Origin of the sequence: Tunturiibacter gelidiferens, assembly GCF_014201335.1 — a bacterium.
Classification (GTDB): domain Bacteria; phylum Acidobacteriota; class Terriglobia; order Terriglobales; family Acidobacteriaceae; genus Edaphobacter; species Edaphobacter lichenicola_E.
Genome location: NZ_JACHEB010000005.1, coordinates 173014 through 230684, shown reverse-complemented (window position 1 = coordinate 230684; position 57671 = coordinate 173014). Strand labels below are relative to the sequence as shown.

54 protein-coding genes (2 of these 54 only partly in view) are annotated in these 57671 nt (G+C 58.4%); 33 read left to right on the top strand and 21 right to left on the bottom strand.

The genetic code is table 11. The annotated features are described in order from the left end of the window. Together cysS and tsaD are read right to left on the bottom strand one after the other, a co-directional pair. Nucleotides 1-1379: the 5' portion of a cysteine--tRNA ligase gene (gene cysS, locus HDF14_RS12240; protein ID WP_183977007.1), read on the bottom strand. Its footprint begins 103 nt before the window's first position; 1379 of the gene's 1482 nt are visible here — the first part of the coding sequence; it begins with the start codon at nucleotides 1377-1379; its stop codon lies beyond the left edge, outside the window. A 110-nt stretch (nucleotides 1380-1489) separates the two neighbouring features. After that, a complete protein-coding gene (gene tsaD, locus HDF14_RS12235; RefSeq protein ID WP_260698214.1) occupies nucleotides 1490-2716 on the bottom strand; it encodes a tRNA (adenosine(37)-N6)-threonylcarbamoyltransferase complex transferase subunit TsaD in 1227 nt (408 codons plus the stop codon). 21 nt (nucleotides 2717-2737) lie between these two features. Between tsaD and HDF14_RS12230 the strand changes: the two genes are divergently transcribed. The 4 genes from HDF14_RS12230 to kdsA all read left to right on the top strand — a co-directional run bounded on the left by HDF14_RS12230 (nucleotide 2738) and on the right by kdsA (nucleotide 8719). After that, entirely contained in the window at nucleotides 2738-4126 is a 1389-nt protein-coding gene (locus HDF14_RS12230) for a CCA tRNA nucleotidyltransferase (protein WP_183977005.1), read from the top strand. Nucleotides 4127-4315: 189 nt separating this feature from the next. After that, entirely contained in the window at nucleotides 4316-7342 is a 3027-nt protein-coding gene (fdhF, locus tag HDF14_RS12225) for a formate dehydrogenase subunit alpha (protein ID WP_183977003.1), read from the top strand. Between the two features lie 29 nt (nucleotides 7343-7371). After that, on the top strand, nucleotides 7372-7830 hold the full coding sequence (locus HDF14_RS12220; protein ID WP_183977001.1) for a DUF1641 domain-containing protein: 459 nt from the start codon (nucleotides 7372-7374) through the stop codon (nucleotides 7828-7830). A 52-nt stretch (nucleotides 7831-7882) separates the two neighbouring features. Continuing rightward, nucleotides 7883-8719, top strand: coding sequence for a 3-deoxy-8-phosphooctulonate synthase (gene kdsA, locus HDF14_RS12215; protein WP_313899554.1), 837 nt, complete (start codon nucleotides 7883-7885; stop codon nucleotides 8717-8719). A 254-nt stretch (nucleotides 8720-8973) separates the two neighbouring features. Here kdsA and HDF14_RS12210 read toward each other — a convergent pair whose 3' ends face one another. Together HDF14_RS12210 and HDF14_RS12205 are read right to left on the bottom strand one after the other, a co-directional pair. Continuing rightward, complete coding sequence (locus tag HDF14_RS12210; RefSeq protein ID WP_183976999.1) at nucleotides 8974-9894, bottom strand: OmpA family protein; 921 nt, start codon at nucleotides 9892-9894, stop codon at nucleotides 8974-8976. 208 nt (nucleotides 9895-10102) lie between these two features. Continuing rightward, nucleotides 10103-10606 carry a DUF2393 domain-containing protein gene (locus tag HDF14_RS12205; RefSeq protein ID WP_260698213.1) on the bottom strand — a complete coding sequence of 168 codons (504 nt, stop codon included), beginning with the start codon at nucleotides 10604-10606 and terminating at the stop codon, nucleotides 10103-10105. 335 nt (nucleotides 10607-10941) lie between these two features. Between HDF14_RS12205 and HDF14_RS12200 the strand changes: the two genes are divergently transcribed. Continuing rightward, nucleotides 10942-11103, top strand: a complete 162-nt coding sequence (locus tag HDF14_RS12200) for a hypothetical protein (RefSeq protein WP_183976995.1) — start codon at nucleotides 10942-10944, stop codon at nucleotides 11101-11103. Between the two features lie 55 nt (nucleotides 11104-11158). On the opposite strand, the gene HDF14_RS12195 is transcribed toward HDF14_RS12200, so the two are convergent. Then, nucleotides 11159-11914 (bottom strand): ATP-binding protein, encoded by a 756-nt coding sequence (locus HDF14_RS12195; RefSeq protein WP_183976993.1) that lies wholly within the window; start codon nucleotides 11912-11914, stop codon nucleotides 11159-11161. Between the two features lie 199 nt (nucleotides 11915-12113). Between HDF14_RS12195 and rpmE the strand changes: the two genes are divergently transcribed. Next, a complete protein-coding gene (gene rpmE / locus HDF14_RS12190; protein ID WP_179586303.1) occupies nucleotides 12114-12350 on the top strand; it encodes a 50S ribosomal protein L31 in 237 nt (78 codons plus the stop codon). A 94-nt stretch (nucleotides 12351-12444) separates the two neighbouring features. Next, nucleotides 12445-13737, top strand: a complete 1293-nt coding sequence (gene dusB, locus HDF14_RS12185) for a tRNA dihydrouridine synthase DusB (protein ID WP_183976991.1) — start codon at nucleotides 12445-12447, stop codon at nucleotides 13735-13737. A 6-nt stretch (nucleotides 13738-13743) separates the two neighbouring features. Here the strand turns inward: dusB and HDF14_RS12180 are convergent, their stop codons facing one another. The 3 genes from HDF14_RS12180 to HDF14_RS12170 form a co-directional block, all read right to left on the bottom strand. Beyond that, the gene (locus HDF14_RS12180) at nucleotides 13744-15336 is read right to left on the bottom strand and encodes a hypothetical protein (RefSeq protein ID WP_313899553.1); all 1593 of its coding nucleotides are present in this window, start codon (nucleotides 15334-15336) and stop codon (nucleotides 13744-13746) included. Nucleotides 15337-15432: 96 nt separating this feature from the next. Next, the gene (locus HDF14_RS12175) at nucleotides 15433-15855 is read right to left on the bottom strand and encodes a GNAT family N-acetyltransferase (protein ID WP_183976987.1); all 423 of its coding nucleotides are present in this window, start codon (nucleotides 15853-15855) and stop codon (nucleotides 15433-15435) included. Nucleotides 15856-15869: 14 nt separating this feature from the next. Continuing rightward, nucleotides 15870-16403 (bottom strand): YfiT family bacillithiol transferase, encoded by a 534-nt coding sequence (locus HDF14_RS12170; RefSeq protein ID WP_183976985.1) that lies wholly within the window; start codon nucleotides 16401-16403, stop codon nucleotides 15870-15872. Between the two features lie 94 nt (nucleotides 16404-16497). Here HDF14_RS12170 and HDF14_RS12165 point away from each other — a divergent pair, with 94 nt between their 5' ends. The 5 genes from HDF14_RS12165 (at nucleotide 16498) to HDF14_RS12145 (ending at nucleotide 21037) form a co-directional block, all read left to right on the top strand. Beyond that, entirely contained in the window at nucleotides 16498-17352 is an 855-nt protein-coding gene (locus tag HDF14_RS12165) for a glycoside hydrolase domain-containing protein (RefSeq protein ID WP_183976983.1), read from the top strand. 119 nt (nucleotides 17353-17471) lie between these two features. After that, nucleotides 17472-18914 (top strand): metalloprotease TldD, encoded by a 1443-nt coding sequence (tldD, locus tag HDF14_RS12160; RefSeq protein ID WP_183976981.1) that lies wholly within the window; start codon nucleotides 17472-17474, stop codon nucleotides 18912-18914. Beyond that, nucleotides 18914-19222, top strand: a complete 309-nt coding sequence (locus HDF14_RS12155) for a hypothetical protein (protein ID WP_183976972.1) — start codon at nucleotides 18914-18916, stop codon at nucleotides 19220-19222. Before tldD ends, HDF14_RS12155 begins: the two co-directional genes overlap by 1 nt. A gap of 95 nt (nucleotides 19223-19317) precedes the next feature. Further along, nucleotides 19318-19626, top strand: a complete 309-nt coding sequence (locus HDF14_RS12150) for a hypothetical protein (RefSeq protein ID WP_183976970.1) — start codon at nucleotides 19318-19320, stop codon at nucleotides 19624-19626. A 25-nt stretch (nucleotides 19627-19651) separates the two neighbouring features. Next, on the top strand, nucleotides 19652-21037 hold the full coding sequence (locus HDF14_RS12145; RefSeq protein ID WP_183976968.1) for a TldD/PmbA family protein: 1386 nt from the start codon (nucleotides 19652-19654) through the stop codon (nucleotides 21035-21037). Between the two features lie 14 nt (nucleotides 21038-21051). On the opposite strand, the gene HDF14_RS12140 is transcribed toward HDF14_RS12145, so the two are convergent. Continuing rightward, nucleotides 21052-21549, bottom strand: a complete 498-nt coding sequence (locus HDF14_RS12140) for a DUF4440 domain-containing protein (protein ID WP_313899552.1) — start codon at nucleotides 21547-21549, stop codon at nucleotides 21052-21054. Nucleotides 21550-21579: 30 nt separating this feature from the next. On the opposite strand from HDF14_RS12140, the gene HDF14_RS12135 reads away from it, so the two are divergent. Then, entirely contained in the window at nucleotides 21580-22962 is a 1383-nt protein-coding gene (locus tag HDF14_RS12135; protein WP_183976966.1) for an excinuclease ABC subunit C, read from the top strand. Between the two features lie 6 nt (nucleotides 22963-22968). On the opposite strand, the gene HDF14_RS12130 is transcribed toward HDF14_RS12135, so the two are convergent. After that, nucleotides 22969-24042 carry a linear amide C-N hydrolase gene (locus HDF14_RS12130; protein WP_183976964.1) on the bottom strand — a complete coding sequence of 358 codons (1074 nt, stop codon included), beginning with the start codon at nucleotides 24040-24042 and terminating at the stop codon, nucleotides 22969-22971. Nucleotides 24043-24137: 95 nt separating this feature from the next. Between HDF14_RS12130 and HDF14_RS12125 the strand changes: the two genes are divergently transcribed. Then, nucleotides 24138-24806, top strand: coding sequence for a hypothetical protein (locus tag HDF14_RS12125; protein WP_183976962.1), 669 nt, complete (start codon nucleotides 24138-24140; stop codon nucleotides 24804-24806). Between the two features lie 108 nt (nucleotides 24807-24914). On the opposite strand, the gene HDF14_RS12120 is transcribed toward HDF14_RS12125, so the two are convergent. Further along, nucleotides 24915-26015 carry a Gfo/Idh/MocA family protein gene (locus HDF14_RS12120; protein ID WP_183976960.1) on the bottom strand — a complete coding sequence of 367 codons (1101 nt, stop codon included), beginning with the start codon at nucleotides 26013-26015 and terminating at the stop codon, nucleotides 24915-24917. A 148-nt stretch (nucleotides 26016-26163) separates the two neighbouring features. Between HDF14_RS12120 and rpe the strand changes: the two genes are divergently transcribed. Then, complete coding sequence (rpe, locus tag HDF14_RS12115) at nucleotides 26164-26841, top strand: ribulose-phosphate 3-epimerase (RefSeq protein ID WP_183976958.1); 678 nt, start codon at nucleotides 26164-26166, stop codon at nucleotides 26839-26841. Nucleotides 26842-26927: 86 nt separating this feature from the next. Then, nucleotides 26928-28652: an outer membrane protein assembly factor BamD gene (locus HDF14_RS12110; protein ID WP_183976956.1), complete on the top strand. Its 1725-nt coding sequence runs from the start codon at nucleotides 26928-26930 to the stop codon at nucleotides 28650-28652. Between the two features lie 82 nt (nucleotides 28653-28734). On the opposite strand, the gene HDF14_RS12105 is transcribed toward HDF14_RS12110, so the two are convergent. Together HDF14_RS12105 and HDF14_RS12100 are read right to left on the bottom strand one after the other, a co-directional pair. After that, nucleotides 28735-29262 (bottom strand): hypothetical protein, encoded by a 528-nt coding sequence (locus tag HDF14_RS12105; protein WP_183976954.1) that lies wholly within the window; start codon nucleotides 29260-29262, stop codon nucleotides 28735-28737. A gap of 103 nt (nucleotides 29263-29365) precedes the next feature. Further along, nucleotides 29366-29860: a hypothetical protein gene (locus tag HDF14_RS12100; RefSeq protein WP_183976952.1), complete on the bottom strand. Its 495-nt coding sequence runs from the start codon at nucleotides 29858-29860 to the stop codon at nucleotides 29366-29368. Nucleotides 29861-29982: 122 nt separating this feature from the next. On the opposite strand from HDF14_RS12100, the gene HDF14_RS12095 reads away from it, so the two are divergent. Further along, nucleotides 29983-32769, top strand: coding sequence for a valine--tRNA ligase (locus HDF14_RS12095; RefSeq protein WP_183976950.1), 2787 nt, complete (start codon nucleotides 29983-29985; stop codon nucleotides 32767-32769). Between the two features lie 87 nt (nucleotides 32770-32856). After that, the gene (locus HDF14_RS12090) at nucleotides 32857-33714 is read left to right on the top strand and encodes an ATP-binding response regulator (RefSeq protein ID WP_183976941.1); all 858 of its coding nucleotides are present in this window, start codon (nucleotides 32857-32859) and stop codon (nucleotides 33712-33714) included. A 20-nt stretch (nucleotides 33715-33734) separates the two neighbouring features. Here the strand turns inward: HDF14_RS12090 and HDF14_RS12085 are convergent, their stop codons facing one another. From HDF14_RS12085 to HDF14_RS12065, 5 genes are all read right to left on the bottom strand, one after another. After that, nucleotides 33735-35084 carry a M56 family metallopeptidase gene (locus tag HDF14_RS12085; RefSeq protein WP_183976939.1) on the bottom strand — a complete coding sequence of 450 codons (1350 nt, stop codon included), beginning with the start codon at nucleotides 35082-35084 and terminating at the stop codon, nucleotides 33735-33737. Further along, the gene (locus HDF14_RS12080; RefSeq protein ID WP_183976937.1) at nucleotides 35071-35463 is read right to left on the bottom strand and encodes a BlaI/MecI/CopY family transcriptional regulator; all 393 of its coding nucleotides are present in this window, start codon (nucleotides 35461-35463) and stop codon (nucleotides 35071-35073) included. Before HDF14_RS12080 ends, HDF14_RS12085 begins: the two co-directional genes overlap by 14 nt. Nucleotides 35464-35616: 153 nt before the next feature. Further along, complete coding sequence (locus HDF14_RS12075; RefSeq protein WP_183976935.1) at nucleotides 35617-36042, bottom strand: LIC_13387 family protein; 426 nt, start codon at nucleotides 36040-36042, stop codon at nucleotides 35617-35619. After that, the gene (locus tag HDF14_RS12070; protein ID WP_221304662.1) at nucleotides 36039-36566 is read right to left on the bottom strand and encodes an SRPBCC family protein; all 528 of its coding nucleotides are present in this window, start codon (nucleotides 36564-36566) and stop codon (nucleotides 36039-36041) included. Before HDF14_RS12070 ends, HDF14_RS12075 begins: the two co-directional genes overlap by 4 nt. Nucleotide 36567: 1 nt before the next feature. Further along, nucleotides 36568-36873 carry an ArsR/SmtB family transcription factor gene (locus tag HDF14_RS12065; RefSeq protein WP_183976933.1) on the bottom strand — a complete coding sequence of 102 codons (306 nt, stop codon included), beginning with the start codon at nucleotides 36871-36873 and terminating at the stop codon, nucleotides 36568-36570. Between the two features lie 174 nt (nucleotides 36874-37047). On the opposite strand from HDF14_RS12065, the gene HDF14_RS12060 reads away from it, so the two are divergent. The 5 genes from HDF14_RS12060 (at nucleotide 37048) to HDF14_RS12040 (ending at nucleotide 41740) form a co-directional block, all read left to right on the top strand. Continuing rightward, nucleotides 37048-37269: a hypothetical protein gene (locus HDF14_RS12060; RefSeq protein WP_183976931.1), complete on the top strand. Its 222-nt coding sequence runs from the start codon at nucleotides 37048-37050 to the stop codon at nucleotides 37267-37269. 62 nt (nucleotides 37270-37331) lie between these two features. Further along, nucleotides 37332-38327 (top strand): arginase family protein, encoded by a 996-nt coding sequence (locus HDF14_RS12055; protein ID WP_183976929.1) that lies wholly within the window; start codon nucleotides 37332-37334, stop codon nucleotides 38325-38327. Continuing rightward, nucleotides 38321-39283: an ABC transporter ATP-binding protein gene (locus HDF14_RS12050; RefSeq protein WP_183976927.1), complete on the top strand. Its 963-nt coding sequence runs from the start codon at nucleotides 38321-38323 to the stop codon at nucleotides 39281-39283. Before HDF14_RS12055 ends, HDF14_RS12050 begins: the two co-directional genes overlap by 7 nt. Continuing rightward, nucleotides 39276-40307 carry an ABC transporter permease gene (locus tag HDF14_RS12045; protein WP_183976926.1) on the top strand — a complete coding sequence of 344 codons (1032 nt, stop codon included), beginning with the start codon at nucleotides 39276-39278 and terminating at the stop codon, nucleotides 40305-40307. Before HDF14_RS12050 ends, HDF14_RS12045 begins: the two co-directional genes overlap by 8 nt. 335 nt (nucleotides 40308-40642) lie before the next feature. Then, nucleotides 40643-41740 (top strand): hypothetical protein, encoded by a 1098-nt coding sequence (locus HDF14_RS12040; protein ID WP_183976924.1) that lies wholly within the window; start codon nucleotides 40643-40645, stop codon nucleotides 41738-41740. A gap of 78 nt (nucleotides 41741-41818) precedes the next feature. Here the strand turns inward: HDF14_RS12040 and HDF14_RS12035 are convergent, their stop codons facing one another. Continuing rightward, nucleotides 41819-42571, bottom strand: a complete 753-nt coding sequence (locus tag HDF14_RS12035; RefSeq protein WP_183976922.1) for an SDR family NAD(P)-dependent oxidoreductase — start codon at nucleotides 42569-42571, stop codon at nucleotides 41819-41821. A gap of 263 nt (nucleotides 42572-42834) precedes the next feature. Here HDF14_RS12035 and HDF14_RS12030 point away from each other — a divergent pair, with 263 nt between their 5' ends. From HDF14_RS12030 to HDF14_RS11985, 10 genes are all read left to right on the top strand, one after another. After that, complete coding sequence (locus HDF14_RS12030; RefSeq protein WP_183976920.1) at nucleotides 42835-44040, top strand: DUF2252 family protein; 1206 nt, start codon at nucleotides 42835-42837, stop codon at nucleotides 44038-44040. Between the two features lie 435 nt (nucleotides 44041-44475). After that, nucleotides 44476-45360 (top strand): carboxylating nicotinate-nucleotide diphosphorylase, encoded by an 885-nt coding sequence (gene nadC, locus HDF14_RS12025; protein ID WP_183976918.1) that lies wholly within the window; start codon nucleotides 44476-44478, stop codon nucleotides 45358-45360. 7 nt (nucleotides 45361-45367) lie between these two features. Next, nucleotides 45368-46186 carry a biotin--[acetyl-CoA-carboxylase] ligase gene (locus tag HDF14_RS12020; protein ID WP_183976916.1) on the top strand — a complete coding sequence of 273 codons (819 nt, stop codon included), beginning with the start codon at nucleotides 45368-45370 and terminating at the stop codon, nucleotides 46184-46186. Nucleotides 46187-46211: 25 nt separating this feature from the next. After that, on the top strand, nucleotides 46212-47018 hold the full coding sequence (locus tag HDF14_RS12015) for a type III pantothenate kinase (protein ID WP_183977455.1): 807 nt from the start codon (nucleotides 46212-46214) through the stop codon (nucleotides 47016-47018). 62 nt (nucleotides 47019-47080) lie between these two features. Then, nucleotides 47081-47794, top strand: coding sequence for a hypothetical protein (locus HDF14_RS12010; RefSeq protein WP_183976914.1), 714 nt, complete (start codon nucleotides 47081-47083; stop codon nucleotides 47792-47794). Further along, a complete protein-coding gene (rlmD, locus tag HDF14_RS12005; protein WP_183976912.1) occupies nucleotides 47791-49083 on the top strand; it encodes a 23S rRNA (uracil(1939)-C(5))-methyltransferase RlmD in 1293 nt (430 codons plus the stop codon). Before HDF14_RS12010 ends, rlmD begins: the two co-directional genes overlap by 4 nt. 53 nt (nucleotides 49084-49136) lie before the next feature. Then, on the top strand, nucleotides 49137-51944 hold the full coding sequence (locus HDF14_RS12000; protein ID WP_183976910.1) for a ComEC/Rec2 family competence protein: 2808 nt from the start codon (nucleotides 49137-49139) through the stop codon (nucleotides 51942-51944). 26 nt (nucleotides 51945-51970) lie between these two features. Then, nucleotides 51971-52246 carry a hypothetical protein gene (locus tag HDF14_RS11995; RefSeq protein ID WP_183976898.1) on the top strand — a complete coding sequence of 92 codons (276 nt, stop codon included), beginning with the start codon at nucleotides 51971-51973 and terminating at the stop codon, nucleotides 52244-52246. A gap of 29 nt (nucleotides 52247-52275) precedes the next feature. Continuing rightward, nucleotides 52276-52785, top strand: coding sequence for a GNAT family N-acetyltransferase (locus HDF14_RS11990; protein WP_183976896.1), 510 nt, complete (start codon nucleotides 52276-52278; stop codon nucleotides 52783-52785). 99 nt (nucleotides 52786-52884) lie between these two features. Then, complete coding sequence (locus tag HDF14_RS11985) at nucleotides 52885-54075, top strand: alpha-galactosidase (RefSeq protein WP_183976893.1); 1191 nt, start codon at nucleotides 52885-52887, stop codon at nucleotides 54073-54075. Nucleotides 54076-54159: 84 nt separating this feature from the next. On the opposite strand, the gene HDF14_RS11980 is transcribed toward HDF14_RS11985, so the two are convergent. Beyond that, a complete protein-coding gene (locus tag HDF14_RS11980) occupies nucleotides 54160-56145 on the bottom strand; it encodes an NHL repeat-containing protein (RefSeq protein WP_183976891.1) in 1986 nt (661 codons plus the stop codon). A gap of 31 nt (nucleotides 56146-56176) precedes the next feature. Beyond that, nucleotides 56177-57671, bottom strand: the 3' portion of a protein-coding gene (gene xrtJ / locus HDF14_RS11975; RefSeq protein WP_183976889.1) for an exosortase J. 164 nt of this gene lie beyond the right edge of the window; the window shows 1495 of its 1659 coding nt (coding positions 165-1659); its start codon lies off the right edge, out of view; the stop codon is at nucleotides 56177-56179.

Here is a 57671-nt window from a genome sequence, read left to right as displayed (position 1 = left end):
TTTTTGGCTTGAGTACGTTCGGCGACGAGGGCGTCGATGTCGGCGTCGGAGAAGGAGAGCGTGGCGACTAGTTCGGGCGCGGCTTCGTCGAGGCGGCCTTCTGCTTCAGCCCAGGCGAGCGCGGCGCGGGTGATGGCAGCGTCACGGTCTTCAAGGACGGCAAAGACACCGTCGAAGAGCTGGAGCACGCCGATGATCTCTGTCACGTTTTCGCTGCGTAGCATTCCAGTATCGGCTGCAGTGTTGGCGGCGCGAACGAGATCGAAGATGGCGGCGCGCGCTTCTGCCGTATTGAGGTCGTTCGCGAGTGCGATGGTGTACGCCATCCTCGCCTCGCCTGTGAGCAGCGAGAGAGCCTGATCGCATCCGTGGGGGAAGCCGCCCTTCAACATGCGCTGGTGGAAAGTGCGCAGGCGGTCGATGGCGTTGGTGGATTCGATGAGGCTGTCGAAGGTGAAGTTCATCTGGTGGCGGTAGGGCACGGAGATGAGCAGGAAGCGAATGGCAGACGCGCGGTAGCCTTTGAGGAGCAGATCGCGAAGGGTGTAGAAGTTGCCCTCGGACTTCGACATCTTCTTGCCTTCGACGAGCAGAAAGCGGACGTGCATCCAGTGGCGGACGAAGGGTTTTCCGGAGGCCGATTCAGACTGGGCGATCTCGTTCTCGTGGTGCGGGAACATGAGGTCTTCGCCGCCGGCGTGGAGGTCGATGTCGTCCCCGAGAAACTTGGTGGCCATGGCCGAGCACTCAATGTGCCAGCCGGGGCGGCCGGTGCCTAACGTGGTGTCCCAGGACTGTTCGCCGGGTTTTACAGCCTTCCAGAGGGCGAAGTCGCGGGCGGCGTCCTTCTCGTACTCATCGATGTCGACGCGGGCGCCGTCTTCGATGCCGTCAAAGTCCTTTTTGGAGAGCTTGCCATACTCGGGGAAGCGAGCGATGCGGAAGTACCACGAGCCGTCTTCGGCCTTGTAGGCGATGTCCTTGGCGGCGAGCTGCTCTATGAGCGAGACCATGTCAGGAATGCACGCGGTGGCGTGGGAGATGTACTCGGGGCGCTCGATGGCGAGGGCGTCGAGGTCTTCAAAAAAGGCGCGCTCAAACTTTTCGGTGTACTGGGCGATGGGGACGCCTGCAGCGCCGGCATTGCGGATGATCTTGTCGTCGACGTCGGTGATGTTCATGACGTGTTGGACGGGGATGCCCTGCTGGCGGATGACGCGGCGGAGGACGTCGACGTGGAGAAAGGTGCGGAAGTTGCCGATATGGCCGTAGTCGTAGACGGTGGGGCCGCAGCAGTACATTCGCAGAGCTTTTTGGTCGACGGGGGAGAGGGTTTCTATCTTTCCGCCGAGGGTGTTGAAGAGTTCTATGGTTGCCACGTGCTCTAGTATCCTGCCGCAGCCGGCGCGTGGCGCGGTGCAGACTGCTCTCGCTTGAGGTTCCCTGATGATTTTAGCTGATATCTCGGGGCAAATTGTGCCAGTTGGGGTTACTGCTGGCCGAGGCGGAGTTGAGGAGTCGCTCCGAGGTCGTCCGAGGCGAAGTTTTGAGCGAGGAGCTTGGGCCATGCTGCGGCGGCGATCATGGCTGCGTTATCGGTTGAGAGAGCGAGCGAGGGGAAGGCGATGGGGAGGTTGCGGCGGTCGGCCTCGGCCTGGAGGCGACGGCGTAGCTCGCGGTTGGCGGCGACCCCGCCAGAGACGACGATGCTGCGAGCGTCGAGGGCTTCGGCGGCGGCGAAGGTTTGGCGCTGGAGATTTCCGACGACGGCGTACTGGAAGGAGGCGATGAGGTCGAGGGTCTGCTGATCGCAGAGTCTAGTTACGGCTTCGGACTTGGGCGTGAGGGTGGGATCGGCGGCGAGGGCGGCGCGTCGGGATTCGATGCTGTCGCGCATATTGTGGGTTTCGACGTAGCGAAGAACAGCGGTTTTGATGCCGCTGAAGGAGAAGTCGAAGTGGGGGCCTTCGGTGTTTGCGAGGGCTTTCTTGTTGGTGATCCCGGGGCGAGGAGCGCGGTGTTTGATCTCGGCGAAAGTGAAGGGGACGGCGCGGGGGTTGCCGTGGGGGGCGAGCGCGTCGATCCACGGTCCGCCCGGGTAGCCTAGGCCGAGGAGCTTGGCGACCTTGTCGTAGGCCTCACCGGCGGCGTCGTCGACCGTGCGGCCAACGTTGCGGTAGGTCCAGGTTTCGCTTCCCTGCTGGTGGTTTGCTAGATAGAGGTGCGTGTGGCCGCCTGAGACGACGAGCGCTAGAAGAGGCGTTGGTAAGGGAGATTCGGAGCTCTCTCGCGTCTCCATGAGGACGGCGTGGATATGGCCTTCGAGGTGGTTGACGGAGATGAGGGGCTTGTCGAGGCCGAGGGTGAGGGCCTTTGCGTAAGTGATTCCCACCAGAAGGGCGCCGGCTAGGCCTGGGCCTTCGGTTACGGCTACGGCGTCGAGGTCGGCGAAGGTTACGTTTGCGTGGGCCATTGCCTCGCGGACGACTGGGACGATGTTGCGGAGGTGTTCGCGGGAGGCGAGTTCGGGAACGACACCGCCGTAGTTGGCGTGGAGTGACATCTGCGAGGCGACGACGTTGGAGAGGGCTTCGGTGCCGGCGCGGACGACGGCGGCTGCGGTTTCGTCGCAGGAGCTTTCGATTCCGAGGATTAGGCCGCTCGCTTGGCCGGTCTTTGAGCCATTCATTGAGCCGCTATGGGGGCTTTCGGGCATCTCTCTATCATAGGGGAAGGCATGAAGGATTCGTGGAAGGACAATTCGAGGTACAAGGCAGCGCGAGAGATCGTGGTGGCGGTGCGTGCCGCGGGATACAAGGCTTACTTCGCGGGCGGATGTGTGCGCGATCTGTTGCTGGGGGTGGAGGCGAAGGACTTCGATGTAGCGACGAGCGCGACGCCGGATGTTGTGATGGGGATGTTCGCGAAGACGTACTCGGTGGGGGCGCACTTTGGGGTGGTGCTGGTTTGTACGCCGGAGAAAGACGGCGGCGAGATCGCTACTGAGGTAGCTACTTTTCGCCATGATGGAGCGTACAGCGACGGGAGACGGCCGGATGCGGTGAGGTTTTCAACCGATCCGCGCGAAGATGTGCAGCGGCGTGACTTCACGATCAATGGAATGCTGTTCGATCCGTTGGCGGACTCACATGAAGCGGCGATTCTCGACTTTGTTGGCGGACGCGAGGATCTGACGCATCATTTGGTTCGGACGATCGGCGTGGCGAAGGATCGTTTTACCGAAGACAAGCTGCGGATGCTGCGGGCGGTGCGGTTCGCGGCTCGGTTGGAGTTCGAGGTCGACGTCCAAACGAGTGCGGCGATTAAGGCGCTTGCGACGGAGATTACGCAGGTTAGCCTTGAACGGATTCGCGATGAACTGACGTTGATGTTGACGGAAGGACACGCGCGGCGAGCGTTCGAGATGCTGTATGAGCTGGGATTGTTGCAGCATATCCTGCCCGAGGCCGTGAAGATGCATGGCGTGGAGCAGCCGCCGCAGTTTCATCCGGAGGGCGATGTATGGGTGCACACGCTGCTGCTGCTGGAGAAGCTGAAGCCTGGCGCGTCGGCTGCGCTGGCCTGGGGAGCGCTGCTGCATGATATCGGCAAACCGGCTACGTTTCGGCCGCCAGATCCGAAGAAGCCGGGAGATCGCATCCGCTTCGATGGGCACGTGGAGGTCGGAGTGCGCATGGCGGAGACTATTCTTGGACGGCTGCGTTTTTCGAATGAGGAGACCGAACAGATCGTTGCGCTGGTGAAGAACCATATGCGCTTCGGCGACATTCTGCAGATGAAGGAGTCGACGCTGAAGCGGTTTCTGCGGCTGCCGAAGTTTGACGAACACCTTGCGCTGCACTGGATGGATTGCATGTCGGCGCATGGGGATTTGAAGCTGTACGAGTTTGCGAAGGAACGATACGAGGCAGCGCCGGTGGAGGAGATGCGGCCGAAGCTGCTGGTGACGGGCCGGGATTTGATTGCTGCGGGATATCGGCCGAGCCCGCAGTTCAAAGAGATGCTGGAGGCGGCCGAGGACGCGCAACTCGAGGGTTTGGTTACTACGACCGAAGGTGGGTTGGCGGTCGTGAAGGCACAATGGGGTGAGCCGCGTGATGCTTAGGATCTCAGTCAATAAGTTGTCTGGCGGCACCTGAGAGGTCGCAGCCGAGCCAGTTTGGATGCGACAGGAGCGTTTGCTGGATGTGTTTGTGTCATGAATTTGTCATCGCGAATTCGGGTGTAGTGTTGAAAGAGACGGAGTGGTCAGACGGAGCATCGCCGCTATTCCGCTTTGCATCTTAGAGGGCCTGTGGCTACTACGAAATCACTGCTGAATACCCCTGCCGAGTTCACCCCGAATACACACTTGACGATTGATGGACTACAGGTGCCTGGTCGCTCCGGGGAGCTGCTGATCGATCTGCTGAATCGGCGCACCGCCGTAGATGCGCAGAAACCTGTGCCGCAGGTTTGCTATGTAAAGCAGATGGGGCCCATTGAGAGCTGCGACACCTGCATGGTGAAGGTGAATGGCGAGTTGGTTCGAGCGTGTTCGGCCAGAGTGTCTGGGGGGATGAAGGTCGAGACCCTTGGTGAAGCGGTTGATATTGCGCAGCGTGAAGCGTTCGATCGCATCCTCGAGAACCATATGCTGTACTGCACGGTGTGCGACAACAACAATCAGAACTGCACGATCCACAATACGACGGCAGTCCTCGATGTGAAGCACCAGCACCGAGAGTTCAAGCACAAGCCGTATGAGAAGGACATGTCGAATCCGTTCTATCGCTACGATCCGGATCAGTGCATTCTTTGTGGCCGGTGCGTGGAGTCGTGTCAGAACGTGCAGGTGAATGAGACGCTGTCGATTGACTGGGAGAGTGACCATCCGCGCGTGCTGTGGGATGGCGGGACGCAGATCGAGGGTTCGAGCTGTGTCTCTTGCGGTCACTGCGTGACGGTGTGTCCGTGCAATGCGCTGATGGAGAAGTCGATGCTGGGTGAGGCAGGTTACATGACGGACCTGCCAGCTGTAACGCTGAACAACATGATTGAAGTTGTGAAGGGTATCGAGCCACCGATTGGGTATGGGCCGATTCTTTCGCTCTCCGAGATGGAGTCGGAGATGCGCAACGAGCGGACGAAGCGCACCAAGACCGTTTGTACTTATTGCGCGGTGGGATGCAGCTTCGAGGTCTGGACCAAGGAGCGTCACATTCTGAAGATCGAACCGACGCATGGGCCTGCGAATGGGATTTCTACGTGCGTGAAGGGCAAATTCGCATGGGGACACATTAATTCGGACGACAGGTTGGTCAAGCCGCTGCTGCGCGATGGCGAGAGTTTCCGCGAAATCGAATGGAGTGAAGCGCTCGACATCATCGAGCACACCTTCAAACGCATTAAGAACGATCATGGGCCGGATGCGCTGGGGTTTATTGCCTCTTCGAAGTGCACCAACGAAGAGAGCTTCGTGATGCAGAAGCTGGCGCGTGCGGTGATCGGGACCAATAATGTCGATAACTGCGCTCGGTACTGCCAGAATCCGGCGACGATGGGGCTGCAGCGCACGGTCGGCTATGGTGGCGACTCAGGATCGATTGCGGATATCGAGAAAGCTGGGCTGGTGTTGATTGTGGGAGCGAATCCTGCGGAGAACCATCCCGTGCTGTGCACCCGGGTCAAGCGTTCGCACAAGCATCGTGGACAGCGGCTGATCGTTGCCGACCTTCGCAAACATGAGATGGCCGAGCGCGCCGATATCTTCTTCCGTCCGAACCCTTCGACCGATGCGGTGTGGATATGCGCGATCTCGAAATACATCATCGACAGCGGTCTCGCGAAGATGGACTTCGTCAATAAGTGGGTGAACCACTTTGACGAGTTCAAGAAATCGCTTGAACCGTTCACGCTGGAGTTTGCCGAAAAGATCACCGGTGTTCCCGCGGCAACGCTGACGACGGTCGCGCATGAGATTGCGGAGGCGGATGGTACCTGCATTCTGTTTGCGATGGGCGTGACGCAGCACTGTGGCGGGTCGGATACCGCTACTGCACTCTCGAATTTATTGCTGGTGACCGGCAATTACATGCGGCCGGGTGCTGGTGCTTACCCTCTACGCGGCCACAACAACGTGCAGGGAGCGAGCGACTACGGATCGATGCCGAACGTGTTCAGCGGCTATCAGAAGGTGGACGATCCGGATGTTGTTGCAAAGTTCGAGGCCGACTGGGGTGTCACGCTGCCGACCACCACGGGCAAAGACAATCACCAGATGATCGAGGCGATTCTGGCTGGGACGCTCAAGGCGCTGTATATCAAGGGCGAGGACACGATTACCTCTGACTCGAATGCCAACTATGTTGCCAGCGCGCTGGAGAAACTTGAGTTTTTTATCGTGCAGGATATCAACTTCTCCGAGACCTGCCGCTATGCCGATCTAGTGTTGCCTGCAGCGGCTTCGCTTGAGAAAGACGGGACCTTCACCAGCACGGAGCGCCGCATTCAACGTATCAATAAGGCGATGGAGCCGTTAGGGGAATCGAAGGCCGACTGGGAGATTATTCAGTTGATCGCAAATCGGATGGGTGGGAACTGGAACTACAAACATCCTTCCGAAATCATGGATGAGGTGGCGCGACTGACTCCACTGTTCGCTGGGGTGAGCTACTCGCGACTGGAAGGCTTCGACAGCCTGCAGTGGCCTGTACATGCTGACGGGACAGACACGCCTTTGCTGTTTACCGAGGGCTTTCCCTTTCCTGATGGTAAGGCTCGATTCTTTCCGATCGAATACATTCCGCCTTCAGAGGAGACCAGCTCTATCTACGATCTGCATCTCAACAACGGCCGTCTGCTGGAGCACTTCGAGCAAGGCAGCATGACCTTGCGCACGCCAGGGATCAAAGAGATCACGCCGAATAGTTGGATTGAGGTGTCGCCAGAGTTGGCAGCGGAGCGCGGTGTCACCACGGGCCGGTATGTGCAGGTGACCTCGCCGCATGGCAAGGTCAGAGTGCAGGTGCTGGTGTCGGAGCGGGTGACGGGCAAGCAACTCTATATGACGCTGAACTCAGTCGAAGAACCGGTGAACAAGCTGACGAGCAGCTTTACAGATCGCCAGACGCACACGCCTGCGTTCAAAGAGACCGCGGTGAGCATGACGGTGTTGCCGGAGCAGGGTGAGAATCCGCTGCCGCGCAGGAACTTCCGCTATGGCACGCGTACGCCGCAGCCTGGTCTCGAGATTGAGCGCAAGTGGGCGCGCAAGGATTATCACCTGCCGGGAACCGCTGCGGCCGACAAACTCGTTCAGATAACTTCCACTACTGTTTAGTTTTGGCACCAGACTTTTGAGGAGCTGTTATGGCGAAGCCCATTGCTTTCAAACCGATTACGGTCGACTTCAAAGCCGACCTTGTGCGCAAGCTTGAGAAGGCTCCGGAAGAGCATGCCGAGGCGCTGCTGCTGGCCTACGATGTGCTTGAAGAGGCGCACCGGAAGGGTCTGCTGAGCCTGCTTCATGGTGCGATCGGTGCGAAGGATACGATCTTCAACACGTTGTCGAAGTACGCCGCGCAGCCAGAAGGAATTGCAGCAATTCGTAATCTGCTGACCGCGGCGAAGATCCTGACTGAACTGGATCCAGAGGTGCTCGATCAACTCTCGAAAGTGATGGCGCATGCAACGAAAGAGCATCAGGCAGAGCAGAAGGCTCCGAGCCTGTGGCAGCTTGCAAAGCGTGCGACCAGCGAAGACAGCCGCCGTGGACTTTCGTTCATGACGTTGGTTCTCTCGGGGCTGGGCAGGTCGCTGAAGAACTAAGCGGTTCGCTCAGGTTGCGCGGGCTGGCGGCGTCTATGGTCAAATAAACGATGTGACTCATTCCTTCGACATCGGCAGTACACCGCATCAGGTCCCGGTTGGCCGGGGCAAGCTTTTTCTTATCGCGGGACCATGCGTGATTGAATCCGAAGGCCACGTGCGCAAGATGGCCGATGCGATTCAGCGCATAACTTCGGATCTCGACGTTCCGTATATCTTCAAGGCCAGCTACGACAAGGCGAATCGCACCTCAATCAAGAGCTTTCGCGGACCCGGGCTGGTAGAGGGTTGCCGAATTCTGCGTGAAGTCGGAAAGAATACTGGATTGCCGGTATTGACCGATGTTCACACTGCCGTCGATTGCGATGCTGTTGCAGAGGCTGTCGATGTGCTGCAGATTCCTGCCTTCCTCTGTCGCCAGACAGACCTGCTGATCGCAGCTGCCGAAGCCACGAAGAAGACTGGTGGTGCGATTAATGTAAAGAAGGGCCAGTTCGTTGCGCCGTGGGATATGCGGCACGCTGTTGAGAAGATTCGCGAGAGCGGCAACGATCGCGTTTCGCTGACCGAGCGAGGGGCCAGCTTCGGATACAACAATTTGGTGGTGGATATGCGCTCGCTGCCCGTGATGCGTGGGTTTGCACCGGTGGTCTTCGATGGCACGCACTCGGTGCAGACGCCATCAGCCGGCAATGGCGTCAGCGGGGGGCAACCAGAGTTCATCCCCGTACTGGCTCGGGCCGCAGTCGCGGCTGGAGTCGATGGTGTTTTTCTTGAGGTGCATGACAATCCTGCGGAGGCGAAGTCCGATGGGGCCAATGCGCTTCATTTGAATCATCTGAAAGCTGTGCTTGAGCAGTTGCTCGCCGTTCACGCCGCCGTTAGTTAGAAGGATGTCCTGCCGGACGGGCCCGCTGCGCGCGGAGCGGCCACTTCGTGGCGTGTGTCCCTTTTAGTGGCGGGGAGAGATGTTGGCCCTCCCGTTGGTCGGGAGATAACAAGTTAAAAAAAGCGGCCCCTCAATGAGGGGCCAATCTGCCTTGGTTCTCTCTGGTTAGGAGAGGTTTTTGCGAGTGCGATCTAAGTCGCTATCTCGGCAAACTTGTGGACGGTGCGGGAGAACTGCACCGTCCTGGGGGAGGGCTACTGATTCACCTCTTGTGGTGAACTTACTCCCGTGTGGGAGGTCTTTGGCGTTGTCGCTGCGGTGGATGCCGAATCGGAACTCATCGTCGCCAAGCTGTTGTGGAGCAGCGTAACTTTGACGCCATTCACAACTGCCTGCTCTCCATCGGCTGGCTTCTCGGTATTTTTGCCGAGGCCACTTTTGTAGATGCGGTAGACAGGAACCTGATGCTCAGTGACGAGGTAGCGGACGACCGAGTCGGCCATTGCCTGCGAGGTCTGAACGCCTGATTTGCTGTAGCCCTGAACTTCGATGATGTAGCCCTTCTCATTGCCCAGGGTGGTGGCGAGACTGTCGAGGTCCGACTTACCGGTCGGCCCAAGAGCTGTGCGGCCGGGAGCGAACTTCACTGCGGTCGAGGAGACAGTCTGGTACTGGTCAAGATTACCGACCGTGTGGCCGAGGGAGTCTGTGCGGGTGCTTGCAGTGCTCGCCAGCGTCTGAGCGGAGTTTGCGCGATTCGCCGCATCCTGCGCGTGCTGGTCTGCAGTGTTCGCAGAGTTCATAGCATTCTTGATGCCTGCCTGCGAACGGCCGTCTACGTCTTTGATATCGTTGGCGTTCTTGGACTGAAGTTGGTCAAGCTCATTGACCTGATCCTTGATGGGAGCAGTCTGTCTGTTTACCCACTTCTTGCGGGCAAACGGATTCATGTGGCCCCAGAAGCCTTCCTTGGAATCCCCGGACAAAGGCTTGCCGGTTGCGTAGGTGCCATCCGCGTTCGTTGTGGCGGAGCTTGAGGTGCCAGAAGTTGAGGTGGCTGCTGTGGAGTCCGTTGTTTGGGCTGCGGGAGTGCTTGTCTGAGCGAAAGCTGAAAGGCCCATTGCACTACCTAGCAGTATAGCCGGGAGGCCGAAAGTTGTTCCAGATTTGATCATTTGGCTTGCTCTCCTATCCTGACTCTGCGCCTGTTTTACAGACGTCAACATGCACTTGCTAGAGCAGGTAGTGTGCCAAACCGCTAAAACGTATCAAATAGCTGAAAATAAGTTGTTTACGGGAATTGTGAATATTGGCTCATGAGGGAGATTACAACCAACTTACGCAAAATCTTCCCGACCGCCGGGTAACTATTACTTGGTGACCCTATTTCGTGTCCACGCTAATGATGTGAATCTCGGGCATTTGGGTGTTCCAATTGCCAGGAATCGATTCGAAGATAAGGCGAAAGTCCCGTTGGTCACCCCGCTTGAGGGGAGCCGCGCTGACCGGCTGAGTGTCGATATAGGGTTCTCGCGTCCGAACCAATGAAAGAGGCAATGTTTCGACCTGCGGAGGCATGGCCTCGTCGTTGCGAAAGATGACCTGCACGGTAACGCCGGAGACGGTCTGAGGGCCGGAGTTCTGAATGTGGCCGTCGATAAAAGTGGACTTCCCGCCAGAGAGACTGGTGGACTCGCTCATGGCGAGTTGCGATAGAGGGAGCTCTGCGGCATAAGCGGCCAAAGGCTGGATCGTATTGGGAGGAGCCTGCGACTTGTGGCGCGTCGCAAAAACCAAGCCAAGGATTACAGCCAAGACCACCAATCCGGCCACGCCCCAGGCCGCGATTGGCAGACGGCCTCCCTCAGGAGGCTTGCTCGAGAACATTGCAGGCTGCGGGCTACTGCCTGGGGGTACCGGGGCCTGACGCGAGGAATCAGGTGAATTAACCGGGTTGTCGAGCGGACGACTCTGTTCGTTCATAAGCCGAGATTTTATACCGCAGCACGCCGTGGACAACGGGAATCGCGCGCCGGTAAATCGTCTGTCGGGCATTCCCAAAATGGAACCAATGGGGGTTCAGCAAAAAACTCGCCAGATTTTCATCTACACCGCAGAACATTTTGGTGCATTCTCGCGTTAAGGATCATCTATACGGTATCGGCTGATCCTGCTATCGCTGGGGCCAACCGAGATCCGACATACAGCGAGGAGAGGCAGACATGGACGAGCAAATGGAAATTTCGCAATTCTCCTCATTGCCGATCGACGTGTCGGATGCCTCGATTGCCGGAGAGGGCGCGTCGGTTCCTGCCGCCGCAGATCGCCTGTACCAATTCGCCGCGCTTACTGCCGGCTTGTTCCTGCTCTTCACGCTGCTCTAAATGTAGCTAGACTCGCCAGCGGAAGCTTCCCAAACAAGCGATCCATCGGCTGGTTTCAAGCGAAACTGGCGCGTTTGACCTTCTGGCGGAAGTCTTCGCCCTGCATCTCCACGACAACACACATCTCCTGCAGCCTTGAACGCATGCGCTCGCCGATCCTGTCGCCGAGGGTCTCCTCGCGCATCACGCCGCGGGGGGCGCTCTCGGTTCCCAGCGGACCGGCATTGGCATAGTTGGTGGTGATGATCGTCGTCCGGCGATCGTTGTAGCGGGTGTTCAAAATGTGAGCGACCGTGTCCCAGACCCAGTCGGTTGGCTTGGACGCGCCGAGTTCGTCGAGCACCAGCACCTCGGCGTCAAAGACAGGGGCAAGTATCTCTAGCTCGGTCGCTGAAACTTTGTTGTTGTAGCTGTTTTGGACTTGTTTCAGAAGGTCGCGATAGTCAAAGAAGAGGCCGGTTGCGCCGCGTTCTGCTACCAGCGCCTGCAGAATGCCTACAGCAAGATGCGTCTTGCCCACACCGATCGACCCAGTCAGCAGCAGCCCGGTCCCGGCGGTCTCGATGGGATAGCCGTCGACGAACTTCCGGGCGCGAAGATGGGCGAGCCCAAGCGACCGGTTGGAAGAAGGAAAATCTGTGTCGTAGCTCTCGAGCGAGCAGTGCTCGTAGCGCCTTGGGATATGGGCGCGGCCCAGCATTCGTTCGGCACGCTTCTGCAGCCGGCAAACGCAGTCTCTAACAAACTGCCTGCCGTCCTCCTGCAGGATCCGCATCCCTGATCCACCGCATATCGTGCAAACTTCACTCATGGCCGTCTTTTCAGTATGGCAGCATCTGAATCCAATTGCCCCCTGTGCGAATCTGAGTTAAACTGAGGAAACTGCTTGAGCGCTTCGAAAAGGCGCAAGCGGCGGCGCGACAGGCCCTTCGATGTGACGTGAACTCTTCCGTTGCAAGCGATCCGCGAGCCGGCAGGCATACCCCAAGATTGAGAAAAGGATAGTTACCATGCCAAAAGAAGGTATTCACCCGAAGTACGACAATATCCACGTGAAGTGCGCCTGCGGAAATACGTTTGAAACCCGCTCTACGCATAAGGGCGACATCGTCGTCGAAATCTGCTCCGCCTGCCACCCGTTCTTTACCGGCAAGCAGAAGCTGATCGATACCGCAGGTCGCGTCGAACGCTTCCGCCGCAAGTTCGCCAAGTCGGACGCCGGCAAGGCCGAGACTGCCGCGAAGTAAGCGGACGCCTAAACCATCCAGGGGCCTCCGCAGACGCGGGGGCCTTTGTTTTGTCTAAACTAAAGAGGAAAGAGAACCGCAAACAGCTGTTGCTATGAAGAAGCGATACACACTCGAACAGAAGCGTTGGGACGATCCGGCCGAGCACGCAATGCCGGAGCACTCCCGCGTGCCTGCTAGCTTCACCATCGGCAACGTGAAGATCGCTCCCGCGACGGTACTCGCTCCCATGGCAGGGGTGACCGACACGGTCTTTCGCCGCTTCATCAAGAACGCCAGCCAGTTCACGACTCCCGCAGATGGTCTTGCGGACTCGTCGGCTGATGTTGATAGCGTCACGTCGAACCAGCAATCAGGCTGCGGCCTCATTATGACGGAATTCACCTCCGCCGACGGCCTCTCTCGCATGCGCGAGACCAAGCGCAAACGCTACCTGACCTACTACGACGACGAACACCCCATCTCCGCACAGCTCTTCGGCTCGAATCCTGCAACACTCGCCGACTCTGCGCGTATCGTGCAGGATGCTGGTTTCGACCTTGTCGATCTAAATCTCGGCTGCCCGGCTAAGCGCGTCGTCGCGTGTAATGGCGGCTCAGGCCTACTGCGCGATCTGCCGCTGATCGAGACGATCTTCAAGACCGTCCGCGCTGCCGTTTCAATTCCCTTCACCGTTAAGTTCCGCATGGGCTGGAACGACAAGCACATCGTCTGCGTCGAGCTTGCGAAGATGGCCGAAGACTGCGGCCTCAACGCCGTAGCATTGCACGCCCGCACCCGTGAAGATGGCTACACTGGCCAAGCGCGATGGGAGTACATCGCTGCGGTGAAGGATGCTGTGAAGATTCCTGTGATCGGCAACGGCGATATCCGCACCCCCGAAGATGCTGCCGCGATGGTCGATGTGACTGGCTGCGACGCCGTGATGATCGGGCGCACCGCACCGTCGAATCCCTGGATCTTCCGTCAGATCGCGCAGTACACCGCGACAAAAGAAGCTACCGGCGTCGGAACCTACGATCAGCCGACCGATCAGGATCGCTACCGGATGATCCGTACCTACTTCCAGATGCTGGTCGATGAGATTGCCATTGAAGAACGGGCCGAAGCGGCGCGCGCGGAGGCCATCACCGCCGCAGGACAGGTTGCACGTGAGCAGCGTCATCGCGACTGCGTCGGCAAGATGAAGCAGTTCGCCAGCTGGTTCACGCACGGCGTACCCGGTGGTGGTGCGCTACGCAAACAGATCTTCGAATCGAAGAATGGCGATGCAGTTCTTGGCGCGATTGAAAGCTTCTTCGCGAACCGCGTAGATGGGCTGATATCTCATCCTGAGTTGCTCACGCAGGACGACCAGCTTCTCACTTCTGCAGCCTACTGCGATTGATCGCGGTTAGACTCTGCCTTGCAAAACGTGGGCCGAAGGCGAGGATGTGTCTGTACTTCGCTTGCGCCAGACAGCCTTCACCTTCGCACGCCATCGTTCATCGAGCGCTATGAGACTCCATTCGACGCGCGGTGAAAGATATCGCAAGACGGTCTCGGTCGCGGGATGAACGCGCAGCGCAGGCGCGACCAGGTACAGCCGAGGAGACTCGGTCGACAACCGTAGCCCGCCGAAATAGCCATGCCGCTGAAACTCACCCAACCCGGTGTTGTTATCCGGATTCTGGAGGTGATGCCACCGCACACGCACCCAGTAATCAAGCCCCTGCAGGGCAAGGTGAAGGTCTTCGTCTGCTTTCAACTCAATGACTGCCAGCCTTCCATCGCCGGTGACGCCGAGAAGGTCGAGCATCCCGCGATCTGCCGCAGCAAATGCAGGCACCTGCGTATAAACGTGCTTCGGGTCGAGTCGCGCATCGAGTGGTTCGACGTCTCGCCGCAGCACACTCTCGAGCCAACGCTCGGGCTGCATGCGGTAGAGAGGATCGCGCTTGTCGCCGCCTGCGATGCGCCGCGCAAACAATCGGGCCACCAGATCTCGCAGATCGTTCTCGCTCTCTTCGGTCAGCGGAGTTTCGTTTGCGCCGGCACCGAAGGTGATCTCCTGTGCACTGTTGAAGGAGTTGCCCGAATAGCCCATCCGAACCCGCGCAAACTCGAGACCATGGAGTAAAAACGCAAGCTCGGTGCCGCTGCGGAGGCGCTGCTCCACTACTTCGCGCATCGTCTCGGGCACGAGCTCCATCACGCGTTCCCTCGACTCGGCAAATCGCTCCTGTGCGGCTTGCTCGTTGGGGGCATGAATCAGGCGCGTGGTCAGGTTGCCGTGATCGGCTGCATCACGCTGCTCCAGCTCCTCCGACTTCTGATCCAACTCCCACAGCTCCCACTGCGCGACGTTTGCATTGAGCCACGCCATCCGCGACAAAGTGAGCACCGCCATGCCACGCGGCACGATCAGCTTCAATCCCTGGTACAGCTTTCGGCCATCGCCGGATTCGCGGCAATGCTGCAACCACAAAATCCCAAGCGTCAGGATTCCGTCAACGGTGGCCTGCGTCTCCTCTTCGTTGACGGCGATTATGGCCCATGCCTTCTGCCCCTGCACCAGCGAACCACGTGCATACGCGGGGCCGAAGCTCTTCTCGAGATCCATCGCCGTGCGTAGTGCATCCACTTTGAACTCGGGAAAGCTGCGCAACAGAACACGCTCGAGGACGCGCAGATACTTCACCCGTGTCGCTTCTCGTGTCGACGGTGTGCGGCGATCGCGATCTGTTACAAGCTCCAGCGTCTGCGGCTTGGTTTGGCCGAATCGATGTGTGCTTAGCCGCAGCACGCCGTTGCGCAGCACCGTGCCACTGACGCGACGCACCAGATTGCGATCCTCTCCCCACAGATGCAGCGTGCAACGGCCGTGTTCGGTCGCCAGCTTGTACTTGGCCTCGCGCATGTCGAAGAGGACCTTGCCGTCTTCGAGCACCACGGCGCGGGGAGATTCAGCTAAAAAGGATTCAAGTGCGACGGATATTTGTTCCACCGTCTGCACGGGCTCCGCGGAGGAGGCTCTTGGCGGCATAGCCGAACGTTAGCACATTTGCAACCATGTCAATTGAAGCGCGACAGGCGGCAGAATCTACAAAGGAAGCTTGAAGTGGAAGTCGGAGATCCGCAGACCGTGGCGAAAGTAAAACGCATGCGCGTCATGCCTGTGCGTTCCCGAGTCGAGCATGAAGGTCGTGCATCCTGCCTCTTTGGCGAGTGCGATTAACCAGGTGAGCATGGACTCGCCGTGTCCCCTCGAACGCGCGCCTTCGTCAGTTATCAGGTCATCCACGTACAGCGTCTTGCCGCTCCACAACAGATTCTGGACGCGGAACCCTGCCACCGACACAATGGTGCCGTCCGATTCTAAGAAGGCGAGTTGATAGCCCTCGGCCTGCTGCGTCTGAATGCGGCCGACGAACTCTTCCGCGATCAACGCAGGCCGAAGCTGCCGCATCACCGGAAAGCAGCGGTCGATCTCGCTTGGTATCGTGGCAATCTGAATGGTGGACATGCGCGGGTGACCCGCTACCACCCTTCCTTTGCGCGTAGATGCGTGATGTGGGCCACGTGATGACGTGAGTGCCAGGCGTAGGTCAGCGCTGCCAGCTCGACGGTGACAGGGCCATCTTCGGGGTGCTTATATCCACGCTGCCACTGGGTTTCGTCGAGAGATTGAAACAACATCACCCAGCGGGCATGAAGACTTTCCACCAACTCCAGCGACCACTCCACCGGCGCTGCCATGTCATGCAGCTTCGCCCAGGCGACTTCGTTATAGCTTTTGACTGCGGGCCAATCTTCGGTCAGCGCAAGCTTCACCCGCACATAGGCGTTCATGTGGCTGTCCGCGACGTGGTGCACCACCTGCCGCAACGTCCATCCGCCTTCGCGATACGGGGTTCCCAGTTGTGCCGAACTCAATCCATCGACCGCATTGCGCAGTTGCTCGGGTAACTCCGCCAGCGTGGCAATCGCTTCGGTTCGCTCGTCCGGGGAGATGGTTGCGGGCGGCACAAAATCGCCTATGGGGTATTTCGGATCGATATCAGTCAACGCCATGGCCCCTCCTCCATACCTCTAAGAAGCAACTTAGCACACAGGATTGTGTAACCTACCATGAAGATTCCCTTGCGCGCCCTCGAACCTTCCTCTTATGAGACTCTCAGCATTACGCCCACTCATCCTTCTTCTTTGCGTAATCCATAGTTCTGCGCAGCAGCCCCTCGGTTCGGTTCTCACCACAGGTCCCTATCTGGGCTTCGACATCAACGACTACCCGGGCGACCAAACTCTGCCCACATTGCGCCGCTATTTCGCCTTCGTCGGATACTGGCTCAACAATCCGCCAGGCGAAACGCATACTAGCTGGGTCGGCAAGCGCGAGGTATTGGTGCGTAATGGCTTCGGCTTTCTCGTACTGTTCAACGGCCGGCTTGAGGCGGAGATCAAAAGGGAGAAGCGCTCCGGAACATCACCTGCCTCGCTGGGAACGAAGGACGCCACGGCGGCCATCGTCGCAGCGCATCGTGAAAACTTCGCCACCGGCACCATTATCTTTTTGGATCAGGAGGAGGGCGGCCGACTTACCGACGATCAATCAGCGTATCTGCTTGCATGGACAGGGACCGTGGCCTCAAAATCCGGCTATCTCCCTGGGGTCTATGCCAGCGGCCAGCCAGTCAGCGACGGTCCGGGCAAGACCATCACTACGGTGCAGCATATTCGTGAGCTGGTCACCGCACAGCATTTGCACGAGATCACAATCTTTGTTTACCAGGACGCATGCCCGCCATCCAACGGGTGCAGCTTGCAGCCACCGGCGCTCAGCGCCAGCGGAACTCCCGATATCGCAGTCTGGCAGTATGCCCAATCCCCACGACGCAAAGCGATCACCGGGGCCTGCAGCAAGACTTATGCCGCCGACGGCAACTGCTATGCTGCCGATTTGCCGCAGTTGCCGCTCGATCTCAGCGTTTCGGGGTCTTCGGACCCTTCGCACGTACGCTGAATTGGCACGAAAATCTCACGAATCTCCATGAAAAATAAGTGCCTTCGGGCATACTCCGGCGGCACCTCCGCAAAAGTGACATTTGCCGGGCCTCTCGGGGAAGCCTAGAATCAATCTAGATGACCATACCCGCACCCGACCACAAACGCTACTTCATCGAAAAACTAGGTCTCTCGGAACGTCTGATGGAACGCTGTCTGGGTGAAGCCCTTTCAGCGGGAGGCGACTACGCTGACCTTTATTTTGAGTCGGTTACGTCCACCTCGCTGGGTATCGATGAGTCTCTGGTCAAGTCGGCGAGCCAGGGGATCAGCGTAGGGTGTGGCATCCGCGTCGTCTCTGGCGAGCGTACCGGCTATGCCTACACCGACGATCTTTCGAGCGACCGGCTCCTCCGCGCAGCCCGCACCGCAGCCCTGATCGCCAGCGGCCCAGCCAAAGAGCTGATGAGCGGCTTTCGCCATACCGACACCCCTTCTCTCTACCCTGTCGCAGGAGCCACCAGTGACGCCGAGATCGCTGCCAAACTGGCCCTGATCGAACGCGCCGACAAAGCCGCGCGCGCCTTTGACTCGCGTATCACGCAAGTTCGCGCGGGCTTCAATGATGAACTCCGCCGCATCCTCGTCGCAGCCTCCGACGGCACCTTTGCCTCGGACACGCAGCCTCTTGCTCGCCTGAACGTCTTCGTCATCGCGAAAGACGGCACTAACACAGCACGTGGCACCAGCGGGGGCGGCGGCCGCGTTACGATGGATTTCTTCGAAGGCGACAAATCGCCCGAACACTACGCTCGCGAGGCTGCCCGAACCGCGATCCTTCAACTCGGCGCCATCGAAGCTCCCGCAGGGGAGATGCCGGTCGTTCTCGGCCCGGGATGGCCAGGCGTTCTACTGCATGAAGCCGTTGGTCACGGCCTCGAAGCCGACTTCAATCGCAAGAAGACCTCGGCCTTCGCCGGACTCATCGGACAACAGGTCGCAAGTCCAAAGGTGACAGTGGTCGACAACGGCCTGATGCCCGGTCGACGCGGCTCCATCAACATGGACGACGAGGGCAACCCGACACAAGAGACCGTGTTGATCGAAAACGGCATCCTGAAAGGTTTTCTGTCCGACAAGCTCAATTCGCGCCTGATGGGCATGCCCAACACCGGTAGCGGACGCCGCGAGAGCTATCACCACATCCCCATGCCGCGCATGACCAACACCTACATGCTCAACGGCGAAGATATGCCCGAAGACATCATCAAGAGCGTTAAGCGCGGTCTCTACGCCGTCAACTTCGGCGGCGGCCAGGTCGACATTACGAACGGCAAGTTCGTCTTCTCAGCCAGCGAAGCGTATCTGATCGAGGACGGCAGGGTAACGCGCCCCGTGAAGGGGGCAACGTTGATCGGCAACGGCCCTGAAGCATTGAAGTATGTGTCGATGGTCGGCAACGACCTGGCACTCGACGAAGGCATAGGCACCTGCGGCAAGGCGGGGCAAAGTGTGCCGGTTGGCGTAGGCATGCCGACAGTAAAGCTCGACCGCATGACGGTCGGGGGAACGGGACAATAATGGCAGTCGAACGCGAAAAGATCTATGAGTGCGAAGTGAAACGCCGTCGCGTAAAGGTCGGCGGAGGCTACGAGCCGTTTTGGAAGGTAAAGCCGGTGGCAGATGCGCTTGTCGATAACGACACCGAGTTTCGTTGCAAAGACTGCTTCGGCGAGGTCAAGCTGTTAGGCCGCAACGGTAAAGCAGGCTCCGTGCCGTATGTCGAACACAAGTCCCCAGCCGACTCCGAGTACTGCGCCAACGGAATGCTGTTTAAAAAAGCTACAGACGGAAGAGAACCTAAGCCTTCCCAGCGCCCCGTCGAATAGCAACGTTTTTTGCAAAGCTTCTGTCGGGCTCCGCACCATACCTGAAAGTACGACCCAACGCTGGACTCAACCGCACCCGTACTTCGAGGTACCTCATGGCAATCGAACGCGAAAAATTTTACGAATGTGAAGTGAAGCGTCGCCGCGTCAGAGCCGCCGGTGGTTACGAATCGTTCTGGAAGGTCAAGCCCATCGCAGTCGCGCTCGAAGATAACGACACGGAGTTTCGCTGCATGAGTTGCGGTGGCGCAGTGAAGGTGTTCAAGCGGCGCTCGGAAGACGGACCAGCCACACACATCGAACACAAGCTGAAAAGCGACTCCGAGTACTGTGCAGCCGGTATTTACTTCCTGAAGGCCACTGACGGCCGCGAGGCACGCCCCTCCGCAACCCCGGTCCGTTAAAATTGAAATTCGTGAGGTCTGAAACTTGTCCCAACTAGCATCGCAAGTCTCATCCGACTTGAAACAACTTGCTTCCGATGTACTTTCGAAGGCACTCAAGGCGGGAGCCACCGATGCCGAAGCTGTTGTCTACGAGGGCGATGAGTTTTCGGCGCTGGTGCGACTGGGACAAGTTGAAACCCTGAAGGAATCGGGTTCGCGCGCAGTTGGCCTGCGAGTGTTCATCGGCCAGCGCACAGCTAGTACCTCATCTTCTGATTTTTCAAGCGAGAGCATCGAACGTCTCGTCGAGGGCGCCATCACGCTCGCGAAGATCACCAGCGAAGACCCCTTCGCCGGCCTTCCCGAACCACAGGAGTTTGGCAAGATCGAAGAAGATCAGCACCTCTACTTCGATGACGTGAACGAGATGCCGCCCGCCGAGCGCATCGAGATTGCGCGCCGCACCGAAGCCGCCGCGATGGCCTACGACGCCCGCATTCAGAACTCCGGCGGCGGCGACTTCGACACCTCTACCTCGCACAAGATCCTGATGAACTCGCGCGGCTTCACTGGCGAGTATCGTCGCAGCTACTGCGGCTTCTCTGCCGCGCCCATCGCCCACGACGAGAAGGGCAACATGCAGCGCAACTACTGGTTCTCGAACTCACGTACGGTGGAGAAGCTCGAGAACCCTGAGGAGATTGGCCACGAGGCAGCACGCCGCACCCTGAGGCGACTCGGCGCACGCCAGGTCAAGACGCAAAAGGCTCCTGTCGTCTTCTCGCCCGAGATTGCACGCTCGATCATCGGCAACATCTTTGACGCAGCCAACGGCGACTCTATCTACCGCAATGCCTCCTTCTTCAGCGGCATGCTGGGCGAACAGGTCGCTGGCGAAAACATCACCGTCATCGACGACGGAACGATCATTCACGACGGAATCGGCGGCTTCGGCACGCGCCCCTTCGACGGCGAAGGCCTGCCCACGCGCCGCACGGTACTGGTCGAGCGCGGCGTCCTGAAGAACTACGTCAGCAACACCTACACAGCGCGCAAGCTCAATATGAAGTCCACCGGCAACGCCTCACGCGGACTCGCCGGCAACCCCGGCATCGGCGCCGGCAATTTCTTTCTCGAAGCCGGCTCGCTCACACCCGAACAGATCATCGGCGATGTGAAGAACGGCCTCTACGTCACCGAGACCATGGGCTTCGGGGTTAACCTGGTCACCGGCGACTACTCGCAAGGCGCCAGCGGCCTTTGGATCGAAAACGGCGAACTCGCCTATCCAGTCGAAGAGATCACCATTGCTGGCAACCTCAAAGACATGTACAAGAACATCGTCGCTATCGGCAACGACCTCGTCTTCCGCGGAGCCAGCGCCGCCCCCACTATCCACATCGAGGGAATGACGATCGCCGGCGCCTGACAGCCACAAGCAATCTACCCATCCGTCACCATCGTCCCTTGATGGAAGACGATCTTCCAATTTTCAGCGATCCTCTGCCAGATAGTCGATCTACGCGTGACGCGTGTACCGTCCTGCACAAGTGTGTAGGTCAGGAGAAACACATCTTCAGCGAGTTTTCGGCAGTGGAACTCCGATGTCTCCCACACATCTTCATGACCCGCAGCGTATCGCTTCTCCAGTTCATCCAGAACAAAGTTTCTTGAGTAGCGACGACCCGAGGCACCTATCTCCCAAAACTCCTCGACCGTCATTCGCTCGAAGTCTTCCCGCGACACTCCAAACTCCGCCCGATGAAAGACCGGCTCGCGTGCGGAGAGTTCTTCAAGAACCTCGGTGAGTTCCGGATCGGTCTCAAGTTTGGGTTCCGTTGCGGCTGACCGGTGACCGAGAGGATTCATGGTGGCAGTATAGTTACCCCCTACGGCGGAGACGAAAAATCGGCGGCTTCCGGCGCGTAAGTTGTAGCGCACCACAAGATAACCGCGACTACAATTCTGGATGTGGCAACGAGCTTCCATTTCGAACACGTTCTAGACTTCACCCCGGGCCAGGCAGACGAGATCCTCCGCACGATTCCCGCAGAGCCCGGCGTCTTCGCTCTCTGCGGCGCACGCAAGGAAGACGCGCCCTACCTGACGCAGACAGCAGACCTGCGCCGTCGCATGCGGCGTTTGCTCGATCCCCCCGAGTCGCAATCCAAGCGCCTCAACCTCCGCGAGAAAGTAGCTCGCATCGAGTACTGCGTCACGGGCTCGACCTTCGAATCTTCGCTCGTCCTCTATCAGGCAACAGCCGCACAGTTCGGATACACCGAAGCACGTCGCAGGCTCAAACTCCACACGCCGTACTTCCTCCGGATGACGATAGAGAACGCCTTCCCACGCGTCTACTCCACCAACAAGCTCTCTAAGCGGGGCCTCTCGCAGATGTACGGCCCCTTCCCTTCGCGCCTTGCGGCCGAGCGCTACTGCGACGCCGTCCTCGATCTCTTCAAACTTCGCCGCTGCTACGAAGACCTCGCACCCTATCCCGATCATCCGGGTTGCGTCTACGGCGAGATGAAGAAGTGCATCGAGCCCTGCAAGCAGGCCTGCACGCCGGAGGAGTACGCCGCCGAGTCTGCAGCCGTGAAAAAGTTCTTCGACACCCGCGGCGAGAGCATGATCATCTCCATCGGCCTCGAACGCGAAGAAGCTTCCTCGGCGATGCAGTTCGAAAAAGCTGCCGCGCTGCACGCGCAATGGCAAAAGGTAAAAAGCACACAGGCACTCGCCGATTGGATCGTGCGCCCCATCCCGAAGTTGAAAGCCATCATCGTACAAACGGCAGGAGAGCAGCAGCGAGAAGCCGGGTTGGAGCACAAAGAAGAGGCGGCTCTGTTTCTGCTCGATGGCGGATGCATCGTTGGCCCCGAACGACTCTCCACACTCGGGGTTCGCGCCGTCCGAGAGCAGACCAGCGTCGGCAGTTCTCTCTTCGCACAGCCTCTGATGCTGCAAGCTGTCCCGCTCGAAGGCGAATCGACTGCCTCCAACTCCCCCGAGCACCGCGCCGAGCACGTCCTCTCGCTGCTCGAAAAGAGAACACAGCCCTCAAGCGACCTTGCATTGCTGAGCGACCACCTGTCACTCCTCCGCCGCTGGTACTACCGCCCGGAAAAGCAACGCAACGGCGAGATCTTCTTTCCCAATGACGATGGCGTCTGGCCCATCCGCAAGATTCTTCGCGGTGCCGCCCGTCTGGTTTTAGGCGATCCAAAACCCATGGCCGAAACCCAAAGAGACGCCTCCAAAGAAGCAGCAAAAGACATCAAGACAAAGATCCTTCACGAAGGCCGACCCGATGTTGAAAGAACCGTCCCGGTGGTACATAGGAAGCCGTAGACGTTTTTAGCTTAGGCCCAAAAATTTGAACGGCTTCGCAACCTGGAAGTCCTTGACGGCGTTGCCGGAATAAATGTGACTCTGGTTTTTACCGAGATCCAGTTTCATCACCTTTCCCGTCTCGGCTGAAAAGTCGATATCTTTGAAGTTGATCCAAAAAGTATTTGGGGTCAGAGCGGACTCGAAGAAGTAGATCTTTCTCTTCTGATCCGAGACCGTCCGCCATCGTGTCGATGAGATATTCGGCTGATCCGGCGTCGTAATCCCATAAGGAACCGATACATTTCGGATAACGCTGAAGACGCTCGCCAAAGTCACATCAGGGCTTTCGTCTTTGGGAATCGCATTGATATAAAACGATGCTCTGGCAAACCGGTCCGCAGCGCGATTTGTACCGGGCAGCATCACGGTGCCGCCGATTCCCCTCCAGTACTCCTCCATTGCAAGCTGCTTGTCGAAGATCGGCGAGTTTGTCATCACCTGATATTTGCGGTCATGGTGGATCACCTGCTTGCCGCCGATATATTCAATGATGGCGCTGTCTCCAGTCGCATCCGAGATCGCCAGGTGAAGCGTCGCCAGCCGGTCCTGTCCCGGCACCGTCGCCGTCACCAGAACAAACGGCTCTGTATTCAAGGTATCGACCGCCTCCTGAACCGTCGCAAAGTTATCGAGAACGTACTGCGTCCACACCGAGATCGCGAGCCCGGGCTTGCTTCCATCCGGCTTCGGATACTCCGACTCCACTAGCCAGAGCATGTTCGCGACGAGCCCCTTTTCATTCATCCCATCGGTCGTCGAAATGTCATACCCCGTCGCGATAACGCTGCCATACTTCGACGTCCACGCAAGCGAATGAGGCCCAGCCTCCCCATTCCGCTGCGTGCCCCGCGGAAAGATCCAGAGATCGGTCCCCACATCGACCGCCCAGTCCATGGAACGCGCAGTGATCACGTTGTCGTCGGGACCAAGATAAGTGACACGAGTACAGGCATCTGCCCATGGGGCACCGATCAGAGGTTGCAGCCCGAAAGCGACCAGAAGAAAAACACAGCACAAAGCGTTCCTTCGTTTCGGCATGAATATCCTCCAGGCAAGACCATCTCATATATACCTTATGTGCTCAGCCAAATCTGCTAAAGTCGAGTGCAACTCAGACCAGACTGGACCTCGGCATGGACTTCATGAAGTTGCTCAAATCCCTCGACGACTTCCTGTATGAGGTCGTCGGCTGGATTATCTTTTACCCAATAACTTTGGTTCGGTCGATTCTGAACCCTGTCGAGATGCTGCGTTACTCGGACCGTGAGCTTCTTAAGCCTGAGGAAGAACAGTACACAGACACGTTCAATCCGCCTATCTTTCTACTGATCACGCTTCTGATTGCTTATCTACTCGGTAAAGTGATTCAGCCGCAGATAAAAGTCTCAAGCCTTCTCTCGAAAGATACCGATGTGCTGCTGTTCCGTGGCGTAGTATTCAGTATCTTTCCTGTGCTGATGGCAGTTGACCTGCTAAGGCACCAAGGCAAGCGCGTTGACCGGGTGGCTTTGCGTCCGCTCTTCTACGGCCAATGTTTTATTGCCGCACCATTTGCGCTCGCTGCTTCCATCGCGGGGCTGCTTTTTGAGTTTCAGAAAATACCGCACATGATTGCAGGGCTTCTGGTCTTTCTTGTAGCGTTATGCTGGTACGTAGCAGTCGAGATAATCTGGTTTTCGTCGATGCTCAACGTCACAAGAGTTCGTGCCGCATGCAACGTTCTCGTTATCGTCTTACTGGCCAACGTTCTTGTCGTTTTGGCTGCTCTTGGAATCGAATACGCCTCCAAGCACGCCTCCTAGTCCTGACATTCCACCCATAGGGAGTCCAGTTTCCGAAAAGTCTGGCAGGGTTTGCGGCAATTACAGATGTGAAGTTGCCCAAAAAGCCGATTTCTCGTGAACATCGATTCAAGCGATTGGGTTTCCTGCTGCGGCATAGATTGCTTCGATTGCGAGTAGATCGGCCAGGCCTTCCTCGCCTGGGGTCGACGGCTGACGGTTATGAAGAACGCAATCGGCAAAGTGGGTTGCTTCCGAGACAAATTGGTCGGGATCATAGACGGGACCAGTTCCTGATAGGTCAGCATCGCCGGAGGTACCGGTGTACTTCAGGATCACATCGCCATAGACGAAGGCAGGCTCGAGTCTAAGGTGTCCAATTGTCCCGTTGATTGCAAGGAAATTGGTACCGCTCTGGCCGTAAGAACTGCCACCGCTGGCGAGTACGCCGGAAGGAAATTTCACCATCCAGTCAATACTCTGCTCAACGCTCGCATACGCCCCGCTCTTGTCACGCGTAGCCACCAAGCCACGGTACGATTCGGGCTCTTCGCCCGTAAACCAGCGCACGGTGTTCAGAGGATAGATTCCAAGATCCAGTAGAGAACCACCTCCGGCAAGGGAACGATCAAGCCTCCATTGCTGCTTATTTCTCATGCCGTAGAAACCTCCGTGATAGCTTTGGATCTCTCCAAAAGCGCCAGAGCGTACAAGTTCCCGAAGCTTGCGAAACGTCGCATCGTAGTGGGTGCGATATCCAATCATCAGTTTGACATTCGCGTGACGACACGCCTCGATCATGCGACGGCACTCAGCAGACGAGATGGCCATGGGCTTTTCACACAGCACATGCTTTCCCGCTTCAGCTGCCCGTATCGTGAACTCGCAGTGCATGCTGTTAGGCAGCGCAATGTAAACAGCATCGACGGCCGGATTGTCTTTCAGCCGATCAAAGGTCTCGTAAGTGTAGATAGAGTTCTTCGGCACGTTATAGAGCGCACCGAACTTTGCTCCCTTCTCTGTGGGATGACCGGTAACCAGGCCTGTGATCCGCGCATTGGAGGAGGCTGTCGCAGCGTGCATAAATACTTCCGCAATGCTACCCAAGCCCACAGCTGCGATACCAACGTGACCCGTCGACTTTGAGCTATCAGTTGATTGACCATAAATGCGCACTTTCACATTGGCCAGGGCGAGGGAGGAAAGATAGGCGAAGCGGCGACGGTCCATGGGAGATGGACGCTATCTTACCGAAATGGTTCGTCGCATAATTGTCTAAATCCTCCATTCAAACGATCGGTTCCCAAGTAAATGGGAGAGCTAAGCTGGTGCCGACCTCCCGCTGACGCTGGTAAACTCACACTCAGGAGCGACCCACGTGATCGAACTGGCAGCATCCATCCTCGCAGCGGACTTTGCCCACCTCGCCGACGAAGTTGCCCTGGTCGAACGCGGCGGAGCCACCCTTCTCCACGTCGACATCATGGACGGCCACTTCGTCCCCAACATCACCTTCGGGCCGCCCGTCGTCCAGGCCCTCCGCCCGATCACCAAACTTCCGCTCGACTGCCACCTGATGGTCGAAAATCCCGACGACTTCATCCAGGCATTCGCCGAAGCTGGCGCCGACATGATGAGCGTCCACCAGGAGGTCTGCCGTCACCTCCATCGCACGCTCCAACACATCGTCCAGCATGGGATGCTCCCCGCCGTGGTAATCAACCCTGCCACGCCAGTCGACATGCTGGTGGAAGTCCTTCCGATGCTGCATCATGTGCTGGTCATGAGCGTCAACCCCGGCTTCGGTGGCCAGAAGTTCCTGCCGCTGGCGCTCGACAAGATCGCCCACCTCGTCGAGCTGCGCGATGAGATGGGCCTCAACTTTCGGATCGAAGTCGACGGCGGCGTTGCTCACGATACCGTCGCCCAGGTCGTCGAAGCAGGAGCCGACATGCTCGTCGCCGGCTCGGCCATCTTCAGCAAAGGCAAAACCGAGCAGAACGCTGTGGAATTCCTAAAACTGGCGCGCGCGGCCGGCTCCGTACAAGTGGCATAAGCGCGGCACAAGTCCTGCCGAAACGATTAGAATGAAATACAGCCTGAGCGCACCTTGGTGCGCGAGGCGGATGGGGTCTATAGCGGATGAACAAGCGTTCCTTCTTTCCAAACCTAAGGGCCAGCGCATTGGCCGGAGTGGCAGTCGCCGGTCTGTTGACCGGTTCGATTGCAGCCATGGCGCAGGTGACCGGCTCGTCCCAGGCGACAACCGACGCCAACGGGCAGCAACACGAGAGCGCAACCATCTCCGCGACAACACCCGACAAGAAAGATAAGGTCGTCCAATCCAAGGACACCAAGAAAGAGCTGCGCAAAGAGAAGTCGGTCAAGCCCGCCGATATGCCGGACCAAAAGCTACCCGACAAGGTGCTCTACGACAAGGCCATCGATGCGACCAAGCGCGGACACTTCGACGTCGCCCGTCTCGATCTTCAGACCCTGCTCAACACCTATCCTGACTCGCAATATCAGATGAAGGCCAAGCTTGCTATTGGCGACAGCTGGTATCGAGAAGGCGGCACCGCAGCCCTCACCCAGGCCGAGCAGGAATACAAAGACTTCATCACCTTCTTCCCCAACGCCCCGGAGGCTGCCGAAGCCCAGATGCGCGTAGGAGATATCTACTTCCGCCAGATGGACAAGCCCGACCGCGACTACGCGAAGGCCGTTCACGCCGAAGAAGAATACCGCCTGATGCTGCAGCAGTTTCCCGAGTCGACGCTGGTGCCGCAGGCCAAGCAGAGGTTGCGCGAGGTCCAGGAGGTCATGGCAACTCGCGAGGCAAGCATCGCTGCCTTCTACGGGACTCATAATAACTACCCCGCGACCATCGCCCGCTACCAGACAGTCGTCGACACGTATCCGCAGTTCAGCCACATGGACGACGTCCTGGTCGGCCTCGGCGATGCGTACGAGGCTGAAGCACGCTACGTCCGCGCCATGAAGCTGCCCGAAGCGGGCAAAGCAAGACTTGAAAAGATCTACGACGATCAGGCCATCGCCGCATACAGCAAGGTTATTCTCGAGCACTCGGCCTCGCCCCACGTCGAAGATGCGCGGGACCGGCTCGACGCGATGAACGTGAAGATTCCGCAGCCCACTCCCGAACAGATCGCCGCCAGCGTCGCGCTTGAAAACAGCCGCCGACAGTATCGTCTGCAGGACCGGGCACGGTTGCTGGTGCTCCACCAGCCTGACGTTGTCATGGCAGCTCGTGACGGCGAGCCGACTTTGGCCGACCCCACTCCCACGATCGCGCCGCACGTCGTGAACAAGATCAAGTCGGACTTCACCGATGCGCTCGGCACTAACGCACCCGCCGCCATGGCGAAGCCCGCAACGGCGACACCAGCGGATACCAGTGCTGCTGCGGCAGAAAGCTCTGCGCCAGCCGCCCCGGCGGCTCCCGCCGCACCTCTTGCACTCTCCGACGTTCCGGCTGCGGCAGACGGTGCAGCCAGCGGAGCCTCCTCGACAACTTCTATCTCTGGCGCCGCACCCACACCACCAGCCTCCTCCGGTAGCCACATCGGCGGAGTCGAAATTCTCAACTCGGGCTCCAACGGAACCACGGTCCCTGCCGATGGCGGCCTGAAGGCGGTTGGACCAACGAACTCGACGCCGCTTCCCGAGGTTGAAAAGGCCGGAGCAGCCCCAGACGCCGTCAACGATATCAAGCCCGGAACCCAGCCCGCTGCACAGGCCGGCAACGCCAACGGAAAGAACAAGAAGCCGGAGTTCGACAAGAGCGACGAGTCCGACAGCAAGCACAAGAAGAAGAAGGGCCTCGCCAAGCTGAACCCGTTCTAACCCCTCGAATCAGCTTCGTAAAGGACAAAAGAGGATGCAGCCACTGGCCGCATCCTCTTTTTCCTGCCTCAACATCCTCCAGTCACGAGGTCTGATTCACGATCACCCGCCGGCGTATCTGCGGCACAAGCAAAGCAGAGAGCAGCAACAGCACAAGCACTCCCAATAGGATGGAGAACAGCGGACCCAGCGAAAGTCGCGGATGCGCTCTTGTCTCCCCGTGCCCCAGCGGAACGTGCGAGAGGTGTCCACCCAGCACGTAGGCGCTACCGCCCAGCGAGTCATCGCTCTCATACACCGCGTTGCCGCCGAGTACCGTCATGTCGCCGCCGATTCGCGCTTGCGAGTCGACGACCGCATTTCCGCCGATAACTGTCGCACCCTTCTCCACGTGTCCGGTCACGTTCAGGCTGCCGAACAGCACAAAGACATGCCCAGTCAGGTCACCTTCCACCTGCACCGAACAGAAGATACAGGTCGCATTGTGCACCTGCTGGCCGGAGGCAACGTAGACATCCTCGCCAATATAAGCTCGACTGCCCGGCGACTGGGCCAGCGCAGCCGAGGCGAACAGAAGCAGAAAGGCGAAGCTGCGGAGCGCAAGGTTCAACAAGTTTCCCCCAAGGAAGGTAACGGCGTGCACCGACAGATACGCAAACAGAATAAGACAGGTTCCCTGAGCCAGCACTTTGGCCCGACACAAATCAAGCGGATTAGAAGCCTCGTCCCCCCGGATACATAGGAAACTGGTACCGATTACGGCGAACGATATACACGACGAGCCAGATCAGTCCGGCCAAAATCAATAGCGGAGCGAAAGGAAGCAGCAGCCAGAAGCGTCCCGGCAGGATCGTCTGTTGACCCCGAATCGCCGCTCCGGAGCCCAGCCTCGCCTCTCCCGCGGCAATCGCGACGTCGCCCCCGATCGAGGCATCCTGGCCCAACTCCAGATCGCCGCCAAGCGACGCCACATCGCCGGAGATATTTCGCCCTTCATCTACCTTTATTGATCCAAGGAAGGTTGCGATGTCTCCCCTTACCTCACCGTGCACGCGCACGGTACAGAATGCGCAGGCAATATCTCCAGCCGACTCGCCATCGGCAATCGAGATATCGCTCCCAACGCTCACGCGATCCTCCGCCGAGCGGGCGAAAGCAGGGGCACAGGCAAGCATCAGCAGGACAGTGGCAAGGAGCAGACTGCGCATGGATGACCTCGTAGGCTAGTGTACGGCGGTGCATGCATCCCGGCGAATCGCTTTTCCTGAAACTTCGGCCAAGCTCCGCCTGCCAACGGTTAAGCCCAGTGGATGCTACCCTTAAAGCACCGATGAGCCAGGAACTTCCAAAAGCATACGATCCGTCCATTATTGAACAACGCTGGGCCGAGTACTGGGTTCGAGAACACCTGTTTGACGTTCCGACTCCCGAAACTACGCACGACGCACGAAAGAAGTTCACCATTCTTTTGCCGCCGCCCAACGTCACCGGCCGCCTGCACATGGGCCACATGCTCAACCAGGCGGAGATGGACATCCTCACCCGCTGGAATCGCATGCGCGGCGAGACATCCCTCTGGGTCCCCGGCACCGACCACGCCGGCATCGCCACCCAGATGATGGTCGAACGCCAACTTAAAGAAGAAGGTAAAACCCGTCAGGATCTTGGCCGCAACGCCTTCGTCGAAAAGGTTTGGGCATGGCGCGAGCTCTACGGCGGAGCCATCCTCGACCAGATGAAGCGCCTCGGCGCCTCGGTCGACTGGTCCCGCGAATACTTCACCATGGACGACAAGCTCTCGCCCGCCGTGAAAGAAGCCTTCGTCCGCCTCTACGAGCAGGGCCTGATCTATCGCGGAGCCTACATCGTCAACTGGGACCCCGTCGCCCAGACCGCCGTCTCCGACCTCGAAGTCGAGCACGAGGAGCGCCTCGGTAAGCTTTATCACATCCGCTATCCGCTCGCGGACGGTAGTGGTTCCATCGTCATCGCCACCACGCGCCCCGAAACCATGCTCGGCGACGTAGCCGTTGCGGTAAACCCCACCGACGATCGTTACCTCGCGCTGCAAGGCAAACTCGTTCGTCTACCGCTAAGCGGCATAAACAGCCAGCCAGACCGTGAGATCCCCATCCTCGCCGACGACTGGGCCAAGCCCGAGTTCGGCACCGGTGCAGTAAAAGTCACACCCGCGCACGACGCGAACGACTTCGCCATCGGCCAGCGCCACAACCTGCCCAACCTCACCATCCTCGACGAAACCGCGCACGTCCTCCTCCCCGGCTCTCCCTATCACGGCCTCGACCGCTACGCCGCGCGCGAAAAGATCGTCGCCGACCTCGAAGCACAAGGCCTGCTCGTCGAAATCAAGGAGCACACCAACGCCATCGGCCTCTCGCAGCGCACCGGCGTCGTCATCGAGCCGCGCCTCTCACAGCAGTGGTTCATCAAGATCCAGCCGCTCGCCGACAAAGCCATCGAAGCCGTCGACAAAGGCTACATCAAATTCACGCCCGACCAGTACCGCAAGACCTACGACGAGTGGATGCGCAACATCCACGACTGGTGCATCTCTCGCCAACTCTGGTGGGGCCATCGCATCCCTGCGTGGCACTGTAAAGCCTGCGCCGCCATCACGGTCTCGCGCGAAACACCCACTCACTGCGCCACCTGCAACTCCACCGACATCACGCAGGAGACCGACGTCCTCGACACCTGGTTCTCCTCCGGCCTGCTTCCCTTCACCGTCTTCGGGTGGCCCAACCCGAACGCCGACACCGGCATGCCGGACCTTACGCCAGACCTCGGCGCCTTCTACCCCACCCAGCTTCTCGTCACCGGCTTCGACATTCTCTTCTTCTGGGTCGCCCGCATGATTATGCTCGGCACTCACTTCATGCTCGACGTCCCCATGCCCGACGGCAGCAAGCGCGAGTTGAAAGATGCAGTCCCCTTCCGCGAGGTCTACATCCACGGTCTCGTCCGCGACGCCAACCGCGAGAAGATGTCCAAGACCAAGGGCAACGTCATCAATCCCATTGACATCATCGAGCGCTTCGGCACCGACGCCGTCCGCTTCACACTCGCCAGCATGGCCTCGCCCGGCACGGACATCGCCTTCTCGGAAGCCCGCACCGAAGGCTACCGCGCCTTCGCCAACAAGATCTGGAACGCCGCCCGCTTCCTCTTCATGAACGTCGACCGTGCCCGCGAAGCCGGCTACAACATGACCATGCGCGAGAGCGGCACCGTCCCCTCGCTGCCCGACGACACTCCTCTCGAAACTCGCTGGATCTTCTCGCGCCTGTCGGCCGTCTCCGCCGAAGTCGACCGCGCACTCGCCGACTATCGCTTCGACGAAGCCGCCAACGCCATCTACCAGTTCTTCTGGGGCGAGTTCTGCGACTGGTACCTCGAGCTAGCGAAACTCCGTCTCGACTTCACCGAAGGCGCCGAACCAAACCCAACCACCGCCCTCACACTTGCCTCCCTCGTCGGCATCTTCGAGAGTGCCCTCCGTCTCCTCAGCCCCTTCATGCCCTTCCTCACCGAAGAGATCTGGCATGCCCTGTACGAAGGCAAGCCTCCCGCCAAATCCGTCGCACTCACTCGCTACCCACAAGCCGCCGATTTCCCCGCCGACCCAATCGCCGAGAGCGCGATGAAAACCCTGCAAGATCTCATCGTCACCGTACGCGGCCTGCGCAAAGAACTTGGCGTCCCCGAAAAAGAAGCCACCCCGATCACCATTCACGCAGGCAATCGCGTCCTCGCACTCGCAGACGGTAACGCAGACGTCCTCTCGCGCATGGCACGCGTATCAGCAGTAGAGTTCGCCACCGAATCCCTGACAGGCAGCAACGCTCGCTCCACCGCGGAGTTCGACGTAGCCGTCATCTACGAGCGCCAGATCGACGTAGTCGCCGAACGCGAGCGCCTCACCAAAGACCTCGCCAAGTACGAAAAGGGCCTCGCCTCCGCGGACAAGCAACTCAACAACGAAACCTTCATGTCCAAAGCTCCCGCCCACATCGTCGACGGCCTGCGCAAACAACACGCCGAAACCAAGATCCTCTACGACAAAGCGAAAGCCGCCCTCGACGCCCTGGGCAATTGACGGAACAGGTCGATCACACCATCGGACGAGGGTCTCGCATAAGTTGATCGTCTAGAATCAACTTGTTTCCGCGTCTCGGAGCACGACATGAGCCGAGTTCTCATCATCGGAAGTCACACCCCGATCAGCCGCGAGATCGGCCGCGAACTCGCTGCCGCTCACTTGCCTACGGTGTATTCGGCAGGCCCCGCCGACGCACTGAAACGGTTGCGTACCCGGCGCTTCGACGTCGTCATCACCAGCGCCGATAGCGATATCGATGAGAACCTCGCGCTCCTCGAAGAGATGCGTTCCATCCGGCCCGACCTGAAGTGCATCGTGCTGGCGCAACACAGCACCCCCGATAAGGTCATCGCCGCACTGAAAGCCAGGGTCTTCGGCTGTTTCACCCCTCCCTTCGATACTCAGGAGATCGCGACCCTGGTCGCCAAGGCGGCGTCCGACAACCAATCGCGAGACGACATCGAAATCCTCTCGGCCCGCCCCGGTTGGGTCTCCATCCGCGCCAACTGCCGCCTCGTCACAGCCGAGCGCCTTCTCTCGTTCGCAAAGGAACTCAGCGCCCAACTACCCGCGGACGCACGACAGGAGATCATCCAGGCCTTTCGGGAGATCCTGATGAACGCCATGGAACACGGAGCAAAGTTCAATCCCGAACAAGTTGTCGAAGTGAACGCCATTCGCACCGCCCGCACCATGGTCTTCCGTGTTCGCGACCCCGGCACCGGCTTCCAGAAAGAATCCCTCGCCCACGCGGCCATCGCAAATCCCGATACCGATCCCACAGCCCACATCCTGCTACGCAAGGAACAGGGGATGCGCGCCGGAGGATACGGTCTTCTTCTCGCAAGCGGCACCGTCGACGAGCTAATCTACAACGCAATCGGCAACGAAGTGATCCTCATCAAGTACCTCGATACAACCGCACATAACGACAAGCCTTGAAGCCTTCAGCTTCGACCCACTTACTTGCCAAGTAAATAATTAACCGTGACCGTCGTATCCACCGCAACAGGATTTCCGTTAAGCAGATACGGATTCCAGCGCCATTCCTTCACCGCTGTCAGTGCGCTCTCGTCGTAGTCGGCCCGCAGACTCTTCTTCATATGCACGTCCGTAGGCACTCCGTTCTCATCGATAGTGACCGCAAGCACAACCGGCCCATTCAGCGTGTTCTTCGTCGCCTTCGCCTCTACCGGATAAACCGGCGGCCTTTTGTAGACCGCGTCATTCTTAAGAATGGGAATTGTCAGCCTTGCCGAGTTCGTTCCCTGAGCCGTCGAAGTCATCGCTGGCCCAGATACCTCCACGCGCAGCGCCAACGCCGATGCACACATTACCAGGCCAGCGACTCCACAAACAGCAGTCATAACAAACCGCCGCACTCCTCTTACGTCTGCACGTTCTTCGCTCAGTGTCATAACTCTCCTCTCAAAGCTGTTGGCATCGAAAATTCCGATGGCGTGAAGTGTCCTATCCGGCTCGTTGTTCACCAGCAACGACGCCAGCCTTAGCAACGACCGTGCATAACTCTCACTCCCGGCTACAGCCTTCGCCGCCATCGCATCGCAGACCATCTCCCTGCTCTCCGCGACCCGCGACCGCGTCAGCCACAGCAGCGGATGATAGGCCACAGGCAGAGACAACAGGCCGTATGCGAGATTCTTTGCAAAATCGCGACGCTGAATATGAGCGAACTCATGCGCCATCACCGCATCCAGGTCCTCGTCCGTAATCTTCTCCAAAAATCCCGGCGGCACGATCATCACACTATTTCTAATCCCCACCGTTACCGGACCGAAGATCATCCCGGACACGGCCACCTCTGCCTGCTCGCAACCAAAAACGCTGCCCCATCGATTCCACCGCGTCATCGGTCCGCTGGCTAAAACCATGCGCTCTGCTTCACGCTCCATCAACCACGTACTCCAAAGCCTCCACCCAAGCCGGCCCGCGAAGTACAGCAGACTGCATCCGTAACCCAACACCGCCGCCGCGAGCACACTCTTCGGAACTCGCAGCATCTCCACCCCGGAGCTAATGCCTGCTCCAATCGCAACTCGCACCTCATCATGCACCGCACCAGATCCCCGAAGCACCATCCTCAAAACCTCGTGGATCAGGTCGCTCGGGCGAATCCGACATGCTGGCAGAAACACCTCAACCATCATCGCGATCACCCACACACGATGCTCCATCCGTGGCCCACTCTGCCGCAGGATCCGCGCTGCGATCCATCCCGCCGCGAATATCATCGGCACCTGCCATATCGAGTTCAGAAGGTACCCCAACGTCCAGCTCTCAAGAGCGTTCATCCTCGTGGCCTCCTTTCTTCTCGAGCATCCTGCTCAGCCGTGCGATCTGCTTCGCATCAATCTGCTTGCTCTTGATCAGACTCATCACCAGTTCTTCGCTCGATCCGCCAAACATCCGATCCACCAGATCTCTAACCGCATGACGTGACGCAGCGGCTTCGCTGATCGTCGCACTGTACTCAAACGACCGGCCCCGGAGCCTGCGCTTCAGCTTGCCTTTCTTCGTAAGGATGTTGAGCATGGTCTGCACTGTCGTATAAGCCAGCTGCTGTTCAAGGCCATCCTGCACGGCTCCGGCGTTGCTCGCCCCAAGCCGCCAGATGACCTTCATGATCTGCAACTCAAGCTTCGTTAAGGTATCTTTTGGCTCTTGACCCATGACGATCTCCTAAACAATTAGGACAATAGGTCGTGCGCACAGATTCTGTCAACTAAAAAGTTAGGACTTCAGCTCTTTAAATTCGAAGGAAAGAGGGTTTCGATACACCCAACGCCCACCCGTGACAATAAACTCAGGCTGCGATCGCTCGATTCATCCAGCGGTCCTCCGCACAGAAAGCGCACCCATCAAAAAACAAAACGCAGCGATCGCAGACAGCACCACAGGCCCAAGGGAAAAGTACCGCAGCGACAGCACAGTCCCAAAGCACTGCAGCACGAACATTCCCCACGCAATCCTGCGCGCCGCCATCTCCCCGGCCCGCGCCATCGCACCCAGCGTCCACGCCAGCCAGATACAAAAAACCTGAAATGCAGAGATGAACAGCCCAAAGCCAATGTAAAAACCGCCATAGCTAAATGTCGTGCTGCCCACGGAGAAGCGCACCTTATTCATCGCATCCCACACGGCACGGCCCTCCGCCGTATCCGGGCGGAAGGCCAGAAAACCGTAGGTGTGGCCCACAGCAAACAGCAGCATCACCACAGCCGCAGCGCGAAACCATGCCGCAGCCCTCACGCTGCCCCGCCAACTTTGCCTGCGAAAATCCCAAGCAGAGCGCCCCATCCTCCCTCGGAGTTCACCTGCTCGCGCATCTTCGCGCATCCCACGCCATGGCGAGTCAGCCCGCGATGCTCCAGTTCGACCAGCGTCGTTCCGTCATCCGCCGGCGTAAACCTCACCTCAACCTCGCTGCACTTGCTAAGGTCCGGTTCGTACTGCCAGTCGGGCCTTATCTGCCACGCCATCACAAAAAGATGAGGCGGCTCCCACGTCAGCACCGATCCCCACGGACAGTTCGTCCCATCTTCCTGCTCCGTGTAGATCGCACCCATCGGCCTGCCCTCGACCACAACCCGCTTCATCGGCGAGTTGCCGATATGGTGCGTCCTCGGCCACCAGCTGTCCATCTCTTCGGTGAAGATGCGGAAGGCACGCGCCGCATCGGCTCGCACGCGAATGCTCTTGCGAACGGGTTCGATCTCGTGCGTCTCCACATCCATCGTCATCGTGTTCTGCGGATTCAGTTGTCTCTCCGGCATGTCATTTCTCCTCTACCTTCGCTTGAAATGCTTCCAGGGCCTCGCCCCAGAAGTTGTCCAGATACTTTCGCAACATCGCAAAGCCATTCGGATCCAAACTGTAGTACCGCCGCGTTCCTGACGCCTCATCACGCACCAGCTTCGCCTCTTTCAAAATCCGAAGATGCTGCGAGACCGCTGGCCTGCTCACTGGAAGACCTTGCGCCAACTCTCCTACCGGCAGCGGTCCGCGACGAAGCCGTTCAACCAGAGCGCGTCGAGTCACATCGCCGAGGGCATCGAATTGACGCTCTTGGTAAGTATTCACTTACCGTAAGCTAATACTTACGTAAAAATTGGTCAAGTTCATAATGCAACAGCGGCCGCAAAAAAATCCCTGCCGACCAACGGGAGGCCCAAGGCGAAGCCGGTATACACCCCAGGAAGTGGGCGCCGCCCGCGCAGGGCGCACTAAAACCGCAGTCGTTTTATCATGGAGATTATGCCTTTTCCGATCAAAGTCTGTGCCGTTTGCTCCGAAGAGTTCGAGTTGAAACCCGATAAACCAGGCTTCGCCAATCGCTGTCCAGAGTGCAGCACCGAAGAATCAACAGACCCCGTTACCAAGCGCCACATGGACGCCGACGAACGCAAGAACGAGAGTGAAGCGAACGCCGCCAGAAGACAAGCCATGCGCGAACTCCTCTACCGCAAAGAAAGCTGACGTTTCCCGCTTGTATCAGGTAAAACTTGTCTTCAGACCGCTTTGCCGCAACGAGGTGCTGAATGAAGAGGCGAGAGTTCCTGACCACAGCGGGCGCAGCTGCTCTTCGGCTCACGCTGGACGGCACGCACGCCGAAGGGCAACCGATCCACCCATCTCCCAACGCACACCAGGCAACTCCGACTTACGTAGTTCTAGGAGTTCCACTTCGCGCAGGATCGCTCTATCCCGGAAACGAGAACGACGCTCAGGCCTACCGTGACGCCGATCTGGTAAAGCGGCTGAACGACGCCGGCCGCAACGCTGTCGATGCCGGCAATCTCCCGATACCCAGCTATCTTCCCCATCACTCCATTCCTCCCGTCAGAAACTGGCCAGCTCCACGAATTGTCTGGGACCTGCTGAGCAAGCATCTCGCCGGAACACTCGCTCAGCCCGGACAAACTCCGCTGTTGATTGGTTGCGACTGCAGCATCGTCGTAGGAACTGCACAAGCCTTAAGCAAAGCCACATCAAACGACATTCACGTCCTCTACATCGACGGAGACTGCGACGACGCAGCGCCAATCTCCTCCCGCAGTCAGAGCGCCGCCTCCTGTGCCGTCTGGTTTCTCACCCATGACTCTCCGTTTTGGAACGGGCCACCGCTCAAACCCTCGCAGGTCTCCTTCGTGGGTTGGACCACCCCTTCGCAGTCGCCGGAAACAGGCATCCAGTCCACCTCTCTGGCCGATCTCCGGCGCATCGGGATTCGACAATCGGCCCAGCAAATTCTCGCAGCGATACCACCCTCGGCTGCAATCCTGTTGCACCTGGATATCGACGTCTTCCGCGCAAGCGATCTGACCGCAATCTACTTCCCTCACGAACAAGGACTCAGCCTCGAAGAAGGCAAAGAGCTGATCGGCTTACTGCTTCAAGATCCCCGCATTCGTCACATCGAAATCAGCGAATACGCCGCTCTCCGTGACGTCGGTCAAACCTCCGTCCATCAGCTTGTCCAGATCCTCGTCGACAAGCTGCCACCCTCGAAGCCAAAGGCCACCTCTCCATGCTGAACGCAAAGCCGCAGGCCGACCGTCCATCGCTGCTGTTGCGCGGAGTCCGCAAGACGTTCGCTGATGTCGTAGCCGTGAATGGCATCGATCTAGAGGTAACGCCGGGCGAGTGTTTCGGTCTCCTCGGCCCAAACGGCGCAGGAAAGACGACCACAATCGAGATCTGCGAAGGCCTCACAGCACCCGACAGCGGCGACGTCGAACTCCTCGGCCTCAACTGGCGCACCAATGCAGACGAGCTTCGCCAACGCATCGGCCTGCAGTTGCAGGAGACCCAGTTCTCCGAGAAGATGACCGTCGAAGAAACCCTGCGCCTCTTCCGCAGCTTCTTCCACCGCGGCATCACCGTCGAAGATTCCATCAAAACCGCACAACTCGAAGAGAAGCGTAGCGCCCGCGTCGGCACACTCTCCGGCGGCCAGAAGCAACGCCTCGCCATGGCCTGCGCCCTCGTGGGCGATCCCGAGCTGCTCTTCCTCGACGAGCCAACTACCGGCCTCGACCCCCAGGCCCGGCGCAACCTGTGGGACCTCCTCGACCGCCTCAAGCAGGAAGGCCGCACCATCATCCTCACCACGCACTACATGGACGAAGCCGAGCGCCTGTGCGATCGCGTCGCCATCATGGATCACGGCCGCATCATCGCGCTCGACACGCCACCGCGGCTCATCGCCTCCGTCGGCGGAGAGCACATCGTAGAGTTTGCCGCTACCAGCCGCGACAACAGAGATGGCGCAGTCGATCCAGCCCTCCTCACTGCAATCGACGGAGTGGAGTCCCACCGCCTCACCGCAGGCATCCACCAGCTCTCCGTACGCGAACTCCACACCGCCGTGCCAAAAATCTTCTCCGTACTAGCCTCGCAAGGCCTTCACCTCGACGAGTTCCGCACCCACTCGGCCACACTCGAAGATGTCTTCGTAAGCCTCACCGGAAGGAACCTGCGCGATGAATAATCTGGAGTTCAGCAGCCTCTATCAACTCACGATGATGCGCTTCCGCCTCTTCCTGCGCGAGCCCGAGGCGATCTTCTGGATCTTCATCTTCCCCATCCTTCTCGCCGCCGGCCTCGGCATCGCCTTTCGCAATCGTCCACCCGAAGTCCTCCAGGTTGGCGCAACCACGCTGCAACTAACCCAGGCGCTCAACACCGACAAGCTTCTCACCTCCATAACAATGGACGAGGCCACAGGAACGCAAGCCTTAGCCACAGGACGCATCTTGCTCCTCGCCGTGCAGAGACCCGACACAACCATCTACCAGTACGACTCCACCAACCCCGACGCGCGAACCGCAAAGCTCCTCGCCGACCGCGCCATCCAAACCGCAGCCGGCAGACACGAAGCCCTCCCCACCAAAGAGGAACTCGTCCACGAGACCGGCTCCCGCTACATCGACTTCGTAGTACCCGGCCTGTTGGGCATGAACCTCATGGGCTCCGCCATGTGGGGAATGGGATTCGCCATCGTAGACGCGAGACAAAAGAAACTACTCAAGCGTCTCGTAGCCTCGCCCATGTCACGCTGGCAGTACCTCGCATCCTTCCTCCTCTCGCGCCTGGTCATGCTCGTCATCGAAGTCGCCGCCTTTCTCGGCTTTGCGAGACTTGTCTTCGGAGTGCCCTTCCGCGGATCGATCCTGCAGCTCGCTCTGCTCTGCGTTCTCACCTCACTGGCCTTCTCCGCCCTTGGCTTACTCACAGCCTCCCGCGCCAAGACCATCGAAGCCGTCTCCGGCCTCATGAACTTCGTCATGTTCCCCATGTGGATCTTCTCCGGAGTCTTCTTCTCCTCCACACGTTTTCCCGCAGTCGTCCAGCCCCTGATTCGAGCCCTGCCTCTCACCGCCGCCATCAACGCCATGCGCGGCAACATGCTTCAAGGACTGAGCCTGCAGCAGCTCATCGCGCCCGTAGCCATCCTCTTGGCATGGCTCATCATCCCCTTCGCCATCTCCCTGCGCATCTTCCGCTGGCGCTAGTTGTCGAGGGGACGAAAACGATCGCCTCCCGTCCAGCCACGTTAGTTTCCGAAAAGGTCAGCTTTTCGGAGAGTACGACCCCGGAGATTCTCAAGACTCCGTCTTTAGGAAACGCGCCCGCGCTGCCCACGTGTCCTTGAGACCTGACAAGTATGTAATAATCCCGCTGTGAATAGCTCGCACTGCCTTGTGTAGTGGCGTTAGTGGCTAAGGTGGGGAGCCTTCAAAAGGCTTGCGTGATTTATTTCGACTTGAGCTCGAGAAGTCTCTGATCGAGTTCACTTTTGTTGAGATCCATGGGCCGGGGAAGAAACTTCAGCACAGGGAGACACAAAATGAAGGTCGTCACATTTGGAGTACTGGGAATTCTTGTGGGTGCGAGTCTCTCACTTCATGCGGATTTTACGTATACAGAAACAACGCAAATGACAGGTGGATCAATGTTGGGCCTCATGAAAATGGCCGGAACTTTCAGCAAACAGGCTCGCCAGGTGGGAGAGCCAACTGTGTCAACCGTCTCAATACAAGGCAATCGCATGGCTCACATCAACACCGATCGAACTGAGATCATCGACCTTGATGCAGAGACAATCACGAATATCGACAACTCGAAACGACAATATACGGTCACAACCTTTGCAGAGATGAAGCAGCAGATGCAGGCCGCTGCGGAGAAGGCAAAAGCTCAACAGCAAAAGACTGCGAAATCAACTCAAGAACAACCAGCGGATACGGATATAAAGTTCCAGGTCCACGTGCGGAGTACTGGCCAATCCAGGGAAGTCGCTGGGTTGAACGCGAACGAGTCGATTCTCAACATGAATATGGATGCCACTGACAAGAGTTCAGGGCAGACAGGCTCCATGGCAATAACGAACGATATGTGGCTGGCGGCCGAGATTCCGGGGTACGACGAGGTTAGGGAGTTCTATCGCAAGTTCGCGCTGAAGATGGGAACGGTTTTCACTGGCGCGATCAACCCAGCCATGCTGGCGCAGTATCAGGGCGCCAGTCAGGGAATGGCAGAGATGGCGAAAGAGATGTCCAAGCTGCAAGGAACTCCCGTACTCCAGGTCATGAGGATGGGAATGACCACGGACGGCAAACCGTTACCGGCCGCTTCGGAAGCTCCCTTGCCTCCCGCAGATGCTCAACCTGCGACGCCGACTGCAGGAGAAGTCGCGCAGCAATCGACTTCTGCCGCGATAGCCAGCAAATTAGGAGCATTCGGCGGACTTGGAGGGTTCGGCCATAAGAAGAAGCCTGATCCCCCTCCAACTGACTCTGACTCGGAGGCAACGCCAGCACAGCCAACCTCAAGCGTGTTGATGGAGACGAATACTCAGTTGACCAGTTTTTCCCGAACCGTAAACGCCTCAAGCTTTATTGTCCCGCCTGGGTTTAAAGAGATTTCACAGAAGGCTTCGAACTAGAAGCCCACATAGATCGAAAGTCTGAACGAAAAAGAGGAGAGCATGTAAGCTCTCCTCTTCCGTTTGCTTCAAAACGGCTTAGATACCCGATCCACCTGAGACGAAGATCGTCTCGCCAGTGATCCAACGTGCATCCTCTGAGGCCAGGAACACTGTCGGTAGGGCGATGTCTTCCGGCTGTCCGATGCGGCCAAGTGGCGTCGTTGCGACCGTTTGCTTCTCCATATCGCTGCCGATTACACCGAGGCTTACTGCGCCTTCTGTCTCAACCATGCCGGGGTTGATGGCATTGACCCGGATCTTACGGGGGCCAAGCTCCTTGGCAAGCGACTTGGTGATGGTGTCAAGGGCGCCCTTGGTTCCCGAGTAAACCGAGCCGAACGGAGGAGCGAAGGTGCTGACCACCGAACTGATGTTGACGATACTGCCACCGGTCTCAGGAAAGAGGGGCAGTGCATGCTTAGTAGCTAGAAAGACCCCGAGCACATTGGTGTCGTACTGGCGGTGGTACTCTTCCGGGGTGATCTGGTCGACCGGGCCAAACGCGAAGACGCCCGCGTTGTTGATGAGGATGTCCACCTTGCCGTAGGCCTCCTTCGTCTTGGCAAGAAGCTCGATGACTTCGGGTTCTTTCGCGACACTGCCGCCGACCGCTATGGCCTTGCCACCAGCTTTGACAATCTCAGCAACGACCTTGTCGGCGCCCTCCTTGCTCGAAGCGTAGTTCACAACGATCGAGGCTCCCTCGGCCGCCAAGTGCTTGGCGATGGAGGCGCCAATGCCTTTTGATGCTCCTGTAACCACTGCTACCTTACCCGCAAGCTTCGCCATGAAATGCTTCCTCTTTCGTCTCTTGAATTCGACACTTCGATATTCATCTAATAGATGTCAGGTCGTTCCCAACGATGCAGAATTCGGGTCGACGTGCATTCCAGCGAAGCGATCATCTGCACTCAAAAAGGTGAGGATCGAAATTCGTCTCTTCGCCAAGTTGAGTCATTCCATCAAACTGATCACTATCGAAAACTTTCACCACGCGCACATGTCGCACGCAAGACACACAACAAATGTGAATTTTCTGCTAATACTGGTTGATGCGGAAAAAAGTAGTTGAGATCAAACCAGCCGATCGTCAAGCAATCCTCGAAGAACGCCGCCGCCTCAAGATGGCACGCTCTGCGCACGCCTATGTCCGTGGAAACACACTCCAGTTCTATGAGTGGCTCAAGGCCGACTCCGCCCGCAAACTCCCCCAGGGACCTCCAATTTGGATCTGCGGCGACTGCCACGTAGGCAACCTCGGCCCCGTCGCCAACTCCGACGGCAAAGTAGAGATCGAGATCCGTGACCTCGATCAGACCGTCATCGGCAACCCCGCGCATGACCTCATCCGGCTCGGCCTATCACTCGCCACCGCTGCCCGCGGCTCCGACCTGCCCGGTGTCACCACCGCCCTCATGATGGAGCAGATGGTTCAGGGATACTGCAGCGCCATGATCCCCCAACGCGCTAAGAAGGCAACGAAAGATCCAAAGAACCTGCGCCCCGTCGAGACCGTGCTCCATCAAGCTGTCAATCGCGAGTGGCGGCATCTGGCGCAGGAGCGCATCGAAGACGTCAAGCCAACCATCCCGCTGGGCGATCGCTTCTGGGCGCTCTCTGACCAGGAGAAGGAAGAAATTACAAAACTCTTTGAGACCGAAGAGGCGCGCAAGCTCATCACCTCGCTCAAACACCGCGACAACGACGCCAAAGTCCGCGTGCTCGACGCCGCCTACTGGATGAAGGGCTGCAGCTCCCTCGGCCGCCTACGCTACGCGGTCCTGCTCGGCGTAGGGCCAAAGAAAGACAAGGAGTACTGCCTCGTCGATATCAAAGAGGCCGTTCGAGCCGCCGCCCCCGCAGCCAAAAACGCAGACATGCCCAAAGACTTCGCCCAGCGAGTTGTCACCGGCGCATCGAACCTGTCTCCGTATCTCGGAGAACGCATGCTCGCTGCAAAGTTCCTCGGGCGCCCCGTCGTTCTACGCGAACTCATGCCCCAGGACCTCAAGCTCGAGATCGATCGTCTCACCCGCGAAGAAGCCGTCAACGCCGCCAGCTATCTTGCCTGCATTGTCGGCAAAGCCCACGCCCGCCAGATGGACGCTGCCACCCGCAAGCAATGGGCGGCAGAGCTGACCAGAAACCGGTCGAAGACCCTCAACGCCCCGAGCTGGATGTGGAGCAGCATCGTCGAACTCATCGCCAGCCACGAAACCGCCTACCTCGAGCACTGCCGCCTCTACGCAACGGCGTAGGCAAAGAAAAACGGGTTGCAGGCAGCCCGCTACGCGCTGTGCGGTCACTTCGTGACGTGTATACCCCTTCGGTTGGCGCTCCCGTTGGTCGCGATGAGATATCAGCCGACCATCGGGAGGCCGGGGCGAAGCCGGTACACACCCCCAGTGGGAGCCGCCCGCGCAGGGCAACCTACGCACAAATCCTCCTCCTCTCCCGACAAAAGATTTTTCACAGGAAAATCTTCAAAAGTCGGCGTATTTTCTACCTCCCAAAAACACACGTCCAAAACACCACGTTTCACCATCAATCCACCACAATCTCACCAGCGAAATACCACTCCGAATACGCAGTTTCTCCAAAACCCCCTCGAAATAGCCCATAAATAGCAAAAAATCCTCCCAGTCAGCCTCAGGGATTTTTTTTGCAAAAAACAAGAGGTTTAGGATTACAGAATGGACTGGAAGAGCAAACGGATTCGCACCATCCTTGAAGCTGCCCTGGCAGAAGACAAAGTCGCCAACGACGTCACCACCGCTCTAACGATCGCCCCAGATCTGCGAGCCTCCGGAACCATCATCGCGAAGCAGGCCTGTGTCGTCTCGGGACTCGGCTGCATCCCAGTCTTTCTCGATATCTTCGCAAAGATGTCCCCCGCCCCCGTAGGCCGATTCGAAGTCATCAGCCACCCAGAGATCTTCGACGGCGTAAAAGTAAAAAAGGGCCAGACCCTCGCTGTCATCCGCCACAACGCGCGGGCGATCCTGTCCTGCGAGCGCGTGATCCTTAACCTGATGCAGCGCATGAGCGGCATCGCAACCCTGACCAACGAGTTCGTCAAAGCCGTCGCCGGAACAAAGACAAAAGTTCTCGACACACGCAAAACCATACCCGGCCTCCGTGCACTCGATAAGTACGCAGTCTGCTGCGGAGGAGGCGTCAATCACCGGCTCGACCTGCAGGACGGCATCCTCATCAAGAACAACCACATCTCGCTCGGCGGCGGTCTCCCTATTGTGCTCGAACACGCACTCGAAGGCCGTAAGACTGGGCAGGTCGTGCAGGTCGAAGTCCGCAGTCAGCCGGAACTCGACCAAGCCATCGCCGGCGGCGCAGAGTCTATCCTGCTCGACAACATGACGCCATCGCAGGTAAAGAAAGCGATCAAGCAGATCCGCGCAACCCTGCCAAATGTTCCTGTCGAAGCCTCCGGCAACATGAATTTGAAGACAGTGCGGGATTACGCGTTAGCCGGAGTGGACTTCGTCTCCGTCGGCGCGCTCACCCACTCCGCCGCGGCGGCCGATCTAAGCATGCGCATCACAGCGGATATTTACTGAGGACCGGGTGGCCGATTCATTTGACGCATCCTCAGTTGCAGCCGCGCTCTCAGGCACAGCATTTGCAGACCGCTTGCAGCACCTTCCAACTGTAGGTTCCACTAACTTGCTTGCAATCGAAGCCGCACAGGCCGGCGCGGCCCACGGCAGCGTATGGATAGCCGACGAGCAGACCGCAGGTCGCGGCCGTGGCGGACACGCCTGGCATTCGATCCCCGGCGACGGGCTCTATCTCAGCGTGCTCCTGCGCCCCCATATGGCACTCGTCGACGCGCTCTGGCTCTCTCTCGCCACCGGTCTCGCGGCACAAGCTGCAATCGCCGTCATCACCGGCCTCCAACCCGACATTCGCTGGCCGAACGATCTTCTCCTCGCTGAAAAAAAGTGCGGTGGCATCCTCGTCGAGACCTCCGCCATCCCTTCACACTCCGATACACCAACCTTGCTGCGATTCGCCGTCGTCGGTATCGGCATCAACGTAAATCACCAGAGCTTCCCCCCAGATATTGAAGCGGTAGCGACCTCGCTTCGGCGCGAGAGCGGAAACCCGTACTCCCGCGAACACGTACTGATCGAACTCCTTCGAGCTCTCGATCAACAAATCAAGCTCCTCGAAGACGAACTACGCGACGCATCCACCAGCCCAAAGCTGCTGGAAAGATTTGAGTCAGCCTCGACCTGGGTGCGCGGTAAACGTGTTCGAGTAGACGAGACGGGCGGATATACTGGCGTGACGACTGGGTTGGACTCGCGTGGATTTCTGCGCGTTACGGGAGACGATGGAAAATTTCACACCGTCCTCTCCGGCGGAGTTCGACCATTCTAGAAAGACAGCGTGGGAGATTCGAACGATGCTATTGGCCATGGATGTAGGAAACACAAACACCGTCCTCGGGCTGTATCGCCTCACTGGCGAAGCCGCAACAGGGTCGGAGCTCGTGGCGAACTGGCGCATCACCACTCCGTCGTCGAAGCAGACCAGCGATGAGTTCGGCATCCTGTTGCGAAACCTCTTCGGCCTGAAAGGCCTGGAGTTTGGAGTCGTCGACGGCATCGCCATCTCATCAGTAGTGCCTCCGTTGGACTCAACCCTGCGGCAGGTCTGCGAACTCTACTTTCACGTCAAGCCCATCTTCGTCGAACCCGGCGTGAAGACCGGAATCCCTGTGTTGACCGACAACCCAGCCGAACTAGGCGCGGACAGAATCGTCAACTGCGTCGCAGCCTTCGAGCGTTTCGGTGGTCCCTGCATCGTCGTGGACATGGGAACAGCGACGACCTTCGACGCACTCTCAAAAAAAGGAGAGTTTCTTGGCGGCGCAATTGCGCCCGGTCTTGGCATCTCAGCCGACGCGCTATTCTCCCGCGCCGCCCGCCTCCCGCGCATCGACATAAAGAAACCTGCGAAGGTCATCGGAACCGGAACCGTAGACAACATCCAAATCGGTCTCTACTACGGCTACATCGGGCTAGTTGATGGCATCCTTGAACGCATGATCGCCGAGATGGGGCCTGACACGAAAACTGTTGCCACAGGCGGCCTCGCGAAGCTCATCGCCAGCGGATCGAAGTACATCGGCGCAGTCGACGAGATGCTGACCCTTACCGGCCTGCGCCTCATCTACGAGCGCAATCTGGACCGGCACAGAAGACGCTGAGCCTGACTGGAGCAACCCATTCGGCACGCTCGCCTCCGCTGGCTTAAGATGTAGAAGAGCCCATGCAGAACTACTTCAATTACTTCACAGAGATCGAGGAGCGGTTTCAGCAGCGTCGTGGCTCCCTCCTCATGCTCTCGACGCTCGACTGGGCGCTAATCGAGACCTGGCGTGAAGCAGGCATCCCCATTGAAGCAGTGTTGCGCGGAATCGACAACGCCTTCGACAAGCATGATGCAAAAGTCCTGCGCGCGACGATCAGAACCCGCAAAGTGAACGGCCTGGCATGGTGTGCACAGAGCGTCATGGAAGCAGTAGAACAGGCGATGGAAGCCTCCATCGGCGCCGCGTCCAATCACGCAACCGAAACAGAGAGCGGCTTTGAAACCGAACGCGTAGCACTCTATCTGGAAGGCAACGCTGCTGCCATCGAATCGGCGAAACTCAATTCGCCAGCCGACGGAACTGCCGCTGAAGTCGCCGTCCGCCTACGTGCACTCGCTCTCGGCCTGCGCGCTGAACCAAAGCATTCGCTCGAAGAGCTGGACCGAACCCTCAGCGTGCTCGAAGAGAAGATCTTCGCCGCTTTGACGAACGCGACATCAGAACAAGAGCTGGTGACATTGCGCGAACAGGCAACCCGCGAACTCGCGCCCTACCGCGGCAAGATGCAGGCCGTCCAGATCAAACAAGTGCAACAGCAGTTTCTCCAGAAGCGATTGCTTGAAGCCTGCAAACTACCTCGCCTCAGCCTCTTTTATATGAGCCACGGATGAAGTTACAAATTGAAAAATCCGTCTACGGCGGTGCAGGTTTGGCTCATGAGCCCGAAGGCAAAGCGCTCCTGGTGCCGTTTACGCTACCAGGCGAACTGGTCGAAGTGCAGCTCGTCGAACAGAAAAAAACGTCTGATGAAGTTTTGCTGTCACAGGTTCTAACTGCGTCCAAGGATCGCGTCAAACCAACTTGTTCGCACTTCGGAGAATGTGGCGGATGCCAGTATCAGCACGCCGAATATTCCGCGCAGGTAAAGATAAAGTCATCCATCCTGCAGCAGACCCTAGAACGCGCCGCATTGATGGCGCTTCCAAATATCGAGAGTCACATCGGCCCACCATGGGGTTACAGAAACCGCATGCGCTTGCGTATCGAAGAACTGGACGGCACTCCAAGAGTAGGCTACAACCGTCGAGGCACCAACGAATTTCTAGCCATTCGCGAGTGCCCTATCGCGGCTCCAATCCTTTGGCGCGCCGCACAAAGCCTTTTGCAGGTGTCAGCGCAAACACCTTCCGTTGCACGCTGGCTAATCAATGCCGTCGAAGTGGAGTTCTTTACAACCGGCGACGAAAAGAAACTTCAGATGACCCTCTTCGTCCGAAAGGATCAACCGGGACTCGCTGCATTCTGTGAGCACTTGAAACAAGTGATACCGGAGCTCGCAGGTGCTGGCACATCTCTCCTTAAACTCACAGGCCCTCAGCGCCAGGTACAGAAGCCGCGCCCGCTGGAGAGTTGGGGCGCAACCGGGCTAAGCTATCGCGCCGCTGACGAAGACTACTGGATAAGCCGTGGCGGCTTCTTCCAAGTTAACCGCTTCCTCGTCGACGAACTTGTTCGGATTGTCGCGGCAGATCGCAACGGCCAACTCGCGTGGGACCTATACGCCGGCGTGGGACTATTTTCTCGCGCCCTTGGAAAGAAATTCCAGCAGGTCGTAGCGGTCGAAACCGTCGGCGCCGATTTGATCAACTCCTTCGAGGGACCGGGCAAACGCGCCGTAGAAGCAACGACTGTCGACTTTCTCCGCCACGCGGTTATCCAACGCGAACGACCCCAGTTGATCGTGATGGACCCGCCACGAGCCGGTGTTGGAGCCGATGTTTGCTCGTTCCTTACGCGAATTTCAGCTCCCGAGATCGTCTATGTCTCCTGCGATCCGACGACTCTGGCCCGAGACCTGAAGATGTTGGTTGACGCAGGCTACAAGCTGAAAGAACTCCATCTCGTGGACCTGTTTCCTCAGACGTTTCATCTGGAAACAGTAGTAGTTTTGCGCAAATAAACATCGTCGTGTTGTGTTGAAATGGTTAGTAAGTGCGGTCCGCAGGCAGAGCTTTGAAGACCGGAAGAACGACCGAGCCGAACCCCGATCTTTGGCCGAGGGCGGTCGCACGTATTCCCACACTTCAGTTCCGCCGCGCTCCTCTTCTAACCGCAGTCTGCTGGTTCGCACTTGGCGAGGTGATGACGCATAATTATGCGCCAACCGTCATCCTTCTCCTCGCCATGTCCTTACTGTGCCCGTTAGCCTTTGCCAGCTTGCGATGGTCTCTTCGAATCGCAATCCTCCCACTAGCAGCATTGTGGATGGCGCTTGGACTCTTCTGCGCGGAGCTGCAGCCAGCTCCTCCAACGCAACACACTTTGAAATCCTACGCAGATGGCCTAAGCAGACAAGTTCGAGGCCACGTCGTGCGAATCCGCGAGCTGGCTCCTCAGCACGAAGACTCCGATCACGATAAAGAGGTGGGATGGTGGGCCGAGAAAGAGGAGGCCGAGGAAGCCGCAGCGGTCGGCGCACTCTCGGTCGATATTCAGGTCGATTCTGTCGAAGAGGTAACGCCCGACGTTGCGTGGATGGATCCCGTCCGAGGCGGCGTCCGTATGAATATCGTCGCTGACAAACTCGCAGCACAAAGCTCTGCACCGGGCATCTCTGCTCTTCCAACACTCAAGTGCGGTGATCTCGTGCAGGCTCCCATGCGAATGAAAGTAGCCGAGTATTACCGTGATCCGGGAGCATGGCAGTACGCCGACTATCTTCTCGCTCAAGGCATAGGCGCTCACTCTAGTGTGCGAGCTTCGAAGGTCTCGGTCCTCAAAGAGTCTGCCTCCGCTCCCCTTCTTCAGTCTGACCGAACAGCACAGTGGCAGTGCCGAGTCTTCGCAGCGCAAAACTGGGCTTCCGGGCGCGTTCTCGGCTACATCCATTCGAAGGCAAATCATGGACTCCCTAAGGTCCTCCGGCTTAGTGACGACGACGGCGGGATGCTGAACGCGATGTTGTTCGGCGACCGCGCCGGCCTGAACAAAACTCAGCGGGTAGGATTTGAGCGCACCGGCTCCTTCCATCTCTTTGTCGTTTCGGGGATGCACGTCGGTCTGCTTGCCGGACTCGTCTTCTGGCTGACCAGCAGACTGAAGTTGCGCGATTGGTTCGCGACGCTGCTCACCATCCTCCTCACCTTTGGTTACGCACTACTGACGGGTTTTGGCGCCCCAGTGCAACGAGCCCTCTTCATGACAACCGTCTTCCTCCTCGCGCGTCTGCTAACCCGAGATCGAAACGTGCTGAACGCCTTGGGCGCCGCGGCGATGGCGGTCCTGGTGCTGTCTCCAAGCGCCTTATTCGAGGCCAGCTTTCAAATGACCTTTCTCGCAATCGTCGCCATCGGCGGCATTGCAATCCCGTTAGGAGAACGAAGCTTTCTGCCTTACGCCCGCGCCGCAGAGCGCCTCTGGGATCACTGGGGTGATGCAGCCCTTCCACCTCGCGTGGCACAGTTTCGTCTTATGCTCCGACTGTGGAGCGAAGCCATCGCCAACGTCTTAGGCCACTGGGCCAGAGGATTGCCCTCAGCAATCGTCCGGGGCACTCTTTGGGCGCTGGAGCTATCCCTGATAGGCGTAGTCGCGGAGATGGTGATGGTGCTGCCGATGGCAGTCTACTTCCACCGCGCCACCATGTTTGCGGTCCTCACAAACATGTTGAGCGTGCCGTTGGTAGCGATTCTCGCACCCACTGCAGTCGTTACATTTTGTACCTCTCTCGTCAGCCCCTGGATCGCCTTGCTTCCCGGCGCGATGACCGCTCTACTGCTTCACGGAGTCACCGGAGTGATCGGCCATATCAGCTCGGTTCACGCAGCCGATCTGCGCGTACCTGGCCCGGTATGGTGGGTTGCCATGCTGGCAGTTGCCGCGTGGGCCTTCTGCTGCTGGGCTGTGCGGCAATCACACGTCTGGGCGTGGGCTGCGGTCATTGTGCTGCCCCTCGTCGCGGCGATCGTATTGTGGCCAGAGCATGCGATCGTATCGCCAGGCATGATGGAGGTAACCGCAATCGATGTCGGCCAGGGCGACTCCATCTTCATCGCAGCACCGGACGGTGCGACCATGCTGATCGATGCCGGCGGACCCGTCGGCGGAGTCACCGAAGCAGCAGAAGCAACCAGCCGCTTCGACATCGGCGAGGAAGTAGTCTCGCCGTATCTCTGGTCGCGCAGATTTCGCCGACTCGATATCGTCGCGTTAAGTCACGCCCACAGCGACCACATGGGCGGAATGCCCGCAATCCTCCGCAACTTCCGCCCGCGCGAACTTTGGGTCAGCATCGACCCGAACTCTGACGCCTACCGTTCGCTTCTGAACGAAGCAAAAGACCTCGGCGTTACCGTGCGCCACTTTTACGCCGGCGCCCAGGTCGCTTGGGGAGGAACGCTGATCACGATGCTGGCACCCGAGACCGGTTACGTCAATCCCAGAGATCCCGTAAACAACGATTCGCTGGTGATGCAAATGCAGTACGGCGACGCCTCTGTTTTGTTAGAGGGCGACGCCGAAGCGCCCAGCGAACGCGAGATGCTCGCGCACGGAAGAATTGCACCAGTCACTCTTCTGAAGGTCGGCCACCACGGCAGCCGGACCTCAACGACTCAGGAGTTTTTCAATGCCGCCGCTCCCAAAGACGCGGTCGTATCGGTCGGTAAAGGGAATACATTTGGTCACCCCCGCTACGAAGTGATAGAACGAATTGCGGAGGCTCGGGCTAAGCTGTATCGAACGGATGAGTTCGGACTGACCACATTTCTGCTGGGACGGGATGGAAAAATCCGGGAGCTTGTCGACGCATCTAATCCATGAGTAGCTGACTTGATCGGGAGGTTTCGATGGAGTTGAATGGGCCAAATGTTGAACCTGTTGCAATCAGTGCTGAAGAGCGGGCAGAAGAACAGAAGCTGATCCGCAGAATGCAGATGATGATGAACATGGTGATGCAGGTGATCGCGCAGGATGGATCCCTCACGATCGATGAAGCAGCCCAGATGATCGCGGACACCAGAAAAGCGGCCCTGGCCATGTTCCCCGGAAAAGAGTTAGCCTACGACCTTATCTGGCGCCCGCGCTTTCAACGGCTCATGCGCGAACGCTTCCGAATCATGTAGCATCATCGTCCTGATACGCTGGGAAGACGATGCAGATTCGGCCGGCAACAAAAGATGATCTCCCACCGCTGATAGCCCTCGTCCGCCGCGTTGTGCCACTGATGCGCGCGACAGGAAATCTGCAGTGGGACAATACGTACCCAAACGAAGCCGTTTTTCAGCGCGATATCGATCTGAATCAGTTATGGGTCGCCGTGGTGGACGGCAACATCGCCGGCGTCGCTGCCGTGACGATGGACCAGGATCCCGACTACACCCAGGTTGGCTGGGACATCGAAGAACCGGCGATCGTTGTACATCGGCTCGCCGTCGATCCCGCCTTTCGCGGCCTGGGAGCAGCCGGCGCCTTGATGCAAAAGGCGGAAGAGGTCGCAGTCGAGCGCGGCATCACCGTCCTCCGCGTAGACACCAACACACAGAACGAAGCAACCCAGCGGCTCTTTCCGAAGCTCGGCTACTCTCTCGCCGGAGAGATTAGCTTGGTGTACAGACCAGGACTGCGCTTCCTATGTTACGAAAAGCGATTACTTCCAAACTGATTCGTTCTGCGTCGCTCTAACGCGCGATTTCCTCTAGGGGCGATTAGAATTCGTGTAGTTCGCAGGATGAATTTAGCTGTTTCTAAGAGGAGTCAAGGAATGCGTCGAGTTCGTTACATTTTGACTGTGTGTATTGCAATCATGGCGGCCGTTATGATGCCAGCCTCTGGGCGAGCCCTAGATAACGGCCTCGCGAAGACGCCGCCTATGGGATGGAACAGCTGGAACAAGTTCGGCTGCAAAGGGCTCAACGAAAAGGTCGTGCGCGAGACCGCAGACACAATGGTCAGCAGCGGCATGAAGGATGCGGGCTATCAGTTCGTCATCCTCGACGACTGCTGGCAGACAGGCCGCGACGCGAGCGGCAACATAGTCGCCGATGCGGAGCGCTTCCCCTCCGGTATCAAGGCGCTCGCCGACTATGTCCACTCAAAGGGGTTGAAGTTCGGCATTTATACCGATGCCGGCGCAATGACCTGCGCCAAGCGTCTCGGAAGCATCGGCCACGAATACCAGGACGCAAAACAATACGCGAACTGGGGCGTCGATTACCTCAAAGAAGATTGGTGCAACACCCTGCCAGGACAGAACAGCGAATCATCCTACACTTTGATGCGTAACGCGCTCGCCGACTCCGGACGAGCCATCGTCTTCAGCATCTGCGAGTGGGGATCGACCAAACCCTGGCTATGGGCCGGATCGATCGGAAACCTGTGGCGCGCCACCGGAGACATTCAAGATTGCTGGGACTGCAAAAAAGACTGGGGCGGCAACGGCGTTACCCAGATCATCGACCAGATGAACGGGCTGGAGACCTACGCCGGACCAGGCCATTGGAATGATCCGGACATGCTCGAGGTCGGTAACGGCGGCATGACCAAAGAAGAGTCTCGCGCACACTTCAGCATGTGGGCTCTCTTCTCTGCGCCGTTGCTTGCAGGCAACGACATCTCCAACATGACCGCCGACACCAAAGAGATCCTTCTCAACAAAGAAGTCATCGCGATCGACCAGGACCCACTCGGCCGACAGGGACGCAGAGTGAAAAAGACAGGCGATCAGGAGATCTGGTCCAAACAGCTGAAGGATGGCAGCCGCGCCGTCGTCCTTCTCAACCGCGGCCCAGCAGCTACGAAGATCGCCGTTTCATGGACCGACATCGGCTATCCCGACAGCCTGCCCGCATCGGTTCGAAACCTGTGGACAGCAAACGACCTCGGGAAGCAAAACGGATCCTACTCCGCCGACGTCCCCAGCCACGGCGCAGTCATGCTCACGATTAAGCCATAGCATCAAACAATCAAGAAAATAAAGAGCTACCGCCTCCATCGTCGGCAGGCGGTAGTCTCAACTTCGCAACGTGGAAACCTCAAACTAAGGCGTCTGCGGCGGCCCCAGCACAGGAGTCTTCACTGGAGTCGCCACCCCAACAATCTCCGTAAGCGTGTTGTTGTTGAAGTCAGTCACCCAAAGATTGCCGCTGGCATCCGCCACAATCGCGTACGCCTCCGTGAACCCGGCATCTGACGCATAGCCCGCCGTCGGCGACAGGATTGCGCCAGGCAAGATAGGCGAGGCAGCAGCCGAACCCGCCAGCTCCGTAATTGCATGGCTATGTAGATTCGCAACCCACACATTGCCCGATCCATCGATCACGATCCCCTGCGGAGCAAGTATGCTGGCTTTGTTATCGCTGTAGCCGCTCGAGACAACACTTCCATCGTTGGCTAGCTCGGTGATGCTGTTTCCTGTCTGGTTCGCGACCCACACATAACCGCGTTGATCGACCGCGAGACCATCCGGCCCATTGCCGCTCGCGAAGCTGGCTATCTGACTCCCATCGGCGGAAACCTTGCTAACCGTATCGTTGCCAAAGTTGGCGATCCAACCGTTATGGTTGGCATCAATCGCAACCGCAAGCGGAAAGCTGAACTGCAGCGACTGATATCCGCTCGTTCCAGACAGCGGCTGACCTGCGCTCGAGAGCAAAGTAACCCGCGAGTTCCCGTAATCGGGTATCCACACAGTTCCGTTGGTATCAACCGTAATAGCCGTCGGATAGCTGATGCCGCCAGCGCTGAATCCCGTAGCACCCGAGAGCACCTGCCCCGTCGAACTCAGCTCTGTCACACTCCCAAAATCGCCATTGACACTTGGACTGCCTCCGTCTGGCACCCAGATATTCCCCTGCGGATCAACGGCAAGCGCATCCGATTTGAGTAGCCCACCGCCTATAATGCCGCTCGGAAACATCGGTGTTCCGATCGCCGAAAACTCAGCCACAGCACCCGTATAGGTAGACACCCAGATATTCCCATTAGCGTCCACGCCAACTCCCGAAGGATTGTTCTTATCGATTCCCCCGCCGTGATAGTTGATCGACAGTGTCCAGTCTGCCGGAGCTTTGGAGGGCACCGGTGCAAAGGGTAGCGCGCCACTTGGAGGCAGTTGCGCAAACAGCGTAACAACATTGCTTCCCGGATTGCGCACGAGGTTAAGCACCGCATCCAGCGTATTGTCCGGAGCCGCGCCTCCATTTGGAGTTGTCGCAGAAAATAGCGCATCGCAACCTGAGGCCGTAGCCGTACAGTTGTTGAGCAGATCGGCAACGGCGTTTACCTTCGTGGCGGGAGAGGCGCCGGTCGTGGGAAAAGTCGCTCCAGGCGAAGCTCCAGTCGTAAGGTTCGCGAGATTCGAAACGGTTGCCACCGCATTCGCCAATCCCTGCGCGTTCGTCGCACTGGCCCCAACATTGCCGCCAGTGCCGAAGAACTGTGCAAGTCCCCACGCCATAGCAGCAGTCGTCACCTCGTTGATGACGAACTCAGAATCGGCCGTAATCTGGTTGCAGGCACCGAACGCGCTGGCCAGCGTAATCGCTGGATTCGCGATGGCGCTCCCTACCTGCCCCGCGCGAACGATAATATAGATCTGTGAGGCGGCAGTCGGACAGGAATATCCCGCAGCCACCGTAAAGGCTCCAGTCGAATCGCTGGTGAGTGCGTTTGAAAGCAGAGCCGTCGCAGCTGAGCCGTTCCCTGTGGTTGCGGCAGCGTAGAGCTGGACGGTCGCTCCAACAATCGGCTGAGAGCCCGCCAATACCTTGCCAGAAAAACTCACACCGGGGTTGCTGACAGGCGGTGGAGTCACCGGCGGTGGCGTAACGGGAGGCGGCGTTACAGGGGGTGGGGTTACAGGAGGCGGCGTAACAGGAGGAGGTGTGACGGGAGGCGGCGTCACGGGTGGTGGAGTCACTGGGGGTGGAGTTGTACCGCCACCGCATCCGGCAAGCGAACAAGCCAGCGCCCCAGCCATTACCGCTTTGAAGAGTCCCTGAGAGTTGCGCAAAAGTATTTTCACTGGAGAGCCAAGAGTTCCATGGTCGTTGTAATTACTGACGGTAAGGCTTTGTAAGACCGCCCAGATCGGCGAAGGCTAGGAACGAGCGAAGAGAAGTCGTCATCTGTTGACGCGCCAACTCCGCCGGCAGTGTTGTGTCAATCGTCTCAACCTTCAGCAGAACCGGAATCGGGCGTTGTGCATCCTGCGATAACAACGCCTGAGAGGTGGGCTTGCTATAGACGAAGCCAAAGTGAGTGCGGTCGCTCGAATATTCTCCGCACGAACCGCTACTGCACAGAGTCGTCGCTTCAAGATACTGGGTCGCACCGTCGTTGAATAACGAGCCCGAAAAACCGATCGAGCCTCCAGCGGTAGGTATCGTTAGCTGGTCCCTCCAGATCGGATCCTCCCCACGCGCGGAGTGGCAGATCAACGTATCGTGAGACCCCATAACAGGAGACACGCCAACCGATACGTGGGGTCCTCCATCCGCCGGCGCGTACTCCGCCCAATGGTAGATGAGCGGACCCGCAACCAAATTCTCATTCCAGGTACGCGCCAGGGTATAACTTCCAATTCGCTCCGGAAAATGTCCAAGGGCGCTATCGTCCACCTTTCTCTGAGCAGCAGCCGCGCCACTATGGGTCTGAACGTAAGCTCGTGCGACTCCGTAACAACTGAACAACGTCAGCACAAGCATTCCGACGAAGCGAGGATAGAAGGTGGTCCCTCGAACTGTCCCCTGTGAAGATACCGAACTCATCGCAGGAGGTTTGATCTGGCCCGGCGATTCGCTCAGACGGCGCACAACATAGAACAGCAACATAGTGCCCACCAGAAACAAGCACGCTCCGATGACATAGTCTCCCATCTCAGCCTTGCTCTGTAGCGAGTGAAAGTGCAACGCCACCAAATAATACAAGACCAGAATGCAGAGGCGCGCGAAGTTGAAGACGTAACCCAGCAGCACGGCTCCAGCCACGACTGTCGCATGCGCGTACCAGCGGAAGCGATAGACATATCCCGCGATCAACGCAATAAATCCCATCGTCACCGCGCCGCGAATCCCGTTGCATCCCGGAGCGATAAACATCCCGAACTCCGGAGTAAACATCAGCCGTAGCTGGTCCGGGCTCAACGGCTGGCCGAGCGCAATCGCGAACGCACGAGCTACGTGAGCCGAGGCGCGCTGCAACGGCAGATCCACGAGCACGTTGAAGATGTGAGGAATCGGGTTAACAAACCACAGAAGGATCAGCGGAAATAGCGCCGCTCGAAACAGGCGCGTCCCGCCAAACAGCAAAACCACCCCCGCGCCGTACGCAAAGGCCACCAGAGAATGAGGAGGAATGTAAATCGACCACTTCGGAGAGAAGACAAACACCAGAATTGCCTGGTCCCGGACATGCACGACAGCCGCCGTGACCACCAAGATGACGAGGCCCCACCAACTCCCCTCCATCTCCCATCCGAGCGAACGCCATGCCCGCAAAACCAGCACGAAGCTGACCAGCGGGATAAACATTCCAATCGATTTCAGAGCG

Coding starts and splice junctions, on each gene's coding strand:
- tsaD (WP_260698214.1), bottom strand. CDS start 2,716: ATGCCCGAAAGCCCCCATAGCGGCTCAATGAATGGCTCAAAGACCGGC.
- HDF14_RS12230 (WP_183977005.1), top strand. CDS start 2,738: ATGAAGGATTCGTGGAAGGACAATTCGAGGTACAAGGCAGCGCGAGAG.
- HDF14_RS12220 (WP_183977001.1), top strand. CDS start 7,372: ATGGCGAAGCCCATTGCTTTCAAACCGATTACGGTCGACTTCAAAGCC.
- HDF14_RS12210 (WP_183976999.1), bottom strand. CDS start 9,894: ATGATCAAATCTGGAACAACTTTCGGCCTCCCGGCTATACTGCTAGGT.
- HDF14_RS12205 (WP_260698213.1), bottom strand. CDS start 10,606: ATGTTCTCGAGCAAGCCTCCTGAGGGAGGCCGTCTGCCAATCGCGGCC.
- HDF14_RS12200 (WP_183976995.1), top strand. CDS start 10,942: ATGGACGAGCAAATGGAAATTTCGCAATTCTCCTCATTGCCGATCGAC.
- HDF14_RS12195 (WP_183976993.1), bottom strand. CDS start 11,914: ATGAGTGAAGTTTGCACGATATGCGGTGGATCAGGGATGCGGATCCTG.
- rpmE (WP_179586303.1), top strand. CDS start 12,114: ATGCCAAAAGAAGGTATTCACCCGAAGTACGACAATATCCACGTGAAG.
- dusB (WP_183976991.1), top strand. CDS start 12,445: ATGAAGAAGCGATACACACTCGAACAGAAGCGTTGGGACGATCCGGCC.
- HDF14_RS12175 (WP_183976987.1), bottom strand. CDS start 15,855: ATGTCCACCATTCAGATTGCCACGATACCAAGCGAGATCGACCGCTGC.
- HDF14_RS12170 (WP_183976985.1), bottom strand. CDS start 16,403: ATGGCGTTGACTGATATCGATCCGAAATACCCCATAGGCGATTTTGTG.
- HDF14_RS12165 (WP_183976983.1), top strand. CDS start 16,498: ATGAGACTCTCAGCATTACGCCCACTCATCCTTCTTCTTTGCGTAATC.
- tldD (WP_183976981.1), top strand. CDS start 17,472: ATGACCATACCCGCACCCGACCACAAACGCTACTTCATCGAAAAACTA.
- HDF14_RS12155 (WP_183976972.1), top strand. CDS start 18,914: ATGGCAGTCGAACGCGAAAAGATCTATGAGTGCGAAGTGAAACGCCGT.
- HDF14_RS12150 (WP_183976970.1), top strand. CDS start 19,318: ATGGCAATCGAACGCGAAAAATTTTACGAATGTGAAGTGAAGCGTCGC.
- HDF14_RS12130 (WP_183976964.1), bottom strand. CDS start 24,042: ATGCCGAAACGAAGGAACGCTTTGTGCTGTGTTTTTCTTCTGGTCGCT.
- HDF14_RS12125 (WP_183976962.1), top strand. CDS start 24,138: ATGGACTTCATGAAGTTGCTCAAATCCCTCGACGACTTCCTGTATGAG.
- HDF14_RS12120 (WP_183976960.1), bottom strand. CDS start 26,015: ATGGACCGTCGCCGCTTCGCCTATCTTTCCTCCCTCGCCCTGGCCAAT.
- HDF14_RS12110 (WP_183976956.1), top strand. CDS start 26,928: ATGAACAAGCGTTCCTTCTTTCCAAACCTAAGGGCCAGCGCATTGGCC.
- HDF14_RS12100 (WP_183976952.1), bottom strand. CDS start 29,860: ATGCGCAGTCTGCTCCTTGCCACTGTCCTGCTGATGCTTGCCTGTGCC.
- HDF14_RS12095 (WP_183976950.1), top strand. CDS start 29,983: ATGAGCCAGGAACTTCCAAAAGCATACGATCCGTCCATTATTGAACAA.
- HDF14_RS12090 (WP_183976941.1), top strand. CDS start 32,857: ATGAGCCGAGTTCTCATCATCGGAAGTCACACCCCGATCAGCCGCGAG.
- HDF14_RS12085 (WP_183976939.1), bottom strand. CDS start 35,084: ATGAACGCTCTTGAGAGCTGGACGTTGGGGTACCTTCTGAACTCGATA.
- HDF14_RS12080 (WP_183976937.1), bottom strand. CDS start 35,463: ATGGGTCAAGAGCCAAAAGATACCTTAACGAAGCTTGAGTTGCAGATC.
- HDF14_RS12070 (WP_221304662.1), bottom strand. CDS start 36,566: ATGCCGGAGAGACAACTGAATCCGCAGAACACGATGACGATGGATGTG.
- HDF14_RS12060 (WP_183976931.1), top strand. CDS start 37,048: ATGCCTTTTCCGATCAAAGTCTGTGCCGTTTGCTCCGAAGAGTTCGAG.
- HDF14_RS12055 (WP_183976929.1), top strand. CDS start 37,332: ATGAAGAGGCGAGAGTTCCTGACCACAGCGGGCGCAGCTGCTCTTCGG.
- HDF14_RS12050 (WP_183976927.1), top strand. CDS start 38,321: ATGCTGAACGCAAAGCCGCAGGCCGACCGTCCATCGCTGCTGTTGCGC.
- HDF14_RS12045 (WP_183976926.1), top strand. CDS start 39,276: ATGAATAATCTGGAGTTCAGCAGCCTCTATCAACTCACGATGATGCGC.
- HDF14_RS12040 (WP_183976924.1), top strand. CDS start 40,643: ATGAAGGTCGTCACATTTGGAGTACTGGGAATTCTTGTGGGTGCGAGT.
- HDF14_RS12035 (WP_183976922.1), bottom strand. CDS start 42,571: ATGGCGAAGCTTGCGGGTAAGGTAGCAGTGGTTACAGGAGCATCAAAA.
- HDF14_RS12030 (WP_183976920.1), top strand. CDS start 42,835: ATGCGGAAAAAAGTAGTTGAGATCAAACCAGCCGATCGTCAAGCAATC.
- nadC (WP_183976918.1), top strand. CDS start 44,476: ATGGACTGGAAGAGCAAACGGATTCGCACCATCCTTGAAGCTGCCCTG.
- HDF14_RS12015 (WP_183977455.1), top strand. CDS start 46,212: ATGCTATTGGCCATGGATGTAGGAAACACAAACACCGTCCTCGGGCTG.
- HDF14_RS12010 (WP_183976914.1), top strand. CDS start 47,081: ATGCAGAACTACTTCAATTACTTCACAGAGATCGAGGAGCGGTTTCAG.
- rlmD (WP_183976912.1), top strand. CDS start 47,791: ATGAAGTTACAAATTGAAAAATCCGTCTACGGCGGTGCAGGTTTGGCT.
- HDF14_RS11995 (WP_183976898.1), top strand. CDS start 51,971: ATGGAGTTGAATGGGCCAAATGTTGAACCTGTTGCAATCAGTGCTGAA.
- HDF14_RS11990 (WP_183976896.1), top strand. CDS start 52,276: ATGCAGATTCGGCCGGCAACAAAAGATGATCTCCCACCGCTGATAGCC.
- HDF14_RS11985 (WP_183976893.1), top strand. CDS start 52,885: ATGCGTCGAGTTCGTTACATTTTGACTGTGTGTATTGCAATCATGGCG.